Origin of the sequence: Citrobacter sp. Igbk 17, assembly GCF_028069775.1 — a bacterium.
Lineage (GTDB): Bacteria > Pseudomonadota > Gammaproteobacteria > Enterobacterales > Enterobacteriaceae > Citrobacter.
Window position 1 is genome coordinate 1 of sequence record NZ_JANEWI010000027.1, and the last position, 57,671, is coordinate 57,671.

The 57,671-nt window shown below is 51.1% G+C and carries 52 protein-coding genes and 1 other RNA gene (1 of these 53 running past the window's edge); 25 read left to right on the forward strand and 28 right to left on the reverse strand.

Annotation, left to right across the window (positions count from 1 at the left end; genetic code table 11):
- Positions 1-188 precede the first annotated feature (188 nt).
- A complete protein-coding gene (gene ppsA / locus NNO08_RS15780; RefSeq protein ID WP_202038802.1) occupies positions 189-2,567 on the forward strand; it encodes a phosphoenolpyruvate synthase in 2,379 nt (792 codons plus the stop codon).
- Between the two features lie 67 nt (positions 2,568-2,634).
- Here ppsA and fadK read toward each other — a convergent pair whose 3' ends face one another.
- From fadK to NNO08_RS15805, 5 genes are all read right to left on the reverse strand, one after another.
- Complete coding sequence (gene fadK, locus NNO08_RS15785) at positions 2,635-4,272, reverse strand: medium-chain fatty-acid--CoA ligase (protein ID WP_271457061.1); 1,638 nt, start codon at positions 4,270-4,272, stop codon at positions 2,635-2,637.
- 81 nt (positions 4,273-4,353) lie between these two features.
- Positions 4,354-4,647, reverse strand: a complete 294-nt coding sequence (locus NNO08_RS15790) for a ferredoxin family protein (RefSeq protein ID WP_271440768.1) — start codon at positions 4,645-4,647, stop codon at positions 4,354-4,356.
- Positions 4,644-5,933: an FAD-dependent oxidoreductase gene (locus tag NNO08_RS15795; protein WP_271457062.1), complete on the reverse strand. Its 1,290-nt coding sequence runs from the start codon at positions 5,931-5,933 to the stop codon at positions 4,644-4,646. Before NNO08_RS15795 ends, NNO08_RS15790 begins: the two co-directional genes overlap by 4 nt.
- A gap of 57 nt (positions 5,934-5,990) precedes the next feature.
- On the reverse strand, positions 5,991-6,926 hold the full coding sequence (locus tag NNO08_RS15800) for an electron transfer flavoprotein subunit alpha (protein WP_271449079.1): 936 nt from the start codon (positions 6,924-6,926) through the stop codon (positions 5,991-5,993).
- A 21-nt stretch (positions 6,927-6,947) separates the two neighbouring features.
- The gene (locus NNO08_RS15805) at positions 6,948-7,712 is read right to left on the reverse strand and encodes an electron transfer flavoprotein (RefSeq protein WP_271449078.1); all 765 of its coding nucleotides are present in this window, start codon (positions 7,710-7,712) and stop codon (positions 6,948-6,950) included.
- 509 nt (positions 7,713-8,221) lie between these two features.
- Here NNO08_RS15805 and NNO08_RS15810 point away from each other — a divergent pair.
- On the forward strand, positions 8,222-9,112 hold the full coding sequence (locus tag NNO08_RS15810; protein WP_271440772.1) for an AraC family transcriptional regulator: 891 nt from the start codon (positions 8,222-8,224) through the stop codon (positions 9,110-9,112).
- 54 nt (positions 9,113-9,166) lie between these two features.
- Here NNO08_RS15810 and NNO08_RS15815 read toward each other — a convergent pair whose 3' ends face one another.
- The 9 genes from NNO08_RS15815 to ydiK form a co-directional block, all read right to left on the reverse strand.
- Positions 9,167-10,318 (reverse strand): acyl-CoA dehydrogenase, encoded by a 1,152-nt coding sequence (locus tag NNO08_RS15815; RefSeq protein WP_271440773.1) that lies wholly within the window; start codon positions 10,316-10,318, stop codon positions 9,167-9,169.
- A 13-nt stretch (positions 10,319-10,331) separates the two neighbouring features.
- Positions 10,332-11,927 carry an acyl CoA:acetate/3-ketoacid CoA transferase gene (locus NNO08_RS15820; protein WP_271457063.1) on the reverse strand — a complete coding sequence of 532 codons (1,596 nt, stop codon included), beginning with the start codon at positions 11,925-11,927 and terminating at the stop codon, positions 10,332-10,334.
- 156 nt (positions 11,928-12,083) lie between these two features.
- Positions 12,084-12,842, reverse strand: coding sequence for a type I 3-dehydroquinate dehydratase (aroD, locus tag NNO08_RS15825; protein WP_271457064.1), 759 nt, complete (start codon positions 12,840-12,842; stop codon positions 12,084-12,086).
- Between the two features lie 34 nt (positions 12,843-12,876).
- The gene (gene ydiB / locus NNO08_RS15830; RefSeq protein WP_271440775.1) at positions 12,877-13,743 is read right to left on the reverse strand and encodes a quinate/shikimate dehydrogenase; all 867 of its coding nucleotides are present in this window, start codon (positions 13,741-13,743) and stop codon (positions 12,877-12,879) included.
- Positions 13,744-13,764: 21 nt separating this feature from the next.
- Positions 13,765-15,000: an MFS transporter gene (locus NNO08_RS15835; RefSeq protein ID WP_271457065.1), complete on the reverse strand. Its 1,236-nt coding sequence runs from the start codon at positions 14,998-15,000 to the stop codon at positions 13,765-13,767.
- Between the two features lie 242 nt (positions 15,001-15,242).
- Positions 15,243-16,463 (reverse strand): MFS transporter, encoded by a 1,221-nt coding sequence (locus tag NNO08_RS15840; RefSeq protein WP_271440776.1) that lies wholly within the window; start codon positions 16,461-16,463, stop codon positions 15,243-15,245.
- Positions 16,464-16,609: 146 nt separating this feature from the next.
- Positions 16,610-16,966 (reverse strand): YdiL family protein, encoded by a 357-nt coding sequence (locus tag NNO08_RS15845; protein WP_271449076.1) that lies wholly within the window; start codon positions 16,964-16,966, stop codon positions 16,610-16,612.
- Between the two features lie 191 nt (positions 16,967-17,157).
- An RNA gene (rprA, locus tag NNO08_RS15850) (antisense sRNA RprA) lies at positions 17,158-17,265 on the reverse strand.
- A 188-nt stretch (positions 17,266-17,453) separates the two neighbouring features.
- The gene (ydiK, locus tag NNO08_RS15855; protein ID WP_271440778.1) at positions 17,454-18,563 is read right to left on the reverse strand and encodes an AI-2E family transporter YdiK; all 1,110 of its coding nucleotides are present in this window, start codon (positions 18,561-18,563) and stop codon (positions 17,454-17,456) included.
- Positions 18,564-18,776: 213 nt separating this feature from the next.
- On the opposite strand from ydiK, the gene ydiJ reads away from it, so the two are divergent.
- The 3 genes from ydiJ to NNO08_RS15870 all read left to right on the forward strand — a co-directional run bounded on the left by ydiJ (position 18,777) and on the right by NNO08_RS15870 (position 22,506).
- Positions 18,777-21,833, forward strand: coding sequence for a D-2-hydroxyglutarate dehydrogenase YdiJ (gene ydiJ, locus NNO08_RS15860; protein WP_271457066.1), 3,057 nt, complete (start codon positions 18,777-18,779; stop codon positions 21,831-21,833).
- Complete coding sequence (gene menI, locus NNO08_RS15865; RefSeq protein ID WP_271457067.1) at positions 21,830-22,240, forward strand: 1,4-dihydroxy-2-naphthoyl-CoA hydrolase; 411 nt, start codon at positions 21,830-21,832, stop codon at positions 22,238-22,240. The genes ydiJ and menI overlap by 4 nt, the downstream gene beginning before the upstream one ends.
- Before the next feature lie 77 nt (positions 22,241-22,317).
- The gene (locus NNO08_RS15870) at positions 22,318-22,506 is read left to right on the forward strand and encodes a YdiH family protein (RefSeq protein ID WP_271457068.1); all 189 of its coding nucleotides are present in this window, start codon (positions 22,318-22,320) and stop codon (positions 22,504-22,506) included.
- A gap of 70 nt (positions 22,507-22,576) precedes the next feature.
- On the opposite strand, the gene NNO08_RS15875 is transcribed toward NNO08_RS15870, so the two are convergent.
- Complete coding sequence (locus NNO08_RS15875) at positions 22,577-23,428, reverse strand: Vmh family MBL fold metallo-hydrolase (RefSeq protein ID WP_271457069.1); 852 nt, start codon at positions 23,426-23,428, stop codon at positions 22,577-22,579.
- A 122-nt stretch (positions 23,429-23,550) separates the two neighbouring features.
- Between NNO08_RS15875 and NNO08_RS15880 the strand changes: the two genes are divergently transcribed.
- The 8 genes from NNO08_RS15880 (at position 23,551) to ldtE (ending at position 31,565) form a co-directional block, all read left to right on the forward strand.
- Positions 23,551-24,426 (forward strand): LysR family transcriptional regulator, encoded by an 876-nt coding sequence (locus tag NNO08_RS15880; RefSeq protein ID WP_271457070.1) that lies wholly within the window; start codon positions 23,551-23,553, stop codon positions 24,424-24,426.
- A 491-nt stretch (positions 24,427-24,917) separates the two neighbouring features.
- Complete coding sequence (gene sufA, locus NNO08_RS15885; protein WP_005120243.1) at positions 24,918-25,286, forward strand: Fe-S cluster assembly scaffold SufA; 369 nt, start codon at positions 24,918-24,920, stop codon at positions 25,284-25,286.
- A gap of 8 nt (positions 25,287-25,294) precedes the next feature.
- Positions 25,295-26,782: a Fe-S cluster assembly protein SufB gene (gene sufB, locus NNO08_RS15890; RefSeq protein WP_061067803.1), complete on the forward strand. Its 1,488-nt coding sequence runs from the start codon at positions 25,295-25,297 to the stop codon at positions 26,780-26,782.
- Between the two features lie 16 nt (positions 26,783-26,798).
- The gene (sufC, locus tag NNO08_RS15895; RefSeq protein ID WP_271440783.1) at positions 26,799-27,545 is read left to right on the forward strand and encodes a Fe-S cluster assembly ATPase SufC; all 747 of its coding nucleotides are present in this window, start codon (positions 26,799-26,801) and stop codon (positions 27,543-27,545) included.
- Complete coding sequence (gene sufD / locus NNO08_RS15900) at positions 27,520-28,791, forward strand: Fe-S cluster assembly protein SufD (RefSeq protein ID WP_271449071.1); 1,272 nt, start codon at positions 27,520-27,522, stop codon at positions 28,789-28,791. The genes sufC and sufD overlap by 26 nt, the downstream gene beginning before the upstream one ends.
- Positions 28,788-30,008 (forward strand): cysteine desulfurase SufS, encoded by a 1,221-nt coding sequence (sufS, locus tag NNO08_RS15905; RefSeq protein WP_271457071.1) that lies wholly within the window; start codon positions 28,788-28,790, stop codon positions 30,006-30,008. The genes sufD and sufS overlap by 4 nt, the downstream gene beginning before the upstream one ends.
- A gap of 12 nt (positions 30,009-30,020) precedes the next feature.
- On the forward strand, positions 30,021-30,437 hold the full coding sequence (gene sufE, locus NNO08_RS15910) for a cysteine desulfuration protein SufE (RefSeq protein ID WP_271440786.1): 417 nt from the start codon (positions 30,021-30,023) through the stop codon (positions 30,435-30,437).
- A 123-nt stretch (positions 30,438-30,560) separates the two neighbouring features.
- Positions 30,561-31,565 carry a L,D-transpeptidase LdtE gene (gene ldtE / locus NNO08_RS15915; RefSeq protein WP_271457088.1) on the forward strand — a complete coding sequence of 335 codons (1,005 nt, stop codon included), beginning with the start codon at positions 30,561-30,563 and terminating at the stop codon, positions 31,563-31,565.
- Positions 31,566-31,632: 67 nt separating this feature from the next.
- Here the strand turns inward: ldtE and lpp are convergent, their stop codons facing one another.
- The 7 genes from lpp to NNO08_RS15950 all read right to left on the reverse strand — a co-directional run bounded on the left by lpp (position 31,633) and on the right by NNO08_RS15950 (position 38,302).
- The gene (gene lpp, locus NNO08_RS15920) at positions 31,633-31,869 is read right to left on the reverse strand and encodes a murein lipoprotein Lpp (RefSeq protein WP_003029373.1); all 237 of its coding nucleotides are present in this window, start codon (positions 31,867-31,869) and stop codon (positions 31,633-31,635) included.
- A 308-nt stretch (positions 31,870-32,177) separates the two neighbouring features.
- Entirely contained in the window at positions 32,178-33,590 is a 1,413-nt protein-coding gene (gene pykF / locus NNO08_RS15925) for a pyruvate kinase PykF (RefSeq protein ID WP_137383325.1), read from the reverse strand.
- Positions 33,591-33,597: 7 nt separating this feature from the next.
- Positions 33,598-33,792 (reverse strand): protein YnhH, encoded by a 195-nt coding sequence (gene ynhH, locus NNO08_RS15930; protein WP_245163452.1) that lies wholly within the window; start codon positions 33,790-33,792, stop codon positions 33,598-33,600.
- Between the two features lie 214 nt (positions 33,793-34,006).
- Entirely contained in the window at positions 34,007-35,350 is a 1,344-nt protein-coding gene (locus NNO08_RS15935; protein WP_271440787.1) for an APC family permease, read from the reverse strand.
- 20 nt (positions 35,351-35,370) lie between these two features.
- Complete coding sequence (locus tag NNO08_RS15940; protein WP_271457072.1) at positions 35,371-36,264, reverse strand: proline iminopeptidase-family hydrolase; 894 nt, start codon at positions 36,262-36,264, stop codon at positions 35,371-35,373.
- A 61-nt stretch (positions 36,265-36,325) separates the two neighbouring features.
- Positions 36,326-37,063, reverse strand: coding sequence for a glutamine amidotransferase (locus NNO08_RS15945; protein WP_271457073.1), 738 nt, complete (start codon positions 37,061-37,063; stop codon positions 36,326-36,328).
- 12 nt (positions 37,064-37,075) lie between these two features.
- Complete coding sequence (locus NNO08_RS15950; protein WP_271457074.1) at positions 37,076-38,302, reverse strand: PfkB family carbohydrate kinase; 1,227 nt, start codon at positions 38,300-38,302, stop codon at positions 37,076-37,078.
- A gap of 509 nt (positions 38,303-38,811) precedes the next feature.
- On the opposite strand from NNO08_RS15950, the gene NNO08_RS15955 reads away from it, so the two are divergent.
- From NNO08_RS15955 to NNO08_RS15965, 3 genes are read left to right on the forward strand one after another with little or no spacing between them, the layout of a single operon-like run.
- Positions 38,812-39,834, forward strand: a complete 1,023-nt coding sequence (locus NNO08_RS15955; RefSeq protein WP_271449067.1) for a methionine ABC transporter ATP-binding protein — start codon at positions 38,812-38,814, stop codon at positions 39,832-39,834.
- Complete coding sequence (locus NNO08_RS15960; RefSeq protein ID WP_271440792.1) at positions 39,827-40,495, forward strand: methionine ABC transporter permease; 669 nt, start codon at positions 39,827-39,829, stop codon at positions 40,493-40,495. The genes NNO08_RS15955 and NNO08_RS15960 overlap by 8 nt, the downstream gene beginning before the upstream one ends.
- A 21-nt stretch (positions 40,496-40,516) precedes the next feature.
- Positions 40,517-41,329 carry a MetQ/NlpA family ABC transporter substrate-binding protein gene (locus tag NNO08_RS15965; protein WP_271457075.1) on the forward strand — a complete coding sequence of 271 codons (813 nt, stop codon included), beginning with the start codon at positions 40,517-40,519 and terminating at the stop codon, positions 41,327-41,329.
- Positions 41,330-41,406: 77 nt separating this feature from the next.
- On the opposite strand, the gene ttrA is transcribed toward NNO08_RS15965, so the two are convergent.
- The 3 genes from ttrA to ttrB are packed head-to-tail and all read right to left on the reverse strand — an operon-like array spanning position 41,407 to position 46,225.
- Positions 41,407-44,472, reverse strand: coding sequence for a tetrathionate reductase subunit TtrA (gene ttrA / locus NNO08_RS15970; protein ID WP_271457076.1), 3,066 nt, complete (start codon positions 44,470-44,472; stop codon positions 41,407-41,409).
- Positions 44,465-45,490 (reverse strand): tetrathionate reductase subunit TtrC, encoded by a 1,026-nt coding sequence (gene ttrC, locus NNO08_RS15975; RefSeq protein WP_271457077.1) that lies wholly within the window; start codon positions 45,488-45,490, stop codon positions 44,465-44,467. The genes ttrA and ttrC overlap by 8 nt, the downstream gene beginning before the upstream one ends.
- Positions 45,491-46,225 (reverse strand): tetrathionate reductase subunit TtrB, encoded by a 735-nt coding sequence (gene ttrB, locus NNO08_RS15980; protein ID WP_333908954.1) that lies wholly within the window; start codon positions 46,223-46,225, stop codon positions 45,491-45,493.
- 227 nt (positions 46,226-46,452) lie between these two features.
- On the opposite strand from ttrB, the gene ttrS reads away from it, so the two are divergent.
- The 9 genes from ttrS (at position 46,453) to ydhT (ending at position 55,406) form a co-directional block, all read left to right on the forward strand.
- Positions 46,453-48,186: a tetrathionate respiration histidine kinase TtrS gene (gene ttrS / locus NNO08_RS15985; protein WP_271457090.1), complete on the forward strand. Its 1,734-nt coding sequence runs from the start codon at positions 46,453-46,455 to the stop codon at positions 48,184-48,186.
- The gene (ttrR, locus tag NNO08_RS15990) at positions 48,161-48,745 is read left to right on the forward strand and encodes a tetrathionate respiration response regulator TtrR (RefSeq protein WP_271440795.1); all 585 of its coding nucleotides are present in this window, start codon (positions 48,161-48,163) and stop codon (positions 48,743-48,745) included. The genes ttrS and ttrR overlap by 26 nt, the downstream gene beginning before the upstream one ends.
- Positions 48,746-48,837: 92 nt before the next feature.
- The gene (gene fumD, locus NNO08_RS15995; protein ID WP_040233753.1) at positions 48,838-49,047 is read left to right on the forward strand and encodes a fumarate hydratase FumD; all 210 of its coding nucleotides are present in this window, start codon (positions 48,838-48,840) and stop codon (positions 49,045-49,047) included.
- Positions 49,048-49,546: 499 nt separating this feature from the next.
- A complete protein-coding gene (locus tag NNO08_RS16000; protein ID WP_048211828.1) occupies positions 49,547-50,173 on the forward strand; it encodes a ferredoxin-like protein in 627 nt (208 codons plus the stop codon).
- A 121-nt stretch (positions 50,174-50,294) separates the two neighbouring features.
- Positions 50,295-52,397, forward strand: a complete 2,103-nt coding sequence (locus NNO08_RS16005) for an aldehyde ferredoxin oxidoreductase (RefSeq protein WP_271440817.1) — start codon at positions 50,295-50,297, stop codon at positions 52,395-52,397.
- Between the two features lie 9 nt (positions 52,398-52,406).
- Entirely contained in the window at positions 52,407-53,075 is a 669-nt protein-coding gene (locus NNO08_RS16010; RefSeq protein ID WP_271457078.1) for a YdhW family putative oxidoreductase system protein, read from the forward strand.
- A gap of 64 nt (positions 53,076-53,139) precedes the next feature.
- Positions 53,140-53,808, forward strand: coding sequence for a 4Fe-4S dicluster domain-containing protein (locus NNO08_RS16015; protein WP_271440818.1), 669 nt, complete (start codon positions 53,140-53,142; stop codon positions 53,806-53,808).
- The gene (phsC, locus tag NNO08_RS16020; RefSeq protein ID WP_271457079.1) at positions 53,805-54,590 is read left to right on the forward strand and encodes a thiosulfate reductase cytochrome B subunit; all 786 of its coding nucleotides are present in this window, start codon (positions 53,805-53,807) and stop codon (positions 54,588-54,590) included. Before NNO08_RS16015 ends, phsC begins: the two co-directional genes overlap by 4 nt.
- Before the next feature lie 3 nt (positions 54,591-54,593).
- Positions 54,594-55,406 carry a protein YdhT gene (ydhT, locus tag NNO08_RS16025; RefSeq protein ID WP_271440797.1) on the forward strand — a complete coding sequence of 271 codons (813 nt, stop codon included), beginning with the start codon at positions 54,594-54,596 and terminating at the stop codon, positions 55,404-55,406.
- A 9-nt stretch (positions 55,407-55,415) separates the two neighbouring features.
- Here ydhT and NNO08_RS16030 read toward each other — a convergent pair whose 3' ends face one another.
- The 3 genes in view from NNO08_RS16030 to NNO08_RS16040 are tightly spaced (each overlapping or abutting the next) and all read right to left on the reverse strand, a layout consistent with a single transcriptional unit that may run on beyond the window.
- Positions 55,416-56,093, reverse strand: coding sequence for an amino acid ABC transporter permease (locus NNO08_RS16030; RefSeq protein ID WP_271440798.1), 678 nt, complete (start codon positions 56,091-56,093; stop codon positions 55,416-55,418).
- Positions 56,083-56,868, reverse strand: coding sequence for an amino acid ABC transporter permease (locus NNO08_RS16035; RefSeq protein ID WP_271457080.1), 786 nt, complete (start codon positions 56,866-56,868; stop codon positions 56,083-56,085). The genes NNO08_RS16030 and NNO08_RS16035 overlap by 11 nt, the downstream gene beginning before the upstream one ends.
- On the reverse strand, positions 56,868-57,671 hold the 3' portion of the coding sequence (locus NNO08_RS16040) for an amino acid ABC transporter ATP-binding protein (RefSeq protein WP_271457081.1). The gene runs 15 nt beyond the window's last position; only the last 804 of its 819 coding nucleotides appear in the window; its start codon lies beyond the right edge, outside the window — the gene reads right to left on this strand; it ends in the stop codon at positions 56,868-56,870. The genes NNO08_RS16035 and NNO08_RS16040 overlap by 1 nt, the downstream gene beginning before the upstream one ends.

Below are 57,671 nucleotides of genomic sequence, written 5' to 3' on the forward strand. Positions count from 1 at the left end.
TGTTTATACCGACTGATTTTGTGGTGATCCCGTGCCGTTCGCGGGTTTGCGCAAATGCGGAAAGAATCTGAAAAAATAAAAAATAAAGTTGCTTGAACGATTCACCGTTTTTTTCGCTGAGGTAAATATGCCAAGATAATTACGCAAAATTGAGTTTCCTAACCTCGTTCATATATAAGGATTGTTCGATGTCCAACAATGGCTCGTCACCGCTGGTGCTTTGGTATAACCAACTCGGCATGAATGATGTAGACAGAGTTGGGGGCAAAAATGCCTCCCTGGGTGAAATGATTACTAACCTTTCAGGTATGGGCGTTTCCGTACCGAATGGTTTTGCAACGACCGCCGATGCGTTTAACCAGTTTCTGGACCAAAGCGGCGTAAACCAGCGCATTTATGAGCTGCTGGATAAAACGGATATCGACGATGTTACCGAGCTTGCAAAAGCGGGTGCACAGATCCGCCAGTGGATTATCGACACTCCTTTCCAGCCTGAACTGGAAAATGCCGTCCGCGATGCCTACGCGCAGCTGTCAGCGGACGATGCCAATGCTTCTTTTGCCGTGCGTTCCTCCGCTACCGCAGAAGATATGCCAGATGCGTCATTCGCCGGCCAGCAGGAAACGTTCCTTAACGTCCAGGGCTTTGATGCGGTACTGGTCGCTATCAAACACGTGTTTGCCTCTCTGTTTAACGACCGCGCAATCTCCTACCGTGTTCATCAGGGCTATGATCATCGTGGCGTAGCGCTGTCTGCGGGCGTTCAGCGGATGGTGCGCTCAGACCTGGCATCTTCCGGCGTCATGTTCTCCATTGATACCGAATCCGGCTTCGACCAGGTGGTGTTTATCACCTCCGCGTGGGGACTGGGTGAGATGGTGGTGCAGGGCGCGGTGAACCCGGATGAATTCTACGTGCACAAACCGACCCTGGCGGCCAACCGTCCGTCCATCGTGCGTCGTACTATGGGCTCTAAGAAAATCCGCATGATTTATGCGCCGACTCAGGAGCATGGCAAGCAGGTTACCATTGAAGACGTTCCGCAGGCGCAACGCGATATTTTCTCACTGACCAACGAGGAAGTGCAGGAACTGGCGAAGCAGGCGGTGCAAATCGAGAAGCACTACGGTCGTCCGATGGACATCGAATGGGCTAAAGACGGTCATACCGGTAAGCTGTTCATTGTACAGGCTCGCCCGGAAACCGTACGTTCTCGCGGCCAGGTGATGGAACGTTATACGCTGCATGCTCAGGGTAAAATTATTGCTGAAGGTCGCGCCATCGGTCACCGCATTGGTGCTGGTCCGGTAAAAGTCATTCATGACATCAGCGAAATGAACCGCATTGAGCCCGGCGATGTGCTGGTTACCGACATGACCGACCCGGACTGGGAACCGATCATGAAAAAAGCGGCGGCGATCGTCACCAACCGCGGCGGACGTACCTGTCATGCGGCGATTATTGCCCGTGAACTGGGCATTCCGGCGGTTGTTGGCTGTGGCGATGCGACCGAACGCATGAAAGACGGCGAGAAAGTCACTGTCTCCTGTGCGGAAGGCGACACCGGCTACGTGTATGCCGACATGCTGGACTTCAGCGTGAAGAGTTCCAGCGTGGAAACCATGCCGGATCTGCCGTTGAAAGTGATGATGAACGTCGGTAACCCGGACCGCGCTTTTGACTTCGCCTGCCTGCCAAACGAAGGTGTTGGCCTGGCGCGTCTCGAGTTTATTATCAACCGTATGATTGGCGTGCACCCACGTGCACTGCTGGAATTCGATGATCAAACGCCGGAACTGCAAAACGAAATCCGCGCGATGATGAAAGGGTTTGATTCACCACGCGAGTTCTATGTAGGTCGCCTGACTGAAGGGATCGCGACGCTGGGGGCGGCGTTTTATCCGAAACGCGTCATCGTGCGCATGTCGGACTTTAAGTCCAACGAATATGCCAACCTGGTCGGCGGTGAGCGTTATGAACCGCATGAAGAGAACCCGATGTTGGGCTTCCGTGGTGCGGGGCGTTATGTTGCGGATAGCTTCCGTGACTGTTTTGCGCTGGAATGTGATGCCGTAAAACGTGTCCGTAACGACATGGGGCTGACTAACGTGGAAGTAATGGTACCGTTCGTTCGTACCGTTGCCCAGGCGAAAGCGGTCGTGGAAGAGCTGGCACGTCAGGGGCTGAAGCGCGGCGAGAATGGACTGAAGATCATCATGATGTGTGAGATCCCATCCAACGCCTTGCTGGCTGAACAGTTCCTCGAATACTTCGACGGCTTCTCTATCGGGTCTAACGACATGACACAGCTGGCTCTGGGTCTGGATCGCGACTCTGGCGTGGTTTCTGAACTGTTTGATGAGCGTAACGATGCGGTGAAAGCACTGTTGTCGATGGCGATTCGTGCTGCTAAGAAACAAGGCAAATACGTTGGTATTTGTGGCCAGGGCCCATCTGACCACGAAGACTTCGCGGCCTGGTTGATGGAAGAAGGGATCGACAGCCTGTCGCTCAACCCGGACACCGTTGTGCAGACCTGGCTGAGTCTGGCTGAACTGAACAAGTAATATCATGCCTTATCCGGCCTATTCAACGTAGGCCGGGTAAGACGCGTTAGCATCGCCATCCGGCGCTTTATCCGGTAATACTCTCCACGCTCAAACGCTGAATAATATCCTGACGTAGCTGAAATTTTTGGATCTTGCCAGACGCCGTGCGCGGTAACTTCTCGACAACCACGATGTGCTCCGGGTACTTGTATTTTGCTACCCGTTTACGGCTAAAAAAGGCCACGACAGACTCCAGCGACAGCGAATGGTGCGGAGGTTTTAGCACCACATACGCACACGATCTTTCGCCTAAACGATCGTCAGGCATTGCCACAACGCAGGCATCATGGATACGCGGATGCTGCAACAGAATATCCTCGACCTCGCGGCTACTGATATTTTCTCCACCGCGCACAATAATATCTTTCTTACGCCCGGTGATTTTGATGTATCCGGCATCGTCCATTCGGCACAAATCGCCGCTGTAATACCAGCCGTCATTATCCAATGCTCGGGCGGTCAGTTCAGGTTCATCAAGGTAACCCATAAAGACATTGGGTCCGCGGGATGCCTCTTCTCCTTCCATACCCGCAGGCAACGTGTTACGTGCCTCATCGACGACTTTAATTTCCACGCCGGCAGCGGCATATCCGTCGGTGTTCATCATGCGGGAAAGTGAATCATCCAGATTGACCACCGCGTGCGGCGAGCTTTCTGTTGAGCCATAGACGCTTAACAGTTTAATGCCGAGCTGCTGACAATCGCGGGCTATTTTTTTCGGAATAGTGGTGCCGCCGCATAAGAAAAAGCGTAACGACGAGAGATCGTAGGGATGTTTTTCCACACTACACAGCATGTCATAGACGAACGGTGTAGCGCCGAGTACGCAGGTACAGCGCTGTTGTTCGAGCAATTCGAGACAGGCAGTGGGAGTAAAAATATCCAGCAGTACGCTGCGTGCGCCAATTAAAAACGGCGCGGTCACGCCATGTAAAAAACCGGTAGCATGGCCGAGTGGCGCAGGCATTAAAAATACATCCAGCCAGGTGAGATTAAGACGGGCACAATAGGCGCGTTCACTGGCCAGGATGTTATTGTGGGTCAGCATTACCCCTTTGGGCATACCCTCTGTTCCGGAAGTAAACAGCACCGCAGCCAGTTCATCGGCATGCACGTTGACTGGCTGAGTTAAGGGGGGTGATAAAAGAAGCTGGCTGAGTGCCAGTGAGTCTGTCGCGGGTGCCAGCTTATCGACGGCAACAATCTGTTGCAGATGCGGCAGCTGGTTTTGCAAGGGTAGGATCAGATCCACCGGCCGGGTTTGTTTAAACAGCGTAGGTGCGAAAAAAATCTTTGCCTTGCATTTGTTCAGAACCCATACCAGCTCGGCTTCGCGCCAGGCAGGAAGTAGTGGTACGGAAACCGCCCCGGTTTTCAGACAGGCCAGATAGATAAGGGTAAATTCACACCAGCCGGGCAATTGAAAGGCGACGCGGTCACCCGGCTGGATTCCGCAGGCTAACAGCCAGGTCGCCAGACGGCTGGCTGCACTGTCGAGCGCGGCGTAGGTGTATGAATCGCCGTGGTTATCGACCACAGCGATTTTGTCCGGCATCGCCTGGGCGGTTTGGCTCCAGTAATCACCCAGCGATGCATCCCCCCAAAATCCTTGTTGTCGATAAGCTTCCCGACGTTCGGCATTAAACGTTAATGTGACACTCATGAGTTATTCCCTGGATAATTTCGGTACACGTCCTGCCGGATAACAGACGTGCTGTACCCGGCGTACAACAGGCGATACGTGTTAGCCGTAACGGAAATCCACACCAAATGTCCCAACCGGGTATTCCCATTGTTCGAGGATAGTGGAACCGCACAGAACCCGGCAGGTACCACATTCCAGGCAGCCGGCGGAATCAAAATGAATATTTCCACTTTCGTCCTGCTTATAAAGTCCAGCAGGACAGGCTTTCAGCAGCTTGCGAAATTCTTTCATGTCAGGATGTTCGGCAAGGATGATGTGCGGATGCCCCTCATCGACATTGAATTTGTTAACGCCCAGTTTGACGTCAACATTTACGGTGTTGTCCTGACTCATAGCGCGGTTGCTCCCTTGATGCCGTCTTTCAGTAGGTTCATCAGCCCAATCTGCTTCGCGTGGGACAAAATGGTCTTGCGAATTGGCTGGTTCGGGCTGCCATCAACGGTGAACATATCGCTCATGATATCGGCCACCATGCGCGGGTATTGGGTAAACAAACGGGGGTTTTCCATTAGCGCGGGGATCTTACGGAAATGTTGTAAATCACGCATTACACAACCCTGTTCAAGGGCGCGTTTGTAGTCCATCAGGCTGCTGGCGGAGAAATCCTGACGTTCTTTCGCGGCAATGGCGGTTTTGGCTGCAGCCTCTGCAGAAGCGATTGCCAAATCCATGCCACGCACGGTGTAGCCCAGGTTCAGACAAAAACCGGCGGCGTCGCCGACGATCATCACGCCGTCATCAACCAGCTTCGGTACCATCGCCAGGCCACCTTCCGGAACCATGTGCGCGGAATACTCCAGCAGCTCACCGCCGGCGATCAGTGGGCGAATAGTTGGGTGTTGTTTAAAATCTTCCAGCATTTGCGGAATGCTTTTTGTCGCATGCTCGATATCGCCCAGACCACATACCAGCCCTAGAGAGATGGAGTCTTTGTTGGTGTACAGGAAACCTCCGCCCATCAGTCCATTAGATGGCGAACCGGCAAACAACCAGGCGGCCCCTTCATTTCCTGATAGATTAAAACGATCTGCAATGACTGCTGGTGGCAGGCCGATCAGTTCTTTTACGCCAACGGCATAATGATGCGCCGAAGAGGTCGGTACCATTCCCAATGAACGGCCCAGCATAGAATTGACGCCATCAGCAAGGATAACGATATTGGCTTCCAGGATATCGTCACCCGCCTGCACGCCAGTGACTTTATTACCTTCTCGGATCAGGGAATCGACGCGAACGCCTGGAATAAACTGAGCCCCGGCCTGTTCGGCTTTTTCCATCAACCAGGGATCGAGTCTGTTGCGCAATACGGTATAGGAGTCCTGCGCTGGGCTGTTGTCTTTTTCACGATGGAAATCGAGGGTGACAGCACTTTCTTCGGTAAGGAAAGAGATTTTTTCGCGAGTCACTTTCCGTTCGACAGGGGCTTCCTCTGCGAAGCCGGGCATAATATGCTCAAGGCTATGTGTGTAGAGCCGTCCTCCGGTCATATTTTTGCAGCCAGCACTGTTTCCACGTTCAATAACCAGTACGTCCAGACCAGCCTGGGCCATCACGTAACCCGCTACCGCACCCGCCACGCCAGCACCGACCACAATGGCATCAAATTTTTCATCTGACATGTTATTTGCTCCTTTCCCGCCGCGAGTGCAGCGGGATATGTGCGTTAAATGTGGCAGTTAGCGACTGAGCTGTTCGATAAGGGCCGGGACGACTTTGTAGATGTCACCAACCAGACCGTAATCGGCGTAGTTGAAGATCGGGGCTTTTTTATCTTTATTGATGGCGACTATGATCTTCGCGCCGTTCCCGCCGACCATATGTTGAATTTGTCCTGAGATGCCCAGTGTCAGGTACAAATCTGATTTCAACAGCACGCCGGAAACGCCAATATAGCGCTCGCGCTCCATCCAGTTTTCACCTTCGGCAATAGGGCGTGAACAACCCACTTCGGCACCCAGAACGGTGGCAAGATTGCGTACCATCTGCAGATCGCTCTCGGCAACCAGGCCACGACCGACGCCAACCACGCGTTTGGCTTTGCTGAGATCCACGCTGCTGAGGGATTTGGCTCGACGTTCCTGGCAAACAATCTCATGAAGTGGCGTGATATAAGGTGCTGAGACGACAGGGCAGGTATGCGCAGGATTGGCTGCTACGGGTTCAAACATGCCTGGGGCAAGTGTGATAATTGCCAGCGCGCTATTCAGTTTTTCTTTACCGAATGCCAGACCGCCATACATACGGTGTTCTGCAAACAGCGCACCAGCATCGAGAGTGACCGCTGTGGCGTCGTTTACCATCGCCGCATTGAGTTGAATGCTCAACCGCGCGCCCAGTGATTTTGCGCGTTTAGACGCAGGCATCAGTAATAGACCGGTGTGTGTTTGCAGTAAGGCTGAGACAGTCTCGGCGTAGTTTTCAACACGTTGCAGCCCACAAGCGTGTTCGAGCACGATGATGTCATCGGCACCCAGCGCTTTAACCTGATCGGCCTGTTCGTTACCCTGCACAATAAGGTGTACCTGCTCGCCCCACTGGCGGGCGCCGGTCATTAATTCCGCATAGCGTTCTACGTTATCGCTAAACACCCATACGTTGGCTAATTTACTCATGATGATTGTTCTCCGTTGGGCTTAGTTCAGGGCTTTTTTCAGATGTTCGGCCAGTTCGGCAATGGCTTCTGCTGAGTCATTTTCCAAAATGATGTGCTTGCGTTCTGTCTGCGGTGGAACACTAAGGCTGACTAATTCCGCTAGTGGTGACGTTGGCGTCCAGCCAATATCGCTGGCCTGCCAGGGGGTGACGGGTTTTTTGCCGGCCCCAAGAATGGCTTTCATTGACGGAATCCGCGGTGTATTAATATCTGAGGTAACGCAAATTACTGCTGGGAGCGGCAGGTCAATGACTTCGACTTCATCTTCAAGGGTGCGCTCAACCAGTATGCGGTCGCCATTACGTTGGATCCTGCTTACCGCGTTAATCACAGGAAGCTGCAGGAGCTCGCCTACCAGTAAACCGACCTGTTGTGCGTAGACATCGCCGGACCCTTCACCGAACAGCATCAGATCGAATTCAATGTTTTTAGCCGCACAAGCCAGTGCCTGGGCAGTATCGCGCGGCAGCGCATGTTCCAGCTGTGGATCCTGCACCATAAACAGGCTATCCGGACCGCGGGATAGCACGTCTTTACGTACTTTAGAATTTTGCAACAAGGAGCCGCCCACCGTTAAGGCGACAATCTCATCGCCTTCAGCGGTAAGTTGTGTGGCGGCTTCAATCGCATTCAGATCAAATTGACTGATTTTGGCATCGGCCCGATCAAAGTTAAGCGAGCGCTCTGGGGTAACAACAATGTCCTGTTCTTCAGGCACCAACTTAAAGCAGGTTATTATTTTCATGGCATCTCCAGTGAGTCACGTTCGGATGATGACGGTGCGCGTCATTATCGGCAGTAGGGAAAATTTGACTGAAAATAGTGTGCGGCAGAGCGGGGCCTGTTTTCGACGGGGCAATCTGTTTTCATTCCCAACAATCTTGCAGAAAAATGTGCAATGGGAATGCTCAGTTTCTAAGCGAGGGGTAAATATTGTGTACAGAAAATTACACCACGGAAACCCGAGTCGGCAGGGTAATTGAGAAATGCATCATATTTTTAATCGATATCTGGCGGCGTTTGTTTCTGGTATGTAAATCGTTAATGTTGAATTAATAACATTTATTCTTTTCAATTAGTATAAAACGTAAATAACGCAAGCTAAGAGCATTCTTGAGCAAGAAGTGTCATCTTGCAGACGACGCAAATAATTTTGTTTCGCTTGGATAGAATATCGTTGTATAACGTGGCTAATCGTTATCATTTAACACTATTAATTTTCCGCATATTTACCATCTAAAGGTGGAGGCTGTCATGTATCAACGATGTTTTGATAATGCCATGGAAACCCTTTTTGAGCAGGGGAAGACCCCCAGATTTTCGCGATTTGTCATCAGTGATGATCCTAACTGGGAGTCTGGTCACCATGTTCATGACAATGAGACAGAGCTAATCTATGTCAAAAAAGGTGTCGCGCGATTAATCATTGATTCTTCACTGTACGTCGCACATGCTGGGGATATTGTGGTGATAGAACAAGGGAGGTTGCATGCCGTCGCCTCGGATAGCAGCGCGCCTGCCACGACCTACACCTGCGCACTGTACGGTTTTCGTTTCAATGGTTGGCAGGATAACCAGTTGTTGCAGTTACATTCGTGTCCGGTCATCAGCGTCGGCCAGGGAAAAGAGGTTATTAAGAGTATTTTTAATGAACTGAGTATTATGATACCGCAGTGTAAAAATAATCTGTCATCCTCAGCTTATGATGCCTTTGCCTATGCATTAACCGTCTTGTATTACGAAAACTTTAAAAATGCTTATCGTTCGGAGCAGGGGTATATTAAAAAAGACGTGTTAATTAAAGATGTTCTGGTGTATTTGAATAACAACTTTCGCGAAAAAATCACACTTGACCAGTTGTCTAAAAAATTTCGAGCCAGTGTGAGTTATATCTGTCACGAATTCACTAAAGAATATCGTATTTCGCCGATTAATTATGTTATTCAACGGCGGATGACGGAAGCAAAATTTTCGCTGACGAATACGGAAGCGTCGTTAGCGGAAATCTCGTGGCGGGTAGGGTATGAAAATGTTGATCACTTTGCCAAACTCTTTCAGCGACATGTAGGCTGTACTCCCAGCGATTATCGTAAGCAGTTTAAAAATAATCTGACCGAGCAGGAATGCCTGCAGCCGGAAGTCTGATTTTCTGGCGTAAGTCCGGATAGCGTTTATCCGCTATCCGGATGACAGAACGGCTTACTTGTTTTGATAATCTTTTAGGATCTGACGTCCTGCGACGTAGATCATGATTTCATCGGTGCCACCGCCAATGCGTTCACAGCGCACATCACGCCAGAACCGGGATACACGGGCTTCATCGGTATAACCCAGACCACCCATTATCTGAATCGCGTCGTCGATAACTTCCATCGCTGTGCGGGCGCAGTACAGTTTTGCCAGCGCCGCACTGGTACGCAGTGATTGTTCCTGATCGGCCTGCCAGGCGACTTTCAAAACCATATTGCGCATGTTTTCGATTTTAACCGCCATCAGTGCCAGTTTTTCCTGGATCATCTGGTTATGGCCAATCGGTTTACCAAAGGCGATACGCTGGTTGGCGTAACGTGCGGCATCCTCGAAAGCGCATTCGGCAAAGCCGGTGCTGCGTGCTGCGTTGATCAATCGCTCCATTTCGAAGTTGTACATCACGTTGAGGAAGCCCATACCTTCTTCGCCGACCATATCACTTTCGTCAACTTCAACGTCATCAAGATAGACTTCGCAGGTACTTAACATGTGCCAGCCGATTTTATGCAGCGGATTAACTTTGATGCCGGGTTTCTTCGAATCCACCCACCACAGGGTAAAGGCTTTCTTCGGATCTTTCGGCTCGGGATCGCGAGCCAGGACCAGCATATACGGGTACTCTTTGGCACCGGTAATAAAGGTTTTTTGCCCGTTAAGGTACACCTTGCCGTTTTTGCGGATGTAGCTGGTGGTGGCACTGTTGTTATCTGAGCCAGCGCCCGGTTCGGTTAACGCCAGCGCATAGGCTGGATCGCCTGTCTCCATAGTGCTTTCAGCTGTTTTACGTAACTGCTCCGCGGAGCCAAAACGGCGCATACTGTGGATACACTGACCGTTAGTGATCAGAAAGGCAGGCGCACCACATTTTGAGACTTCCATCAGTGCCAGCATTTGCGTGACGTAATCTGCCGGAATGCCACCGAACTCTTCCGGCACGCCCAGCATCGAAATGCCGTTATCCGCAAGCGCGCGCATAAATTCTTTAGGGTAGGTGGAAGTTTGATCACAGGTGCGGAAATATTCTTCCGGGAAATTACTGGTGATCAGTTCCCGAATGCTGGCAAGCAGCAGCTCTTGTTCTTCAGTTAATGAAAAGTCCATCTGGGTACTCCTTTTAATTGGCAGCGTCGGGCAAAACAAAACCCATCGTGGCATCGATAAATAATCTTTCGTCCATCAGTTTCAGGTCTGGAGAAATAACGGGAGTGAAATCCATTTTGTCCAAAATGTCTTCTTGTAAAGAAACACCCGGGGCAATTTCCACTAAATGGAGACCGTCTTCTTTTAACGTAAATACGGCGCGCTCGGTGATGTAACGCACATCCAGTCCACGTTCGAGGGCAATTTTTCCACTGAAGGTGATTTCAGGTAATTCTCTAACGAATTTCTTCACCCGACCTTCCTGCACGATATTCAATTTGCCGTCGGCAACATCTGTTTTCAGACTTCCGGCTGTCAGGGTGCCGCAGAAAATAATTTTCTTCGAGGTGGCGCTGATATCAATAAAACCGCCAGTGCCCATGATCTTGCCATTAAATTTATGCACACCGACGTTGCCGTGCTGATCGACTTCGGCAAAGCTTAAATAGCACACATCCAGGCCGCCACCATGGTAGAAGTCAAACTGGGAGGTCATATCCAGAATAGCGCGGGTATTGACGTTGGCCCCAAAAGCGATGCCCTGCGAGGTAATACCGCCGATTGGCCCGGTTTCAACCGTCAGTATGAAGTCATCGGCACAGCCTTCTTCACGCGCGACGAGACCAATACCATCGGCAATTCCTACGCCAACGTTACCCACTGCACCTTTCCGCATTTCGAACAGCGCACGTCTGGCTACCAGTTTACGTTGGTTAAGCGGCAGGGCAGTTTGCAGGCTGTCATCAAGGATGAAATCGCCTGAAATAAAGCGGTTAACCGGCGCTCCGCCATACAGCTGAGTCTGTTCAGGATCGATAACGACGATATCCACCAGATAGCCAGGGATCCGCACTGCTTTAGGGTGCAGTGTGGCTTTCTTCACCATTTTTTGTACCTGCATCATGACGATGCCGCCGTTGTTATGCACGGCCTGCGCGATGACCAGCGCATCGAGATACATCACTTCGTCTTCAAAGGTGGCGTAGCCTTCGCTGTCACAGGTGGTGGCACGAATAAAGGCGATATTCGGTGCAATGGCTTTGTAGTAGAGATACTCTTTGTTATCAATTTCTACCAGTTTGATCAGATCTTCGGTGGTCACTTCATTGAGTTTGCCACCTTGTTGGCGAGGATCGACAAACGTGCCAATGCCGATATCACTCAAAATACCTGGCTGATGGGCCGCAGAGGCACGCAGGGTTTGAGTTAATACGCCTTGCGGATAGTTGTAGGCTGCAATTTTATTTTGTTCCGCGAGGTCGGATATACGTGGGGATTGCCCCCAATGGCCGCACAACGCCCATTTAACTAAACCTTCCTGAGCCAGTGGACTAATCCCCCGGTCTGCGCGGTCGCCCAGTCCTGTCGGGCTAATTAGCGACAAATTACGTGGGGATTGGCTATTTTTATATTTCTCAGCCAGTGCATTAATTAATGTTGTGGCCTCAAGTATCCCACCGCCAGCGCCTAATACGCAGAGTGTGGCTTCATCCGGAATATAATTAATTGCGTCAGCTGCAGATAGTACCGGTACCCGACCATCTAAACGTGTTGGTCTTGAAAGTTTCATATAAACTCCAGGTTATATTCGTGCGAATACCTATCGCTATATTCGATAATAGTGTTTTGCGTTATTTGAAAATATTTAATCGTCTGCCAGATATTCGTGGCAAAACGAATATCTGGGGCAGGGCGTTATTTATTGCAATTTAAAAATATTCGGCTATTAAGCTTGGTGTAATATTGTCAGAACGGTACGTAGATCGGTTACGGAGATTTGTCCTGGGGCCGAGGCTTTTTTCACCGCACCAAACGTCGCCGCTGAACCGAAGACTTCACCGGACAGTCGTGAGATCACACCGGTTTTCGCCATTGACATGGTAATAATAGGGCGGTCGGCGTAGCGTTCCTGCATCTCCAGCGTTGCGCTAAGCAATGTCAGCACATCCGTTTTGCTTTGCGGCATCAACGCGATTTTGGGAATATCTGCACCAAGTTCCTGCATTTTACGCAGTCGCTGGACAATATCATCGGCTGCAGGTGTCTTGTGAAAATCATGGTTCGACATAATAACGAAGACATTTTTCGCGTGTGCATGCTCGACGGTGGCTTTAACCAGGTCATCACCGGTGAAAAGCTCCAGGTCGATCATATCCACCAGACCGCTGTCCACTGCTGAACGATTTAATGCAATATAGTTTTCGACGGACAGTGCCTGTTCACCACCTTCCTGTGCACTACGGAAGGTGAACAGCAACGGTTTATCAGTTATCACATCACGGATCGCACGTGCGGCTTCCAGTACTGCGTCAATGGAAGCGACATCGGCGAAATGGTCAACACGCCATTCCAGAATGTCGAAATCCGCTTCGCGATAGGCCAGTGCTTCGCTTTTTACCGTTGAGATGTCTTTACCCATCAGTGAGACAATGATCTTCGGCGCACCCTCGCCAATCACGAGGTTTCTTACGGTTACGGTTTTCATTGATTACCCTTTAACTATTCACAAATACTGCCCATCAGGCTGTAAAACCCATAACCTGTTTGACATACTCCAGCGGGAAATCTTTCCCGGTCCAGAGCTTGAACTGCTCAGCCCCTTGCCACAACAACATGCCGTAACCATCAATCGTTTTGCAACCGGCATGTTGTGCCTGTTGCAACAACTTGGTCATATGCGGGTTATACACACATTCGGTCACCAGCAGTTCCGGGCGAAGCAGGGAAACGTCGGTCACAATAGATTCGTTATCTAGCGGTTTCATGCCGACTTTCGTGCCGTTGGTCAAAATATCCGCGCTGGCGAGAGCCTCGGCAAAAGCCTGGCGATCGGCAAGGTCGATAACGGTGACAACGCAGTCGGTGTTTTCATTAACACGTTTGGCGAATGCCTGCGCCTTTTCAAAGAACTCATCTTTACGGTTAAAGATCTTAATTTCTTTGATGCCTTCAATGGCTGCCTGAGCGCCAATGGCTGTAGACGCGCCGCCCGCGCCCAACAGTACCATGGTTTTACCCTTAATATCGAAGCCGCTTTCTTTAATCGCGCGAATATGGCCGGTGCCGTCGGTGTTGTAACCACGCAGGTAGCCATCATCATTAACGATGGTGTTGATTGCGCCAACCAGTTTGGCGGCAGGCGTCAATTCATCAACATATTCACAGGCCAGCTGTTTATTGGGCATGGAAACCCCGGTACCGCGCATTTTTAACGCTTTTAAACCGGCAATGGCATTAGCAAATGTTGAGTTATCGACTTCAAATGCCATGTAGGTAAAAGGCAGCCCTGCTTTTTCTAATGCTTTATTTTGCATTTCAGGGGACAGACTGTGTCTGATAGGGTAGGCCATCAGACCAATCAGTTCATATTTTGCAGTTACGTCCATTTGATACTCCTTCTAAACAATTTATTGAAAATAACGTTCGCCCAACCGCACATCGTTTTTGGGGATATCAAATACGCGGTAATAGCGAATAAAGACGATGATGGCGGTGATGAATGCCAGCAGAGCAAATGCAAGGTCCAGCAAGATGATGTATTGCAGGCCGATGTTAGAAAGGTATCCGGTGATCAGTGGGATAATAAAGTTGGCTACACCACCCATCATCATATAAACACTGGTGACTTTGGCTTTGCTCTTCGGGAAAAACTCCGACATCACCGAGACACCGAGCTGTAAAATACCGCCAGCAGCAGAGAAGCCAATCAGAAACGATCCTGCGTTACAAACCAGCGGCGAGGGGTACAAATAAATGACCGCAGCGGTAATGCTTGCCAAACCGGCGTTAAAAACGTTAGCCCAAATGGGGCGAACCATTTTCTTCAGGAGGGCAGCAAAGATGAATACGCAGACCAGCGATCCCATGCTGTAGTAAGAGATGGTTTTTAAGGCGTCAGTTTCTGCCATGCCAGCAAATGCCATGGCATATTTCGGCATCCAAACCACGATGACATAAAAGGTTGAGAATGCGGCAACCCCAAACAGCACGGAAGCGACACCTTCCAACCAGACCAGGGGTTTACTGTTCATCTGTGGCAGATCTTTGGCGAGACCCGCGTCCACCATCTGGCTGGGAAAGCGACTTTTTAACAGCATCAGGGTGATGACCACGAACAGGACACCCGGGATGATGACCGCATAGCCGTACCAGACATGGTTGAGCAGCATGGTACTGACGATGATGGGGTAAATCATCTGGCCAAACGACACCATGGCTTTAACCAGAATAACCGCCGAGCCGGATGCTTTAGGGAAACATTCCATTAACGCAGGATAACCACCGGTATCCAGCGCTGAATTTGCTACGCCAACGCATACAGCCAGAATAAAGGCAATCATCAGATTGGGGCTGGCGGGAATACCGAAGAAGAACAGCATATATAGAACAACGCCTAACAGAATGATAGCCCGGCGACCGAACTTATCTGATAGAACGCCAAAGAATAAAATACTGACCAGTCGACCAAGACCAATACCGGAAATTAGATAGGCAATTCCTGCATTATCGGTTGAAAACTTTTCAGCCAGGGAGGTCATGTTTTGCGCCAGTGTGATGACGCTAATACCGTGTAAAAAATAACTTAAATAAATACAGGTTATCGCCAGAAGAAATGGCGTTTTAAAGGTCTTTTTCTGAGACATTTTTTCACAACTCCTTGCGGATTTTAAAATTATTCTGTGCTCGTCGGTGTAGTTTAAATTTCGGCGACCTTGTAATTAATATACCAGGCAGTAGTTATTGTACCTACATAGCATGGCGTTTAAGTTACCAGGTATATTGCATATCAAACTGTGAAACCTAATTCGTCAGACCGACGTTTTGCCGTTATTTTAAAAATACGTCCAATTATTTTGCAGAAGAGGGGAACAATATTGCATCCGCGCTATTGCGCGAGCGGAGCCATGTTTAACTGACGCTTTGCTGCAAGTCGGCTGCGATAACCAATAAACAGTGCCAGCAGGAAGCCGAGCGCAGCAATGCCTGCATCAAACCACATGATGTGCGCAATACTGGTTTCGGAGAGCCTGGCGGTAATCAGTGGGATTGTGAAGGTCGCGATACTGCCCGCGCTGTAGTAAATACCGGTAGCTTTACCTTTCGCATGCGGAAAGCGAGCAGCCATTAGCGTTAGACCGATTTGTACGACGCCACCAGCTGAAGAGAACCCGATGACAAAGGCGAATGTAATCACGACCCAGGTTGTTGGATGCAGGCAAACCGCCAGCAGCGCGACAAAGGAGATAAAGGTGTACAGCATTAACAGAGATGTTGCACGACCCGCTTTTCTCGCCAGGGGAGCAGTAATGAATACGCACAACAGCGAACCACAGGTGTAAATACTTAACAGCTTGATAGATAACGTATACGGCATACCGGCGACAAACTGACCATACTGTGCCAGCCACTGGCTAACCAGATAAAATGTGGCCATCGAGATATAGCCATACAACGTGTAACTCCCCAGATCGAGAAGGGAACAACGGTGCTCTGGTTGGATCGGTTCCTGTAAAACGGATGATGGCGTGATGGAATGCTTCGGTCCAGGATGTGCAGGAAAGCGGCAACGAAACAAAAATATGCCGTTGACTGCCATAATTCCCGCCGCCAGCAAGAAGGACCAGCCAAACCAGAGTTCAGCCCACACCAGCAGGCTGATAACCATCGGCAACAGAAACTGGCCGCTGGACACAAAGGCTTTAATCAGAATATTGGCGGTGCTGGGCGAGCGGGGGAAGGCTTCCATCAGGCTGGGGTAGGTTCCGGCATCAAGAAAACTGTTTGCCATTCCCGCTAAAAAACCAAAGGCGTAGGCAATCACAATGCTATGAGTATTGATGATGCCAAAAAAGAAGATTAGGTAGCAGATCATGCCAAAAATGATAAACGGTCTGCGGCCATAGCGATCGGAGAGCATGCCTGCAACTAATAGAACGCTTAACCGACCGATACCAAGGGAGGAGATGACAATCGAGACCCCCGCTGCATTAGTTTGCCACTGTTGTTCAAGTGAGGACATATTGAGGGACATTAGAATGACCCCCATACCGTGTACCAGGTAATTAAGGTACAGCCCTATCGCAGTGGAGAAATAGGTGTTTTTCATAATGTGTTACTCAGCGAAGAGGCTAAATGGATGTTGTGTTCTGTGTCGCGTAGGGCGTGTTAGCCCAAATAGTATGCAGACTGCGCGTGAGCGAGGGCATATTGTCGGGTGCCCGTGTTGCAACGTAGTGGTGACGTTATAACCGCTTAACACAAACGCTCAAGGTTGTGTGCATAGAGTTCCACAGCAGCCGATTGATAGATTTTCCAGTCGAGAAAATTGTCGTGGCTATAAACTGCCTGAAAAGAAACCAGATCGGGGAAAAAACGCATCGTGTTATTACCGATACGATTATTTATTTTTTCGATGATCGCGTTAATTCTTAACTTTCTCTTTGCTTTCATTTCTGTACAAATGCGCGCGATGTTTTCTGGGATTTCTTTTTCACCGCTTTCCCATTGTTGCCAGGCGACAATGTCGCCATCCCGCGCGATATACGCGGCGCTTTCTTCCACCGTCATAGCAAAAATATGGCGGATAGCCTGCAATTCTAATGCGTTCATTATTTAATCACTTCATAAAAGACAGTGGAATAGTAATAACATTAATGTGGATATTTCGGCTTGAAGAGAGTCACAGTATCTTGTGCAATATTATTTGTTATTAATCTGTGAAGTCGGTGCATTTGGTGTGAGAGTGAAATAAAGCAATGGGCTAGCTGATGCGATGTAGGTCGTTAGGGGGAGAGTTCAGGATAAAAAAAAGCCCATCGTGGGAGATGGGCAAAGACTACACACAGCAATTCGTTATTTCACTCAGGGGATTTCCATGCTTATAAATCAATGTGTTGATCTAAAGCCTTGGGGTAATAGTAGGCATGCTGCTTTTTCACGTCGATCAGATTCATCTCAATAGTTTAAAAACTGTAAAGAATTTGCGACATAAATGAGTATTCACACAGGGCTGGCGTTGGATTCGGTTCGGGGAGCTGTGATGCGATTATAAGCAATATTAAACAATCAGGCGGCAATGTTGCCGCCTGATGCTGTACTACTTATTGCTTTCGATTTCAGCGATTTCTTCGAGGATTTGGTCCGGGTCGGTGCCCGGTGCAGGGGCTTCGTTGACCCATGCGGAGAACAGGCGCCATGAAACAGCCAGCACCACTGGGCCGATAAACAGACCAATCATACCGAATGCAATCAACCCACCGATCACCCCGGAAAGAATGAGGATCAATGGCAAATCAGCACCCATACGAATCAGCATGGGACGAATAACGTTATCCAGTGTTCCGACCACACCGCTCCACACAAGTAGCACCGTGCCCCAGGTAGAGTCACCTGTCCAGTAAAGCCAGATAATAGCTGGAACCAGCACCGGTAAAGGTCCCAGTTGCACCAGACAGGAGAGGATCATCAACACCGCCAGTAGTGTAGCGTAAGGTACCCCCGTTACCGCCAGACCAATGCCACCGAGGACGGCCTGCACCAGCGCCGTGACGACCACGCCTAATGCAACCGCACGAATGGCCTGTGCTGCCAACAGAATTGCAGCGTCACCGCGTTTCGATGCAAGACGGCAGGCGAAGTGGCGAATACCTAGCGCCACCTGCTCACCGCGCCAGTACAGCAGGGCGCTGAATAGCAACATCAAGCCACAGTGCATCATAAAGCGGCCAATATGCGCGGCCTGGCCAACAAACCAGGTGGTTGTGGTACCGATATAGGGACGAACCTTAGCCATGATAGCCGAACCGCCCATATCCAACAGGCTGTGCCATGCGCCATAGAGTTTGGCACCCACCAGAGGAATACTGTTTAACCACGCCAGATCCGGCAGCGTCATATCACCGGCGGTAACGGCATGAATCAGAGGACCACTGCCATCAACGATGCTGTTGACCAACAGAGCGATAGGAATAATGAATAACAGAACTAACAACAGGGTCATCACCAGCACGGCAAGCGAACGGCGTCCCCACAGCAATTTTTGTATACGTATCAGGATGGGCCAGGTCGCAATGACCACCGTACCTGCCCAGGCAAAACCGAGGATAAAGGGTTGCACAATCCAGAGACAGGCCACAATCATGATGGCTAAAAACAGCACCGATAGCAGCACTTGTGCAATATCCCTGGGCTGACGGAAATTTACCATAAATACTTTTCACCTTTGTCTTTGCGTCAGAACGTTGACGCGACGTGAACACGTTAATCACACTCTATAATGATGAGCAATTTCAGCGGTTTTGAACAGGCGGATTCTGCCTGTAAATCTGCTGAGCGTATTAGAAAAAAATGTGATACAACAAACAAAGCAACACGCAAACGATTAAATTCACAACACAGACCGCAGGAAAGGGTCACTATAATGATTCCACAAATTTCTCAGGCGCCAGGTGTCGTTCAACTGGTGCTCAATTTTTTGCAGGCGCTGGAGCAGCAAGGGTTCACGGGCGATACGGCAACGAGCTATGCCGATCGTCTGACAATGTCGACGGATAACAGTATCTATCAGCTTCTGCCTGATGCCGTGGTGTTTCCTCGTTCGACGGCTGATGTGGCACTTATCGCTCGCCTGGCGTCAGAGCCGCTCTTTTCGTCGTTGATTTTTACCCCTCGCGGTGGCGGCACAGGCACCAACGGTCAGGCGCTTAATCAGGGCATTATTGTTGATATGTCCCGTTACATGAGCCGCATCATCGAAATCAATGTGCAGGAAGGTTGGGTGCGGGTAGAGGCGGGGGTGATAAAAGATCAGCTTAACCAATATCTGAAACCCTACGGCTATTTCTTTGCGCCTGAATTGTCCACCAGTAACCGGGCGACGTTGGGGGGAATGATCAACACCGACGCTTCCGGGCAAGGTTCGTTGGTCTACGGTAAAACCTCCGATCACGTGCTGGGTATCCGCGCGGTATTGATGGGCGGGGATATTCTCGATACCCAGCCGATGCCGGTTGAGTTTGCCGAAATGCTCGGTAAAGACAATACGGCGATTGGGCGTATCTATAAAACGGTGTATGAACGGTGCCGCGATAACCGACAGCTGATCATTGATAAGTTTCCCAAGCTCAATCGCTTCCTGACCGGCTACGACCTGCGGCACGTCTTCAATGATGCGATGACCGAGTTTGATTTAACCCGCATCCTTACGGGGTCTGAAGGTACGCTGGCATTTATCACCGAAGCCCGCCTTGATATCACGCCGCTGCCTAAAGTTCGGCGATTGGTCAACGTCAAATACGATTCGTTTGACTCTGCATTGCGTAATGCGCCGGTGATGGTAGAGGCGCGTGCGCTGTCGGTCGAAACCGTCGATTCCAAAGTGCTTAATCTGGCGCGGGAAGATATTGTCTGGCACTCCGTCAGCGAATTGATTACCGATGTCCCGGATAAAGAGATGCTCGGGCTGAATATCGTCGAGTTTGCGGGTGACGATGAAGCATTAATTGATTCGCAGGTCAGTGCGCTGTGTGAACGCCTGGACGGGCTAATTGCCCGGCAGGAAGCCGGTGTGATTGGCTGGCAACTGTGTACCGAACTGGCCGGCGTAGAGCGCATCTACGCCATGCGGAAAAAGGCCGTTGGTCTGCTGGGTAATGCCAAAGGCTCTGCGAAGCCGATTCCGTTTGCCGAAGATACCTGCGTACCGCCGGAACACCTGGCCGACTATATTGCCGAGTTCCGTGCGCTACTCGATAGCCATGGCCTGAGCTATGGCATGTTTGGTCACGTGGATGCCGGGGTACTGCACGTCAGACCCGCGCTGGATATGTGCGATCCGCAGCAAGAAGTGCTGATGAAACGCATCTCTGATGATGTGGTGGCACTGACGGCAAAATACGGTGGCCTGCTGTGGGGCGAACACGGGAAAGGTTTCCGTGCTGAGTACAGCCCGGCATTCTTTGGCGAGGAACTGTATCGCGAACTGCGCAAAGTGAAGTCGGCGTTTGATCCGCAAAACCGGCTCAATCCGGGGAAAATTTGCCCTCCGGAAGCCATCGATGCGCCAATGATGAAAGTGGATGCGGTTAAACGTGGGACTTACGATCGTCAAATCCCGCTGGCCGTTCGACAGGAGTGGCGTGGAGCAATGGAGTGTAACGGCAACGGGTTATGCTTTAACTTCGATGCGAAAAGCCCGATGTGTCCGTCGATGAAAATTAGCCTCAATCGCATTCACTCGCCAAAAGGGCGGGCAACGCTGGTACGGGAATGGTTACGCCTGTTGGCCGATCGTGGGATCGACCCCGTGAAACTGGAAAAAGAGTTGCCAGAAAAACGTGCCAGTTTACGTACGCTAATCGCCCGTACCCGCAACAGCTGGCATGCACGTAAGGGCGAGTATGATTTCTCGCATGAAGTGAAAGAGGCGATGTCCGGGTGTCTGGCATGTAAAGCGTGTTCGACGCAGTGCCCGATAAAAATTGACGTTCCGGAATTCCGCTCGCGCTTCCTGCAGCTGTATCACACGCGCTATCTGCGCCCGCTCCGCGATCATATGGTCGCCACCGTTGAGAGTTATGCACCGCTAATGGCGCGCGCACCTAAAACGTTCAACTTTTTCATCAATCAACCGCTGGTACGTAATCTGGCTAAAAAACACATCGGCATGGTGGATTTGCCGCTGTTGTCTGCGCCATCATTACAACGACAGTTGGTCGGGCATCGTTCGGCCAATATGACGCTGGAACAGCTTGAAGCTCTCAGCCAGGAACAAAAAGCCCGTACGGTGCTGGTGGTGCAGGACCCTTTCACCAGCTATTACGATGCACAGGTAGTGGCTGATTTCATCCGACTGGTAGAAAAATTGGGTTTACAGCCGGTGCTGTTGCCATTCTCGCCTAACGGTAAAGCGCAGCATATAAAGGGCTTTTTAAACCGGTTTGCGAAAACGGCGAAAAAGACCGCTGAATTCCTCAACCGGGTGGCAAAGCTGAATATCCCGATGGTCGGTGTCGATCCGGCGCTGGTGCTATGTTATCGCGATGAATACAAGCTGGCGCTCGGCGAGCAGCGCGGTGATTTCCATGTCTTACTGGTCAATGAGTGGTTATCGGCTGTACTGGCGTCACAACCGTCGGTCGCTGTTGGTGGTGAACCGTGGTACTTCTTCGGACACTGTACCGAAGTGACCGCTCTGCCGGGAGCACCTGCGCAGTGGGCCGCGATTTTTGCCCGGTTTGGGGCCAAACTGGAAAATGTCAGCGTGGGGTGCTGCGGGATGGCGGGTACGTATGGCCATGAAGTGAAGAATCACCAGAACTCTTTAGGGATCTATGAGTTATCATGGCACCAGGCAATGCAACGATTGCCGCGTAACCGTTGTCTGGCTGCCGGGTATTCATGTCGCAGCCAGGTTAAACGCGTAGAAGGCACGGGCGTTCGCCACCCATTACAGGCATTACTGGAGATTATAGGATGATCTGGAAACGTGAAGTCACACTCGAGGCGCTCAACGCCATGGGTGAAGGAAATATGGTAGGGCTGCTCGATATTCGTTTTGTGCATATCGGCGACAATACTCTGGAAGCCACAATGCCCGTGGACCATCGCACCAAACAACCCTTTGGTTTGTTGCACGGCGGGGCGTCTGTCGTGCTGGCTGAAAGCATTGGCTCGGTGGCTGGATATCTGTGTACGCAGAGCGATCAGAAAGTGGTGGGCCTTGAGATTAACGCCAACCACGTTCGTTCTGCACGTGAAGGGCTTGTCAGAGGGGTGTGCAGCCCTGTGCATACCGGTTCACGTCATCAGGTGTGGCAAATCGAAATCTTCGATGAGCAGGGCCGGTTATGCTGCACCTCGCGACTGACGACTGCTATTTTGTGATGCATGTTGAGTTTGGTCATTATCTGCGCAGGTAATGGTGTTATACTGTGCAGGTTCTGAACACAAGCGAGGATGATATGTCTACCCAATTAGACCCGGCCCAACTGGCAATAGAATTTTTACGTCGTGATAAAACCGATCTTTCACCGGCTAAGTACCTGAAAAGACTGAAACAATTAGAGCTGGAGTTTGCCGATTTATTAACGCTCTCTTCGACTGAACTGAAAGAAGAAATCTATTTTGCCTGGCGCCTGGGCGTTCATTGATTCCGGTATGCCTGTCGTAATAAAAACCCCGACACATGTGTTCGGGGTTATTTTTTGCCTTAAACCTTGTTTACCACTTCATCTCACCGGTATTCACTTTCGCACTCAGTTCCAGAGAGCTTTCGTCTGCAAGGCCAGGCCATGCTGTGGTCATTGTTTTTATCACGTAGGCTGAACCTTTTTTCGCGCCCAGCGCCTGTTCAAACGACTGAAGGTAATCCTGGGTGAAGCGAATTGCTTTATCACCCGCCGGGCGTTCGCCAATATAATGACCTGGAACCACCTGGGCAGGATGTAATTGCTGCATTTCGCTCAGCACGTTACGCCATGCCATGCGCTCAGCCGATGACTGCGTGTCCGCTGTCCAGACGTGAATACCTGAAGCGATACCGGTTCCGCCAATGATGGCGCGGTTCGCAGGGATCCAGACATATGCCGCATAGTCATTAGGATGGCGTAATTCCAGCGTTTCGCCATCAACCGTAAAGCGTGTTTGCGTGATGGCCTGCGGTACAGTGAGCGAAGTGGGGACACCGTCTTTCATCTGTGGGCCCCAGAACTGTAATTTGGCTTCTTTGGTGGCACGGATATGATCCACCACGTGCGGCGTAGCCAGCACGTTGACACCTGGGAAGGCTTTGACGAGTGGCTCAAGGCCAAAATAGAAATCCGGATCGCCAGACGTGATCACAATGGCTTTCAGCGTCTTACCGCTGGAGCGAATCATTTGCACCAGTTTTTCACCGTCTTTGGTGCTGAATTGGGCATCAAACAAAATGGCTTCTTTCGGGCCGGACACCAGCGTAGAAGAGACCGGGAAAATAGCCTTTTCCTGCGGATTATAGACATCCAACTGTAGCGGAGCGGCAAATGCCGAAGAGGCAAACAGGGGTAACAGCATAGCCAGTGTATTGATTTTCATAACGGGGAACCTTGTGCAGGACATTGTCTTTTGATCGTTCCTGTATTTTAAGGAAATTCGGATCTGTTAGAATTCCCTTATCAGGACATGCTGAGTTTCATAAAACGATCGGATGGGATGCAATGGACAGAGTCATGGCGGCAACCGTTTTTAACCACATCTGTGATTTAGGCAGTTTGAGTGCCGCCGCGCGTGCGCTGGGGCTTTCCCGACCGATGGTCAGTCGCTATCTGGATGAGATGGAAAAGTGGACCGGGGCGCGGCTTATCCATCGTTCGTCACGACGGTTGACAATCACACCTGCCGGCGAAGAAGCGTTGGTGAAAACCCGCACCCTGGCACAGCTTTCGCGAGATATCGGTGCCGCCGGGCTCGCGCAAACCCCATCGGGCACGCTACGGGTAGCGTGTGCACATTTTACTGCCATACATATTCTGGCGCCGGTGCTGCCCGCGTTTCTTGCTCGCTATCCTGAACTCCGCATTGAAGTTGAGATCAACAATCAACCGGTAAGCCTGGTTGGGGAGCGTATCGATGTGGCGATCCGCATCACGGAAAATCCCGAGCCCGGAACGATTGCACGGCGCTTAGGGGATTGTGACTCGGTGTTATGTGCCTCCGTGGATTACCTTAACCAGCATGGCATCCCAAAAACCGTCGACGATCTTGCGCAGCATAATTGCCTTTATTACAGTGGATTTGCCGGAAAGTCATGGCACTTTCTGGATGCGCAAGGGCAAGCTGTCACGGTGGCCATTAAAGGGAATTTAAGCGCCGGTATCTCGTCACTGCTATGTGAATCCGCCCTGGCGGGGATGGGGATTGCGTTGGTTCCTGAGCAGGAGGCGAGAGAAGGGCTGGCGCAGGGGAGATTAATACGACTTCTCCCTCAACTACAGCCTAAACGCCTGCCGATTTATGGTTTATATCTTTCCCGCGATCACCAGCCTGCGGGGTTGCGGCTGTTGCTGGACGAACTGAATGAGACACAGCGCTAACTATGTGATTGAGCGTGTTTATAAAATAGTCAAAGCGCAATTTGTGTTAAAAAAAATTTATCAGTGTATGAGATTATTCTGATCGCCCCTTCAAGAGCTAAGCCATTGTGAGTGCCGGAGATAAGCGCCGGATGGGGCCGGAACCCTTAAGTCTGCCAGCATGCAGACTTAAGGGTTTTTTATGGCCCACATGCGTTTTGAATCGCATTGTTCCCCCGTAGTCATCCCCACCTATCCCTTAAATAGACATTATCTATACATCTTTTAGCATTTGACCTGCCGGAACGATTACATATTCATAATCTATTATTAATCAATGTATTGAACAAAAAAATCCATCCCTGTTAACCCTCGCCGCAGGGTCTATGCTTAATAAAAGTCGTCAAAAAGGGCGGTTAACCCGAATGCCCCTGCTGTTGAGGGGTTGAAGTGATAATCATTATCACTAACATGGTGTTATAGCTTGAAAGCTAATGACTCGAGGTAACCCTATGGAATTGCATTCAGGAACATTTAATCCCAACGATTTTGCGTGGCGCGGGCTGACGTTAACGCCAGCGGCAGCGGCGCATATCCGTGAACTGGTGGCAAGGCAACCCGATATGTTGGGCGTGCGGTTAGGCGTGAAACAAACCGGATGCGCGGGATTCGGCTATGTGCTGGACACCGTCAAGCAACCCGAGAAAGACGATCTGCTATTTGAAACAGAGGGCGCCAGACTTTATGTCCCGTTACAGGCGATGCCGTTTATCGATGGAACTGAAGTCGATTTCGTTCGTGAAGGATTAAATCAGTTATTTAAATTTCATAACCCGAAAGCCCAGAACGAATGTGGCTGTGGCGAAAGCTTTGGGGTATAGGCGGTACTATGTCTCGTAACACTGAAGCAACTGACGATGTCAACACCTGGGCTGGCGGGCACCTCAATTACAAAGAGGGGTTCTTTACCCAACTCAAAACCGATGAACTGGCCAAAGGGATCAACGAAGAGGTTGTCCGGGCAATTTCGGCAAAACGAAATGAACCTGATTGGATGCTGGAATTCCGTCTGAATGCGTTTAACGCGTGGCTGACGATGGAAGAACCACACTGGCTAAAAGCGCACTATGACAAACTGAACTACCAGGACTATAGCTATTACTCTGCACCTTCTTGCGGTAACTGTGATGAAACCTGCGCCTCTGAGCCGGGAGCGGTTCAGCAAACGGGCGCGAATGCGTTTTTAAGCAAAGAGGTTGAAGACGCGTTCGAGCAGCTTGGCGTGCCGGTCCGTGAAGGAAAAGAAGTGGCGGTGGATGCCATTTTCGATTCGGTGTCAGTCGCGACGACCTACCGCGATAAGCTGGCGGAACAGGGTATTATTTTCTGCTCGTTCGGCGAGGCCATTCACGATCATCCTGAACTGGTAAAAAAATACCTCGGTACCGTCGTCCCGGGGAATGACAATTTCTTTGCCGCGCTGAATGCGGCGGTGGCATCGGACGGCACGTTTATTTATGTGCCGAAAGGTGTGCGCTGCCCAATGGAACTGTCGACTTATTTCCGTATCAATGCAGAAAAAACCGGACAGTTTGAACGCACGATTCTGGTGGCGGATGAGGGGAGTTACGTCAGCTATATCGAAGGTTGTTCGGCTCCGGTACGTGACAGTTACCAGCTGCATGCGGCGGTGGTTGAGGTGATCATCCATAAAGATGCTGAGGTGAAGTATTCAACGGTACAAAACTGGTTCCCCGGCGATGGCAATACCGGCGGCATCCTGAATTTCGTGACCAAACGTGCGCTGTGTGAAGGTGAAAACAGCAAAATGTCATGGACGCAGTCAGAGACCGGTTCAGCCATTACCTGGAAATACCCGAGCTGCATTCTGCGCGGTGATAATTCGATCGGCGAATTCTACTCCGTTGCGCTGACCAGCGGGCATCAGCAGGCTGATACTGGCACTAAAATGATTCACATCGGCAAGAACACGAAATCGACCATTATCTCGAAAGGAATTTCTGCCGGACATAGCCAGAACAGCTATCGTGGCTTAGTGAAAATTATGCCTACCGCCACTAACGCCCGTAACTACACCCAATGTGACTCAATGTTGATTGGTGCGGACTGTGGGGCGCATACCTTCCCGTATGTTGAGTGCCGTAACAACAGCGCTCAGCTTGAACACGAAGCGACGACCTCGCGCATTGGTGAAGACCAACTGTTCTACTGCCTGCAACGTGGCATCAGTGAAGAAGATGCTATCTCAATGATCGTCAATGGCTTCTGTAAAGACGTGTTCTCTGAGCTGCCGCTGGAATTTGCTGTGGAAGCGCAAAAACTTCTCGCCATAAGTCTTGAACACAGCGTCGGCTAAAATTTAAGGAAAGCACATGTTAAGCATTAAAGATTTACAGGTCAGTGTGGAAGATAAGGCGATCCTGCGTGGGCTGAGTCTTGAGATTCGCCCCGGGGAAGTACACGCCATTATGGGGCCGAACGGTTCCGGGAAAAGTACGTTGTCTGCGACACTCGCCGGACGAGAAGATTATGAAGTCACGGGCGGGACGGTTGAATTTAACGGTAAGAACTTGCTGGAACTGTCACCGGAAGACCGGGCTGGTGAAGGTATCTTTATGGCGTTTCAGTATCCAGTGGAGATCCCCGGCGTCAGCAATCAGTTTTTCCTGCAAACGGCACTGAATGCGGTGCGCGGCTACCGTGGCGAAGAGTCGCTGGACAGGTTTGACTTCCAGGACCTGATGGAAGAGAAAATTGCATTGCTGAAGATGCCGGCAGATTTGCTCACCCGTTCGGTGAACGTGGGTTTCTCCGGTGGTGAGAAAAAACGTAATGACATTCTGCAAATGGCGGTGCTGGAACCCCAGCTGTGCATCCTTGATGAGTCTGACTCTGGTCTGGATATCGATGCGCTGAAAATCGTGGCAGATGGCGTGAACGCATTGCGTGACGGAAAGCGTTCGTTTGTTATTGTCACCCACTACCAGCGAATCCTCGACTATATCAAACCCGATTACGTCCACGTTCTCTACCAGGGGCGCATTGTGAAGTCCGGTGATTTTACGCTGGTTAAACAACTGGAGGAGCAAGGGTATGGCTGGCTTAGTGAACAGCAGTAACGTGCTCCAGCAGTGGCACCATCTGTTTGAAGCGCAGGGTGAGCGTCGTTCACAGCATGCGCAACAACACCTGCAACAGATGTTGCGGCTGGGGTTGCCGACGCGTAAACATGAGGACTGGAAATATACGCCGCTGGAAGGGTTAACCAACAGCCAGTTTGTCAGCCGTTTTTCTGCAATAACGTCAGCACAGTGCGACGCGCTGAGCTGCGCTATTGATGCCCTACGTCTGGTGTTTGTTGACGGTCAGTACTGCGAGGCGCTTAGCGACAGCATTGACGGCAGCGGCTTTGACATTACCGTTGATGATGCGCGTCAGGCGCTCCCTGCGGCTATCCAGCCAGAGGTGTTCCTGCATCTGACCGAAAGCCTTTCACGCAGCGTCACGCACATTCAGGTCAAACGACATCAACGTCCAGCGAAACCGCTACTGTTGATGCACATCACCCAGGGGCTGGCGGGTGATGAAGTGAATACCGCGCACTATCGCCACCATCTTGAACTGGCTGAAGGCGCAGAAGCTACCGTCATTGAGCACTATGTTAGCCTGAATGCGCATCGACATTTTACCGGCGCACGCTTAACGATGAACGTGGCGGCAAATGCCCATTTGCACCATATCAAACTGGCGTTTGAGAATCCGGTTAGCCACCATTTCGCGCATAACGATATCCAGTTAGGGGCAGATGCGACGGCGATGAGTTACAGCTTCTTACTCGGTGGTGCGGTATTACGCCATCACACCAGTACCCAGCTTAACGGGGAGAACAGCACGCTGCGCCTTAACAGCCTGGCTATGCCGGTGAAAAATGAAGTTTGCGATACCCGAACCTGGCTTGAACACAATAAGGGGTATTGCAACAGCCGCCAGTTACATAAAACGATTGTCAGCGATAAAGGCCGGGCGGTGTTTAATGGCCTGATTAACGTGGCGCAGCATGCCATTAAAACTGACGGTCAGATGACGAACAATAATTTACTGCTCGGTAAACTGGCAGAAGTGGACACCAAGCCGCAACTGGAAATCTACGCTGATGACGTGAAATGCAGCCATGGGGCGACGGTAGGGCGAATCGACGATGAACAGATGTTTTATCTGCGTTCGCGTGGGATTGGCCAGCAGGATGCCCAACAGATGATTCTCTACGCGTTTGCCGCTGAGCTGACGGAAGCCCTGAGCGATGAAACGCTGAAACAACAGGTACTGGCGCGGATAGCCCAACGCCTACCGGGAGGCGTAGCATGACATTTCCCATTGAAAAAGTACGGGCGGACTTTCCGGTCCTGACGCGTGAGGTCAACGGCTTACCGCTGGCTTACCTCGACAGTGCTGCCAGTGCGCAAAAGCCCAACCAGGTGATTGATGCTGAGGCTGAGTTTTATCGGCATGGCTATGCGGCAGTCCATCGGGGTATTCATACGCTCAGTGCCCAGGCGACGGAAAAAATGGAGAATGTACGCAAGCTGGCGTCATTGTTTATTAACGCACGTTCTGCCGAAGAACTGGTGTTTGTCCGCGGCACGACGGAGGGCATCAACCTGGTGGCGAACAGCTGGGGCAGTAGCAATGTCCGGGCGGGTGATAACATCATCATCAGTGAAATGGAACACCACGCCAATATTGTCCCCTGGCAGATGCTGTGCGCCCGTGTAGGTGCGGAACTGCGTGTTATCCCACTGAATGCCGACGGGACGTTGCAACTGGAAACGTTGCCGACGCTGTTTGACGACCGTACTCAACTGTTGGCCATTACCCACGTATCGAACGTCTTGGGCACGGAAAACCCGCTGCCGGAGATGATTGAGCTGGCGCATCAGTACGGCGCAAAAGTGCTGGTAGATGGCGCGCAGGCGGTCATGCACCACCCGGTGGACGTGCAGGCACTGGATTGTGACTTTTATGTCTTCTCCGGACATAAGCTTTATGGACCCACCGGCATTGGCGTGCTGTATGCCAGAGAGTCGCTGCTGCAGGAAATGCCACCGTGGGAAGGCGGTGGCTCGATGATAGCAACCGTCAGTCTGAGCCAGGGAACGACGTGGGCCAAAGCCCCCTGGCGTTTTGAAGCCGGAACACCGAACACCGGAGGGATTATCGGTCTCGGAGCGGCTATTGAATATGTTAGCGCGCTGGGGCTTACTGAAATCAGTGAATATGAGCAGTTCATGATGCGTTATGCACTGGAACAACTGGCGGAGGTACCTCATCTGACGCTCTACGGCCCGGAAAATCGTTTAGGCGTGATCGCCTTTAACCTGGGCAAACATCACGCGTATGACGTTGGTAGCTTTCTTGATAACTATGGAATTGCCGTTCGCACGGGGCATCACTGCGCGATGCCGTTGATGGCTTATTATCACGTTCCCGCGATGTGCCGGGCTTCCATTGCCATGTATAACACCCATGAAGAAGTGGATCGCCTGGTGACGGGGCTCAAGCGTATTCATCACTTGTTGGGATAACAGGGAGGCATTATGGCTGCGCTACCGGATAAAGAAAAACTGTTGCGTAATTTTCTGCGTTGCGCTAATTGGGAAGAGAAATACCTGTACATCATTGAACTGGGTCAGCGGCTGCCGGAATTAAATGCCGACGATCGCTGCCCGGAAAATAGCATTCAGGGATGTCAAAGTCAGGTATGGATTGTTATGCGGCAGAATGCTGAAGGTATTATTGAATTACAGGGCGACAGTGATGCGGCAATTGTGAAAGGACTTATCGCCGTCGTCTTCATTTTGTATGACCGGATGACGGCTCAGGATATTGTGAATTTTGATGTGCGTCCGTGGTTCGAAAAAATGGCGCTCGCACAGCATCTCACACCTTCACGTTCACAGGGACTGGAAGCGATGATACGGGCGATCCGCACCAAAGCCGCAACTCTTAGCTAAACTGATAAAACACGTCATCTTTCAGGCTGACTGGAATGATTCCGTGAAAGGCACCGCAATGACTCGTAGGCCGGATCGGACGCTTGCCGTCATCCGGCAATAACGCCAGGGGGGTGAGTGAGTATGAAACGCGCGTCTATTATTACGTTAATGCTGATCGGCGCTTACAGCGCTATACAGGCCGCTTGGGCGGTCGATTATCCGTTGCCTGCGGCGAATAGCCGTCTTGTTGGGCAAAATCAAACCTACACCGTGCAGGAAGGCGATAAGAATCTCCAGGCGATAGCCCGGCGTTTTGACACCGCTGCCATGCTGATCCTTGAAGCAAATAACACTATAGCCCCCGTACCCAAGCCTGGAACCCTGATTACCATTCCCTCGCAATTATTGCTACCGGATGTGCCACGCGAAGGCATTATTGTGAATCTGGCGGAACTGCGTTTGTATTACTTCCCGCCGGGAGAAAATATTGTTCAGGTATTCCCTATTGGCATTGGTTTGCAGGGGCTGGAAACACCGGTGATGGAAACCCGTGTTGGGCAGAAAATACCCAACCCGACATGGACACCTACACCGGGCATCCGTAAGCGCTCTCTGGAGCGCGGCATAACATTACCGCCGGTAGTACCTGCGGGGCCAAATAACCCGTTAGGACGCTTTGCATTGCGTCTGGCGCATGGAAATGGTGAATACCTTATCCATGGAACTAGTGCTCCTGACAGTGTTGGCCTGCGCGTAAGCTCTGGCTGTATCCGTATGAACGCGCCGGATATCAAAGCGTTGTTCGAGCAGGTGCGACCTGGTACGCCTGTCAGAGTGATCAACGAGCCGATAAAGTACTCCGTTGAGCCAAATGGTATGCGCTATGTTGAAGTGCACAGGCCGTTGTCACCGGAAGAGGAACAAAACGTTCAGACCATGCCCTATGTATTACCGGTAGGTTTTAATCAGTTCAAAGAGAATAAGGCTGTCGATAACAGTCTGGTTGAGAGAGCACTGTATCGTCGTGCGGGTTATCCCGTGACCGTTAGTGCCGGGCAGACACCTGTCGTTGCCAATGGACCAGAAGTGAAATCAGCGCAGAACGGTGCGCCAGGGGAGGATGCGCAGATGCGCACAACGCAGTAACAGGGAAGAAAATAACGGGCAAAAAAAATGGCGCACAATGTGCGCCATTTTTATTACACAGATACTATTACTTGCGGTATTTAGTAGCTGCGTTGTCCAGACGCTGGTTAGCGCGAGCTGCGTCATCTTTAGCAGCCTGAACGTCGGAACGCATTGCGTTCACGTCGTTGCTCAGCTGGTCAACTTTAGCGTTCAGAGTCTGAACGTCAGAAGACAGCTGATCGATTTTAGCGTTGCTGGAGCAACCTGCCAGCAGAGTAGAACCCAGGATTACCGCGCCCAGTACCAGTTTAGTACGATTCATTATTAATACCCTCTAGATTGAGTTAATCTCCATGTAGCGTTACAAGTATTACACAAAGTTTTTTATGTTGAGAATATTTTTTTGATGGGAATGCACTTATTTTTGATCGTTCGCTCAAAGAAGCATCGAATTGTGCAAAAACAGCTAAAAACCCGAGAGAAAACAGAAAGCTTCCATCGGATTCATCTTAGATAATCTCGGATTAGATAGTGAAATCCGATTTGATTTTTTATTAATCGTGGCTATCAAGAAAATAAAAAAAGCGCCGCAAGGGCGCTTTTTAAGCAAATTAATTCGCGATGGAATTATTACAGCACGTGAACAGATGCCGTATTGGTCGTGCCGCTCGGAACCAGTGCGCCGGAAACCATAACAACGACGTCACCTTTCTGTGCCAGACCACTTTCCAGAGCCACTTCTTTGCCCAGACGGTAGAAATCATCAGTAGAGGTGATTTCTTTAACAACCTGTGCAACGACACCTTTGCTCAGCACCAGCTGGCGAGCGGTAGTTTCATTGGTGGTCAACGCCAGGATGGTTGCATCCGGGAAGTATTTACGCACAGCACGTGCAGATTTACCGCCCTGGGTTGCCACGACGATCAGCGGAGCATCCAGTTTTTCTGCAGTTTCAACAGCACCACGGCACACCGCTTCAGTGATGCGCAGTTTACGGCTGTCATTATTGAAGTCCAGGCGGCTGGTCATCACACGGTCGGTACGTTCGCAGATGGTGGCCATGATGGTCACAGCTTCCAGCGGGTATTTACCTTTCGCGGATTCACCAGACAGCATAACGGCATCGGTACCATCGAGGATGGCGTTCGCAACGTCGCCGGCTTCAGCGCGGGTCGGACGTGGGTTTTTGATCATGGAATCCAGCATCTGGGTCGCAGTGATAACGACCTTACGTGCACGGATACATTTCTCGATGATCATCTTCTGCGCGAAGATAACTTCTTCAACCGGGATCTCAACGCCCATGTCGCCACGAGCAACCATGATGCCGTCGGACGCTTCGAGGATTTCGTCGAAGTTGTTCAGGCCTTCCTGGTTTTCAATCTTGGAGATGATCTGGATGTTTTCGCCGCCGTGTGCTTTCAGGTGCTCACGGATTTCAACGACGTCAGAACGTTTACGGATAAAGGAGGCCGCAACGAAGTCAACGCCTTGCTCACAACCGAAGATCAGGTCCTGTTTGTCTTTTTCAGCCAGTGCTGGCAGGGCAATGGAAACACCTGGCAGGTTAACGCCTTTGTTTTCACCCAGATCGCCGTTGTTCAGCACTTTACAGATAACTTTGTTACCTTCAATAGCGGTAACTTCCATGCCAATCAGGCCATCATCAACCAGTACGGTGTTGCCGACAGACAGGTCTTTTGTGAAGCCTTCGTAGGTAACAGCAACGATTTCGTTGTTGCCCACAACAGATTTGTCGGTAGTGAACGTGAAGGTCTGGCCCGCTTTCAGAGAAACGTCGTTGCCGCCTTCCAGCTTAATGGTACGGATTTCCGGACCTTTGGTATCGAGCAGAATCGCGGCTTTTTTACCGGTTTTGCTCATGACGTTGCGCAAATTCTTGATGCGCTGACCGTGTTCTGCGTAATCACCGTGGGAGAAGTTCAGACGCATGACGTTCATGCCCGCGTCCAGCATTTTGGATAACATCTCTTCGGATTCGGTTTTCGGACCGATGGTGCAAACAATTTTCGTCTTTTTCATGACAGTCTTAGTCTTTAAGTTGAGAAGGATATGGAAATCTGGCTTCCATCGCGCACGGATGGAAAGCTAAACCTGAGTTACGAAAGTTGTGATGCCTCGCTCTAAGAATAGGTGACATCGATAAAGCGTGCAGAGGAATGTGTGCTTGCGTTTCAGCCCAACGGGATGGTGAGTTTTGTAGTCGTTGAGTTTTACAGGTCAATGTGCTGAAACCATTCAAGAGACAATTGGCGCGCATTATACGCTGAAAATTATCAAAAAGGAAAATGGAAACAGCGTTTCAAAAGAGTTCTGTGCAGTTTAACAAAGAATCTGCATTAAATTGTTTCAGGTTGGTTAACAAAACACCGCCCAACGTCAGGCGGTGTTGCGCAACAAGAAAAAATAACCTGTTGCAAACTCAGTATTCAGACGACTTAGTCGAGTAGCTTTCGCCCCTCAAGATCGATATTGATGTCCTGCTTATGCGCTTTCCGATACCACAGAATCGCCAGACCGATTACAGACCAGATGCCCCCCAGCGTCAGCGCGTGAATGTTCATATTCATACAGACATAACCGATGACGACCATGCCCAGCACAGGAGAGATCACGTGAGGGAAAAGGCGACGATGTTCTTTCATCTTTACGTTGTAGAGCACAAAGACACACAGGTTTACCACAAAGAAGGCGAAAAGCGCGCCGAAGTTAACAAGGGTGGATATGGATTCAATTTTCCCGGAAAACAGGTAGCTAAGAAAGAGTGTCACAGCCCCGGTGAACAGAATGGCATAGTCAGGTGTTTTTCTTTTATTGTGTACGTGCGCCAGGAATGTGGGCAACATTTTGTCGCGCCCCATAGAGAACAGAACGCGGGATACGGCGGTTTGTGCCGTAATGATATTGCCGACCGCGCAAACGAACGCCACGATGATAGAAAATGCGACTTTAAGCCAGATACCGCCAACATCACCTGCAATCGTGAAGAAGGCTTCGTTTGTTTCAGTGCCGTCGGCAAAGCTGTCTATTTTGCCGGTGGCGAATGCGGCAAACGTCACCACAATAATAAACAGCACGGTGGCCAGGATCAGGGCGAGAAGAGTTGCCTTACTGACCGCTTTTCCGCCGCCTTCGCTTTCTTCGCTTAAGGTACTGATGGCATCAAACCCGAGGAAGTTGAGTGCCGCAACAGAGATAGCGGTAGCAATTAAGCCAGGCGTAAACCACTGAGAGTCAAAAAAGGGTTTGAAAGAGAATGACACATGACTGCTATCGAGCATCAGCAGACGCAAAATCAGCACCACAAAAATGGCCAGAATACCGAGTTGAATAAAGACCAGCAGCTTGTCGAATTTAGCCGTTTGTTGTATTCCCAAATAGTTTATGCCCGTTCCGATGGCCACATAAATTAACGGCCACACCCAAATCGGTATTTGCGGAAGTATGGCATGAACAGCAACACCGCCCAGCACGGCAACCAGCGTAGGGAATAACAGATAATCCAGCAGCAAAATCCAGCCGGTGAGAAAACCCACCGCAGGGTTGATGCACACGCCCGCATAGGTATAAGCCGACCCGGAGGAGGAGATGTGCTTTGACAATGTTGAATAGCTGTGGGCGGTAAAAAACATCGCGATAGCGCCAATAATATACACCAGCGCGACCATGCCATGAGATAAATTATAGACGACACCATAGAGAGAAACCGGCGCGATCGGAACCATAAATACAAGCCCGTACAGCACCAAATCTGTAAGAGATAACTTTTTGATTTTACTCATAGTAAACACCTCAATTCGTGTTAATCAAGGGCGCGTAAAAACGCACGGACCGCAGTGAGGCAAGGCCCGGTATTTTCTTCATGCGGGTTATGGCTGCTGTCAGGAATCGTGACGCCCCGACAATGGGTTATATGGGTAATAAGCGGTTGAACGACCTGCGATGTCGCCTGATCGTGCTCGCCATGAAGGACTAATCCAGGGCATTGAATCTTGTGCAATGAATCGGTGATATCCCACTGTGCCAGCGTGCCATTGACCGCCAGCTCATTGGCGCCCCACAAAATGTGGTAAGCCGTGGGGTCGGCGGCGAATTGCGCATTAGCACGCTGAATATGCAGCGGTTCTTGCTGCAGGGAATAAACATGCCTGGCGTAATAGGCAATAAGCTGCTCAGGCGGATGCTGATAGATTTTTGCCTGCATAATGACATCGTCTGGCATTGTATCCGCGCCAGCCGTGAGTTCTTTAAACAGCCGCAGGACTTCACTTTGCCAAAGTGGGATGCTGGCAGGAGAGCTAGCGTATATCACACCACCTAATCCTTCCGGCTGCGTGCAGGCATGCTCTGCTGCCAGCATGCCTCCCCAGGAGTGTCCGAGTAATGAATATCGCTGGCCAATATTCAGATGGCAGATTAATTGCTGGAGTTGCTGAAGATAGCGTTCTATTGTCCAGAATGAGGCCTCCGCCAGCGGGAAATGCGTGGAACGACCGCAGCCATATTGATCGTAAAATACCACCATGCGTCCATCATCAGACAGCTGGTGATAATTTAAAAGATAATCAAAACCGCCTGATGGGCCGCCGTGTAAAATAATTAATGGCATTAATGAAGATGCCGGATCACCGTAGATACGATAGCTGGTTAATATGCCATCGTAAAACATTTCACCATATTTGTAGTGACTTTGCATATTTTTAACCGATACAGAGAGAAAAGGGCAGGTGATTCAATAATCACCTGCAGACAGACACTTATTTTTTAATTGATTGCAGAACGTTACACCAAAATGGCGTGTAATGTTCCCATTGCATAAATTGTGGACTACCCCAGTGCGGCGCACAATCACTGGCAAAACAACCGACTTTCCCTTTATTGTATTCACCGAGAACTAATAGCGGGTCTTCATTTATTTTGACCAGCGTTGTCGCGTTTACTTTGGCGTGCAGTTTGTTATAACCGAGTAAGGGGGGCCACTGCGTCAGATCTTGCGTAATGACATGTTGCTCATCAGTGTTGATTGGGCTGCATCCTTCTGGAATTTCAACGCGATCGTCATAGTCCAGCATTTCGACAGGCAAAACGTCGGCCAGCAAGGTGTTTTTATAATTCGCTTTAGCTTCAATGCCGGTGAAGGACAGATATCCGCCAATCATTAACAGACCGCCGCCATTGGAGACATATTCTTTAATCAGCGCTAACGCATTCGGGATGATATTCATCTGATAAAAGGTTTTGTTTTGCAACAAAAAGGTATTGCTGCCAATATCACTAATCACGATCGCGTCGTATACGTCGAGTTCCGCTACGGTTTGCGGAAAACGAGTTTGTACAATATGTGCTGGCATATAGTCGATAGTAATATTCTGCTGGCGCAGACAGGATAAGAGATAGTCAGCACCTTCTTCGTATTTACTGGATGTGAAGCTGTCATATCCCTTAGAATGAATCATATGAATATGCCATGACTCACCGATAAATAAAATTTTCATACTGATATCCTATTATTTGATATTAACAATTTCATGCGATTGAGTGCGCATTCGGTGCAGTACCTGCTCATGTTGCGGCATGCTCGATGCGCCTTCTTGTTCTACTGCCAGTGAAGCAAAGGCAGAGGCATACTGAATGGCTGACACAAGGTCTGATTTTCGGGCAAGTGAGGTGGCCAGTGCGCCATTAAATGCGTCACCTGCGCCCGCGGCATCCTTGACGACGGCACTCCAGGCGGGGATAAACAACGTTCGGTGATGTTCGCACAGCAAGGATCCTTGCGCGCCAAGAGTGATAATGACCTTCTTAACGCCTGACTGCAGAATGATATTCCCTGCTTTTTTGGCATCATCAATACCGGTAATGGTAATACCTGACAAAAATGAAGCCTCGGTTTCATTAGGTGTCAGGATATCGATGGAAGATAATAAATGGTGGATATTTTTAGTATAGGGTGCTGGATTAAGAATGATAGTTTTGTTTTCTAATTTACCCAGGCGCACGAACTCTTCAATAGCATCGATATTCGTCTCCAGTTGCATCAGCAGGACATCGGCTTCAGAGATATAACCCTGCTGTTCATTAATTTCTTGTTTGCTCAGCGTCATATTAGCGCCGGGATAGATGGCGATGATATTATCACCATCCTCCGCTGAAACATAAATGAGTGCACTCCCGGTGGGGGCATCATCGGTTTGATAGGCACAATAAGAGTTGATGCCCGATTGAATAATATGATTGAGCGCGAAAGCGCTGAACTGATCTTTGCCAACTTTAAAAATAAAATGGACATCAGCACCCGCATTATTTGCGGCCAGAGCCTGGTTGGCACCTTTTCCTCCCGGATAAAAACCGAACTGGCTTGCGAGGATAGATTCACCGCTCTGAGGCAGCCACGGCACAGTGGCGGATACGTCAATATTAAATGAACCTAAAATACAAACTTTGCCCGACATTTTAGCCCCTTCTTTGTTTAAGCGAATATCTTTGTTTGCCGGAGTTGCTATAGTGCCGGAGATATCTATTTTATTTTCAGTAATAAGTTTGCTTAATGCCTGACGATTAACAATACCACCACCGTAACAACGCACCAGCATACCTGTATTCTGAAAATAATAAAGATCTGAACGAATAGTCTCCTGGCTCACATTAAAAAGAACGGCAAGTTTACTTACGCTTACGCTATGATCTTTGATCAACAAGTTAAGAATAGTGGCGCGCCTTTCTTCTTTAAACATTAAAGCCTCCGTGTATTTCGTTGAATTGTATTTAGAGTAATGTTGACATGTGGTGAAATGAATCACAGATCATGCTGTAAACCGGAAGCAAAACCAAATTATCATGCAGGGTAAAAAGACATTTTCATTTTATTAGTTCTTATATGCTTACACTTGTGGGGCTATGGTTTGTGATGATTGTCATATCTCAGTGATGCAATTTTTGAACGCTTCTTATAAAGGTGTTGGCTTTCTCGATTCAGTTTTAAATAACCACGGTTTGGTCAGTTAAAAATCAGTGAGTAAATATTTCAGAAGAATTTTTCATGCTGTCAGCCCACTCGGATGTGGAAGTGAACGCGGACTGAGTCTCTTGTTACGGTATGGATATTCCTTAAAGTTATATCAAATTCGTTTTAATTCATTTTAAAACACCATCTCGCTGATTACACTCATTTGGACATCCATACTGCTAAACAGCTAAAAGCACTAGCAGGATAACAATAAGCAGCAGCGGATACCCAAACGACATGATTGTCCTGAAAAATATTTCGAAAGTGTTTACGCCAGGCAGGCTTTCCATTACCGCTGTCGATGATGTCAACCTGACGGTTGAGCAGGGGCAGATTTACGGGATCATTGGCTACAGTGGTGCAGGGAAGAGTACCTTGATTCGCCTGCTGAATGGTCTGGAGAAACCCTCGTCCGGCAGCGTGACCATTAACGGCCACGATATTTCTGCCGCACGCGGGGAATCGCTGCGCCAGGCACGGTTGAAAATCAGCATGGTGTTTCAGCACTTTAATTTACTGTGGTCACGCACCGTGAGCGAGAATATTGCGTTCTCAATGCAAATCGCCGGAGCGCCAAAAGCGATGATTAAGGCGAGAGTGGCCGAGCTGATTACCCTTGTCGGTCTGAGCGGTCGCGAAAATGCGTATCCATCGCAGCTCAGCGGCGGCCAAAAGCAGCGCGTAGGGATCGCCCGCGCGCTGGCGAATAATCCTGATGTACTGCTCTGTGACGAGGCCACATCAGCGTTGGATCCGCAAACCACCGATCAGATTCTGGAGTTACTGCTCGATATTAACCGTCGCTTCAAATTAACCATTGTGTTGATCACCCACGAGATGCATGTGGTGCGCAAAATCTGCGATCGCGTCGCGGTGATGGAAAACGGCAGGGTGGTTGAAGAGGGCGATGTACTTACTGTCTTTACCCATCCACAGCAGCCGATTACCCGACAGTTTGTCCGGCAGGTGAGCCAATACACCGAAGAAGAGGAGTTTAATCCGCAACTGGCAAGCGAACTGGGTGGTGTCGTGATCAAGTTAACCTTTACCGGGCAGCGCACTCACCGACCGGTTGTTGGGGAATTAACCCTGCGCTATGGCCTGCCGTTTAACATTTTGCACGGCAAGATGACGCAAACCGCGCATGGCGTGTTCGGGCAGCTTTGGGTGCATGTTGTGGCTAGCGAAGAACAACTCAGCAATATTCTGGCCGACCTGCGCCACAGCGACATTGAAGGCGAGGTGATTCAACATGCCTGAAGATCTGTTTCCCCATCTGAAGTGGGACCAACTGCTGGCAGCGACCCAGGAAACGCTCTACATGACGGCGCTTTCTGGCGCGGCAACGTTTGTCCTTGGGATTGCACTCGGGATGGCGCTGTTCCTGACCGCGCGCGGTGGACTATTCCAGAACCGCGCCTTGTATAGCGCGATCTCGCTGGTGGTCAATATTTTCCGCTCGATCCCGTTCATCATTCTGATCGTGTTGTTAATACCTTTTACCAAAACGATCGTTGGCACCATTCTCGGTGCAAATGCCGCGTTGCCCGCGTTGATTGTGGGTGCTGCACCTTTTTACGCACGCCTGGTCGAAATCGCCCTGCGTGAAGTAGATAAAGGCGTTATTGAAGCGACGCGCTCGATGGGCGCACGTCTGACGACGCTTGTTTTTCGGGTTTTACTGCCGGAATCCTCACCCGCTCTGGTGTCCGGGATCACCGTGACGCTGATTGCTCTGGTTAGCTACAGCGCGATGGCGGGGGTGATTGGTGCCGGTGGTTTAGGGAACCTTGCTTATCTGGAAGGATTCCAGCGCAACCACAGCGACGTCACGCTGGTGGCGACGGTAACGATTCTGCTCATCGTCTTCATCATTCAGCTTTGCGGCGATGTGATCACCTCTCTGTTAGATAAACGCTAATAAAATACGGAAACCATCATCATGAAAAAATCACTGACATTACTCGCAGCAGCAACCTTAAGCGCCCTGAGCTTTGCTTCCTGGGCTGATACGCTGACCGTTGGCGCGTCAAACGTACCCCATGCGGAGATCCTTGAGCAGGCCAAGCCGATTCTGGCGAAGCAAGGGATAGACCTGGAGATTAAACCATTCCAGGACTACATTCTGCCGAACACTGCCCTGGCGGGTCGTGAGATTGATGCCAACTATTTCCAGCATATCCCGTACCTGAATAGCGTGATTAAAGATCATGCTGGCGACAAATCCTATGATTTCGTTAGCGCAGGGGCGATTCATATTGAGCCGATTGGTATCTATTCGAAAAAGGTGAAGTCACTGAAGGATCTGCCGGAAGGTGGCAAGGTGATCATGCGTGATGCGGTATCTGAAGAAGGTCGTATTCTGTCGATTTTTGAAAAAGAGGGCGTGATCAAGCTGAAGCCGGGTGTGGATAAAGTGACGGCGCGCATTAGCGACATCGTAGAGAACCCGAAAAAGCTGAAGTTCTTACCTAACGTTGAAGCAGCGCTGTTACCGCAAATGTATAACAATGAAGAAGGGGATGCGGTCGTGATTAACGCCAACTACGCAATCGACGCCGGGCTGGATCCGGTGAAAGATCCGATTGCCGTAGAAAGCGGTGAAAACAACCCGTATGCCAATATCATTACCGTTCATCGCGGTGATGAGAAGAAAAAGGATATCGTGGCGCTAGTTGATGTGCTGCACTCAAAAGAGCTCCAGGACTGGATCCGCACCAAATATAAAGGCGCGGTTATCCCGGTTAATAACTGATCCGTTTATGCCGTACCCGGCCTACGATGTGCTGTAGGCCGGATAAAACGCGTTAGCGTTGCCATCCGGCACCCGAGTTACACTCGTTCAAGCTTCGCTGGCAACCCCTGGCGCACTGCGGCTCCTGAAACCCAATCCAGCCAGGTGTTGGCCACTTTTCGTGTCGGATCCGCAAAACCCAGATCGTTGATATTGATTCCCGACTTTATCTTTTTATCAAACGGCAGCGGCTCACCGTCGAGCGTATGCTGCGTAGCGCCCATCTCTTTATGCCCATAGCCATGCTCAATCGCGATTACCCCTGGCATCACGCCATGCAGTAAGCTGATTTGCGCTTCAACCTGCCCACCTGGCGTGGTGATGCGAACGGTATCGCCGTGAGATAAACCATAGCGCTTGCCGTCCTGCGGGTTAAGCGCCACCAGATTGACTGGCTTAAGATGATGCAGCCGGGGGATCACGGCCGACGCGCTGGACATGGTATTCGATTTAAATGAAATCAACTTCAGCGGCCATTCCTGCTCAGGGAATAGTTCCTCTACTGAACGCCCGTCAGAGAGTCGCGAAGGATACCAGGCCGGACAGCCGCTGTAGCGTTCACCGGTAATCGCATGACGGTGTGCAGCGACATCCGCATTCCAGATTTGCAGTGGTTTTTCCCACGCATTACCGACGCGGTTATCGACCCGACCACTGTTGTCTGGCGCAAAACGGCCACCGCGCGAATAGATAAACGCTACGCGACTCACCTCATCGGCTTTTAACGTTTGGGTCATCACCGGCAAAATTCGTTGCACCCCGGTGAGCGCGATATCCTCTTCCCGTGCCTCTGCCACCGGCGCTTTGCCCATAAAGGCAATGTTGGCGGCAAGGCGCAGATAATAATCTTCGGCGCGGTTGAGCGGATACACGTTGCCCTGCGGGTCGGTAATGGCATTGTCGCCAAAGCCGGGGAGGCCAATGCGTTTTGCCACCGCGATGCAGAAAGCCTCCATCGAGACGGGTTGACCGTCAGCGGTCTGACGGGTAGCGGGCCTGACCACGGGCCAGCGGGCGGTGGTGGCTTTACTGGCGACACCGGCCCATGGGGCGCTGAATCCCCAGCTTTCGAAGTTATGCGTGTCCGGTACGATGTAATCCGCAAGCGCGGTTGTTTCGTTCATGAACGCATCAATCGCGATAAACAGCGGCAAACGCGCAGGGTCTTTAAGCTTTTCTTCTGCCACGCCGCGTAAGCCCGCAATCCCATAAAACGGGTTGGTCATGTTGGAGATCCAGGCCTTTAGCGGATACGGATAACCCTCCAGTGCTGAAACCAGTAATTCGGTTAGCTGGCCTGCGACAAACGGATACCAGGGTGCTTTGGCCGGGAAGGGCGATTGCCCGGCGGCGACTTTGTTGCGGTACTCTTCGGAAGATTCATAGGCTGTCTTGCTGCGGGCAATGCTCAGACCTTTAGGTTTCACCTTCCCGGCAAAACTGTCCATATTGTAGCGCGGGCCGTCAGTTGCACCGTTGAACTTACCGCCGCCGACGAACACGCCGCCTTCGAGGCTCAGGTTCCCGATCAACGCATTAAGCATCATCACCGACCAGGCATTATAAAAACCGTTACCCGCCATCATCCCGCCGTGGGTGATCACTGCTGCTTTTCGTCCGTGACGGGTGAAAGCATCGGCCAGCGCGCCAATGTCTGCCTCAGAAACACCACACTGCTGGCTGTATTGCGCCATTGACAGTTTCTCAGCGGATTCTTTCAGACACTGGAAGCCACTTTTTACCGTGACCGTTTGCCCCCCGGCCAGCGTGACTTCACGGGAGATGAACAGCTGGGCACGTTGGCAACTGCTGGCGGCGACAATCTCTCCGGCTTCGTTAATGACGGTGGGTTCGTTGGCGGCGTCTGCGCGTAAATGCGCCAGCGTTAGATGCTGACCGGCGAGCGTTGGAATTTCATCGGTAATGACCAGATGGGTAGCGTTGGTCCAGCTTTTTTCCCCGGCCTGCTTCATGGCCTGTATGTCAGGAATCGCCAGGTAATCAGCGTTATAGCGCTGCTTTTCAATTATCCAGCGGATCATCCCCATCGCCAGTGCGGAGTCCGTCCCTGGGCGTACGGGCTGCCAGTGCCCACGATCGTCGGCAAGCACTGTCGTTAGGGGGAGGGCTGGTGCAACCACAACATAGCGGAAGTCATCACGTAAACGGGCACTGGCAAGCTGGCGAGCCTGGCGCTTAAACGGGTTGCCGGATTGTGCTGGAGATGTCCCCATAAACAACGCAAATTCGACATTATCCCAGTCGGGTTTCACGTGGGTATTTTTATCCAGATCGCCCATCAACGCGCCAGATCCGGCACGATAGGCCAGACCACAGTACGCGCCATGTGCGCCGAAGTTTTTGCTGCCGAAACTGTTCAGGGCAAAGCGACGCAAAAATGTATCACGTCCTTCATCACTGGTATTGGTGACCAGTAGCTGATTGGATTTTGGGCCGAAACCGGGGTGTCGGGCATCAATCGGTGTATCGGGATCGTGGATCGCTCGCAGGCCGTCAACGTGGCCTTCGCCAAACAGATTACCGCCTTCCACCACTTCTTTGATCAGTTGCTCAAAGCTGATGCGCTGCCATTTTCCTTCCCCACGTTTACCCACGCGTTTCATTGGCTCCAGAATACGCAGTGGGCTGTACAGGCCTTCAAGTAACGTTGCACCGCGAGCGCAGGCGGTGGAGCGGGCATCGAGTCCGGTTTCACCCGCCAGTTGTTCCATCGCGGTGGCAAAGGGAACTGAGGAGTCAATGTGGTGTTCGTGAGATAGCGGATGGTACGGGTTGCCCGCAATACGCAACACTTTGCCTTGTTCGTTATCAACACGGACACGCACGCCACATTGCGTCCAGCAGCCGAAACACTGCGTCATGGAGATCACCTGCTGCGGGTTCTGTTGCCAGCGCGGTTGGGCATGTGCTTCGGGGATGAGTGCATTACCAAAGATACGATCGCGGGTTATTTTTCCTGATGTTCCATCAAGCAAACCATCAATCGCGCGCTTCGCCACGTCCCGATAACTCAGGCCGAAGGTCACCATGCCCCCGACAGCAAGACCGACTTTTAGCCACTGACGACGAGTTAAATTAGCCATGTTGCATTCTCCTTGCGATCGCGTTCAGGGCTTCACGAACCATAATGATCAGTGCGACCCACAGGCCAAAAGTGCCAAGAATAGCCAGCCAGCCATCAGTGCCACCGGGCAGGGTATAGGGGTTAAACTGGGCGTTAAATTTCGGTACGGTCTGTACCTGAATGAGTAATGTCCAGCGCATCAGCCAGCACAATGCCATTGCGCTTATTGCCAGCAAAATACGTAATGGCAGTGATAACGGATGGCGTAACACCAGGGCGCAAAGACCCAGTGAGGTAACCCAAAGTGCAATCCAGCCGATGGCGTAATGCCGCGCAGAAGCCGCCACATCCAGCCACTGGCGAATCGCTGACCCCGATAGCGTGTTGCCACTTGCCCACATCACCACCACGATAGCCAGCGCGCACAGCGTGACTATCTGGCCCCATGCCAGTTTGCGCGGTAATGTTGTCCCTGCGTTTTTCACCGTGGCGATAAGCAGGGCAAGGAACGTTTGCAGGGCACTGAGGAACATCGCGACCGGGAAGGCGTAGCTGAACCAGATCGGGCGCGCCTCAACAATAGAGACCTCGCGACCGGTATAGACCAACAGTCCAATAGCCGACAACGCACTTCCCACGGCCAACCATTTAGTGACACTGTAACTTTTGGTGGTTAATCGCTTAACGTGTTGTGCTATAAACCACAGTCCTAAAAACCCGGTAAACAGCGGTAAAAATAGCGCCCCCCACGGCATCCATGACCACGGTGTCGGGTAGGCATAGAAATGCCAGACGCGTGCCGTCTGGTGTAAATCAGCCGTCAGTGCCAACGGTGCAGTAATCGCGCAGGTCAGGGCTACCAGCAGCGTGATGTTTTCTAACTCCGGCCTCTCCTTTTTGCGCCAGTGGAGCACGCAGGCAAACAGTGCCGCGCAGGCGGCAATGCCGATAAAAAAGAAATATTGCACAGCCCAGGGTAACCAGCTTACGTCCTGTGGATGCGTCAGAATCTCTTCGATAATCAGGGTAGGGTTCATTTAAACCTCCTGCCAGAGCGCGGGCTGGGCGCGCCCCATTAATGGTGTCACAAAGGCCTCATCCAGGCCCAGATAGAACACTTGCGGCGAGGTGCCACTTTCCGGTTTCAGGACCTTGATGGCGTCATGATGTTGCTGCAGCATTTGAGAAATCCGGCTGTGTGGATCTTTGATATCACCGATGATGCGCGCGCCGCCAACGCACGACTCGACGCAGGCCGGGAGCAGGCCCGCCTCCAGTCGATGAACGCAAAAAGTGCATTTATCGGCGGTTTGCGTTTCATGGTTGATAAACCGTGCATCGTATGGGCAGGCCTGCACACAGTAGGCGCAGCCAACACAGCGTGTGTTGTCGACAACCACAATGCCATCTTCGCGCTGGAAGGTAGCCTGCACCGGGCACACCGGTACGCAAGGGGGGTTATCACAATGGTTGCACAGGCGCGGCAGCAGGACGTTGGTGACGTTTTGCTGACCTTCAAGTTGCACCTGATACTGATTCACGTTGGTACGAAACTCACCTTGCGGCGTCTGGTTTTCAATCGCGCAACTCACGGTGCAGGCCTGGCAGCCAATACACCGATGCAGATCGACCAGCATGCCGTAGCGATGCTGGGGCGATCCTTCATGTCGTTCAGGCGAAAAGGGAAACTGGGCCTGTGCCAGGGGAACCAGTGATGCGCCAGCGGTCAGGACGCCCAGTTGCTGGAGAAACTGCCGTTTACTGCTGTCCATATTTTCTCCCGTCACGATGCAACAACGAAACATTGGTCACGCCGTTGATTTGCGTGTGATGAATAAAGAATCTCAATGATTTACAGTGTAAAAATCGTGGCGGGGGCAGCTCTATTGTGGTTAACCACATACCCGGCTTGTTGTTGATCTAAAACAACATAATTGACAGGGATAATTCAGTGGGAAGTAACATCGTTCGATGCCTGACGCTATTGGCCTCCGTGTGGATGCTCAGCAGCGTGGCATGGGCAGGTTCGTGGAATGTGGGTGTTTTAGCGATGCGTGGAGAGGTCTCTACACGTACCCACTGGCAACCGCTGGAAACTCTGTTAAATCAGCAAATCCCGGGTGAACAGTTTCATATTCAACCGCTGGACCTGCAGCAGATGCAGGAGGCGGTTAACCGTGGAACCGTCCAGTTTGTGGTCACCAACCCTGCGCAATTCGTGCAGCTAAACAGCCATGCAGCGCTTCGCTGGCTGGCATCATTACGCTCCACTCGCGGCGGAAAGGCAACCAGCAACGTGATTGGCAGTGCTGTCCTCGTCAGGCGTGACAGTGGGATTGTGAATGCACACGACCTGATTGGTAAAACGGTAGGTGCCATTGATGCTCAGGCATTTGGCGGTTATTTGCTGGGATACAAAGCACTCAGCGATGCCGGTTTACGCCCTGAGCGTGATTTACGTCTGACGTTTACCGGCTTTCCTGCTGATGCTTTGCTGTATTTATTACGTGAAAAAGCGGTTCAGGCGGTGATTGTGCCCGTGTGTCTGCTGGAAAAAATGGATGAAGAAGGGCTAATCCGCAAAGCGGACTTTAGGCCCGTGATTACCTATCCAACGTCAATTCCTTGCGTAACCAGTACGCCGCTCTATCCTGACTGGTCGTTTGCTGCCTTGCCCGCGGTCAGTGATGAACTGGCCGATCGCGTGACGCGGGTACTGTTTAACGCGCCACAAAACGCCGTCTTTCGTTGGGGCGCGCCGGCCTCGACCCGCGAAGTAGAAGCGTTACTGCGCGATGTCCGTCAGCACCCACAGCAGCGCCAACTCTGGCTGGATGTCAAAAGTTGGTTTATTCAACATCGTCTGGCCATGGGAGCGGCGGGTATCGTCCTGTTGTTGCTGACGCTCAATTACATCTGGGTCATGCTGTTGGTCCGCCGACGCGGAAGACTGCTTGAGCGTAATAATGTGTTGTTGCGCAAACAGGAACAGGCGCTGGAAACCGCGCGTCAAATGAGTGTGCTGGGCGAGATGACGTCCGGATTCGCTCATGAACTTAACCAACCGCTTTCGGCTATCCGCCACTATGCACAGGGCTGTCTGATTCGTCTGCGTGGCCAGGATCAGCAGCATCCGTTGTTACCCGCCCTTGAACAGATTGACGCGCAGGCGCAGCGGGGCGCCGATACGCTACGCAATTTACGTCAGTGGGTCAGTCAGGCGCAGGGAAATCCGGTGATGACCGACGACTGGGAGCCCATTAACGTTCATGATGCGATCCATCATGTCTGGCAGTTATTACGCATGGCGCAGCAATTCCCGACGGTAATGTTACAAACGCAGGTCGACAATTCGCTCTCGGTTACACTGCCGACCGTTTTGCTGGAGCAGGTTCTGGCTAATCTGGTACTAAACGCGGCTCAGGCGGGGGCAAAAACGGTGTGGTTCTCCGCGTACAGTGAGGAGCATGGTGTACGCATTCTGGTGCAGGATAACGCCGGAGGGATCGACGATGCGCAGTTATACCAGGCATTCCAGCCCTTTATGACCACCCGCAAGGAAGGGATGGGACTCGGTCTGGCCATTTGTCAGCGACTGGTTCGCTATGCAAATGGCGACATCAGCATCAAAAATCACCCAGCGCCTGACGGCATGGCGGGGGCAGTGGTGACATTACATTTTAAGCAAACACAGGAAGGAGGGCCTCGTGGCAATAATTCATCTGTTGGATGACGATATAGCGGTGACTCAGGCCTGTGCATTTTTACTGGAAAGTATGGGGTACGAGGTACGTTGCTGGGAGCAGGGCGAAACGTTTTTGGCTCAGGCCGATCTGCACCAGGTCGGCGTATTGCTGCTGGATATGCGCATGCCGGTACTGGATGGGCATGCCGTGCATGAAGCAATGCGTCAGCGCGAGAGCACCCTGGCGGTGGTATTTCTTACCGGACATGGTGATGTGCCCATGGCGGTTGAACAAATGAAGCGCGGAGCCGTCGATTTCTTACAGAAGCCGGTTTCAGCCGCGCCGCTACAGGCTGCGCTGGAAAATGCTTTGCAGACCTCGGCAGCGGCTTTTTCGCGACAGGAAATTGTTGCTTGCTATCAGCAACTTACACCGAAGGAACGAGAACTGGCGAATCTGGTTGCAAAGGGATTGATAAATCGGGAAATAGCCGATGCCATGAATATTGCCGTTCGCACGGTTGAAGTGCATCGGGCGCGGGTGATGGAAAAAATGCAGGCCGGAAGCCTTGCCGAGCTGGTAAATCGGCTTCAGCGGATCCAGTAAAATTGTGACATTTATTTGATTTTCATTGGATTTTGTCTAATTCGCCAGAGTGATATATGCTGTGGGTTTGAGTTAATGACGAGCGGGTGAATATGGGAAATCAGACCAAAGACGACGAGCTGTACCGCGAGATGTGCAGAGTAGTCGGTAAAGTAGTGCTGGAAATGCGCGATCTGGGGCAAGAGCCTAAGCATATCGTCATTGCTGGCGTACTGAGAACAACCCTCGCCAACCAGCGTGTGAAGCGCAGTGAGTTAGAAAAACAGGCCATGGAGACGGTGATCAAAGCATTGGCCGGTTAATCCATAAAAGAGGGCGGTAGAATTATTCTGCCGTCCTCTTATTTTCATCTTCGTTATCTTCCAATAAATATAATTTAGCTCGGTCACTAAAATTACAAATTTCGTTGTATATTTTGTTATATACCGAGTGGTATATAACACAGTATTTGTGATTGCACTCCCAAATATTTTTCATGCATATGAAATGTTATTTCAATCTCGCTTAATGATAATAAATATCACTCCACATTAATTATTTTCCTTCCGATTTTTAATTGATAACGATCAAGGTTACAGCGGGGGAATAACCACATTATTTATCCGCCTAACCCTAAAGGATTATACCCGTGTTTAGGGTATGGATTGATTCAGTTTAACCACCGTCATCTGTGCGATCAGGTTAGGGCAAAAATTCACGTGTTGTTGGCAACATTTATGGCCGATTTGACCTGATCTGCATTCATTAAAATTAGCCTGGATCTGTTGCTACTACAGCGTTTGCGAAGAGGATGCGAAATAAATGAACCAGGTTGATCGTCCATTTTTAGATTGTGGTTTAACGCGGCTTGAGTTTCTGCGTATATCAGGGAAAGGTCTGGCAGGATTAACGATTGCCCCCGCTCTGCTATCCCTTTTTGGTTGTAAGCAGGAAGATATCGACAGCGGCACCGTCGGACTTATCAATACGCCGAAAGGGGTGCTGGTGACTCAACGGGCTCGCTGTACTGGCTGCCACCGCTGTGAAATTTCCTGTACTAATTATAACGATGGCGCTGTTGGCACCTTCTTTTCCCGCATCAAAATTCATCGTAACTACTTCTTTGGCGATGATGGCGTTGGGTCCGGTGGTGGGTTGTACGGCGATTTAAACTACACCGCAGACACTTGCCGTCAGTGTAAAGATCCCCAGTGCATGAAAGTCTGCCCGATTGGCGCAATTACCTGGAAACAGGAAGACGGTTGTATTGCCGTAGATCATAAACGCTGTATTGGCTGCAGTGCCTGTACCACGGCCTGCCCATGGATGATGGCGACCGTTAATACCGTAACGAAGAAATCCTCAAAATGTGTTTTATGCGGGGAATGCGCTAATGCTTGTCCGACTGGGGCATTAAAAATTATTGAGTGGAAAGATATTACTGTTTGATGGATGGCAGGGCTGCCTGATACGCGTCATTTATTGCCAGAAAAATCGCAGTTTTTGAATAAAAGAACTGCCTGAAAGGTGGCGAGTATATCTATCGGACCTTCTTGCAAAGGAAAACATGATGGCTAATGGTTGGACAGGTAATATTTTACGGGTCAATCTCTCCACGGGTAACATCACCGTTGAAGATTCCAGTAAATTTAAGAAATTTGTCGGTGGGATGGGCTTTGGCTATAAAATTATGTACGACGAAGTCCAGCCAGGCACCAAACCTTTTGATGAAGGAAATAAACTGGTTTTCGCGACCGGGCCGCTAACCGGTTCGGGTGCACCCTGCAGTTCTCGCGTCAATATCACCTCATTATCGACATTTACCAAAGGCAATTTAGTGGTCGATGCCCATATGGGCGGTTTCTTTGCCGCACAAATGAAATTCGCGGGTTACGACGCCATTATTATCGAAGGGAAATCACCTTCTCCGGTCTGGATCAACATCAAAGACGATAAGGTCAGCATCGAAAAAGCGGACTTCATATGGGGTAAGGGTACGCGCGCAACCACCGAAGAAATTTGCCGTATCACCAGCCCGGAAACGTGCGTTGCAGCTATTGGTCAGGCGGGTGAAAACCTCGTTCCGCTTTCCTGCATGATTAACAGCCGTAACCACAGTGGCGGGGCCGGCACTGGCGCAGTCATGGGGTCGAAAAACCTGAAGGCCATTGCGGTAGAGGGGACCCAGGGGGTCAATATCGCCGATCGCAAAGAGATGAAGCGGCTTAATGACTACATGATGACCGAGCTTATCGGCGCCAACAACAACCATGTTGTGCCGAGCACGCCACAGGCCTGGGCTGAATACTCTTCACCGAATTCGCGCTGGACGGCCCGCAAAGGGTTGTTTTGGGGCGCGGCGGAAGGAGGGCCAATTGAAACGGGGGAAATTCCACCGGGAAACCAGAATACTGTCGGTTTTCGTACCCATAAATCCGTGTTTGATCTCGGCCCGGCCGCTGAGAAGTACACCGTCAAAATGAGTGGCTGCCATTCATGTCCAATTCGCTGTATGTCGCAACTCAATGTTCCCCGTGTGAAAGATTTTGGTGTGCCGAGTACTGGCGGGAATACCTGCGTGGCGAACTTTGTACATACCACTATTTTCCCGAATGGGCCGAAAGATTTCGACGATAAAGACGATGGGCGCGTCGTAGGAAACCTGGTTGGCCTGAACCTGTTCGATGATTATGGTATTTGGTGTAACTACGGTCAGTTGCATCGTGACTTTACGTACTGCTACTCCAAAGGCGTCTTTAAGCGGGTGTTACCTGCGGCAGAGTATGCAGAGATCCGTTGGGATCAACTGGAAGCAGGCGATCCGAACTTTATCAAAGATTTCTATTATCGACTGGCGCATCGCGTGGGTGAACTCAGCCACCTGGCAGATGGCTCTTACGCGATTGCAGAACGCTGGAATTTAGGCGAAGAGTACTGGGGTTACGCGAAGAACAAACTATGGTCGCCGTTTGGGTTCCCTGTTCACCATGCGAACGAAGCCTCGGCGCAGGTGGGGGCGATCACCAACTGTATGTTCAACCGCGACTGTATGACGCACACCCATATCAACTTTATCGGCTCCGGTTTACCGCTGGCGCTACAGCGCGAAGTGGCGGGCGAACTGTTTGGTTCACAGGATGCCTACGATGAAACCAAAAACTACACCCCGATTAATGCCGCCAAAATCAAATACGCCAAATGGACGCTGCTGAAAGTCTGTCTGCACAATGCGGTTACGCTGTGTAACTGGGTCTGGCCAATGACGGTTTCGCCACTGAAGAGTCGAAACTATCGCGGAGACCTTGATCTGGAAGCGAAATTCTTCCAGGCCGTAACGGGGGATGAAACAACGCAGGCTAGTCTGGATTTGGCCGCGGAGCGCATTTTTACCCTGCATCGTGCTTATACAGTCAAGTTGATGCAAACCATGGATATGCGTAATGAACACGACCTGATCTGCTCCTGGGTGTTCGATAAAGATCCGAAGATTCCGGTCTTTACTGAAGGGACTGACAAGATGGACCGGGAAGATATGCGTCAGTCGCTTACGATGTTCTATCAGGAAATGGGCTGGGACCCGGCGTTGGGCTGCCCAACTCGCGACACCCTTCACCGCCTCGGCCTTGAGGATGTGGCAGCCGACCTGGCTGCACACAATCTGTTGCCGGCGTAAGGAACGCAGATGACGTACGTGAGTAACGACCTGGCCCCTGCAGAGGATGCGCCTGGTGATGACGTGGATAGCCAAAAGAGACAGTGGCTGCACGCGTTACACCAGCCTGTCGCACACCGGAGTGCGTCACTCATTCAGGAACCTACCAGCCCGGAGTCGATAGTGGCGGATTTTATCCGCCAGTATTCTGCTTCAGGTCAACTGGTGGCACGCAGCGTGTTTCTGTTGCCACCTTATTCGGTTCCTGAAAGTGACCTGGCTACGCTGCTGGACGCGATGTGTCAGCACGCATCCGACGCAGATATTACCTGTATCCAGGGCTCAGAGGATACCTACTTCTACTCGACGCAAACCATGACGGCAAACTACGCCGAGATGTGTGTGCAGGTGGTGGAAAATGATATCTGCCGTGCCATTGCAGAAGCGGTACGTTTTGACTGCCAAACGTATCCTCGCCCCTATAAGGTCGCCATGCTGGCGCAGCCGCCATACCACTTTGAACCTGAGCAGGTTACGGCGGCGCTCACGGCCATGGAAACGCATCCTGATTATGCAGACATACGTGCTGTGGAATCGTCGAATGCGGAACCTTATCTGTTTAGCGAGCGCTTTATGAGTTACGGCAAAGCGTATGGCCTGTGCGAATGGCTTGAGGTTGAGCAGTATCAGAACCCCTGAATTTTTCAGGTTGATGTCATGGAACGTGTGGACGATCACTGTCACAGCATTAGAGGATAACCCGATGTCCTTCACCCGACGAAAATTTGTCATTGGCATGGGGACGGTGATTTTTTTCACCGGCCCAGGCCAAAATCTGTTAGCGAGTACGAAGAGTACTAAAGACGTTCGTTATGTCATGATCCACGACGAATCATTGTGCAACGGATGTAATATTTGCGCCCGAGCGTGCAGGAAAACGAATCATGTTCCTGTTCAGGGGAGTCGTTTATCGATAGCCCATATCCCGGTAACGGATAACGATAACGAAACGCTGTATCACTATTTTCGTCAGTCCTGTCAGCATTGTGACGATGCCCCCTGCATTGAGGTGTGTCCTACCGGTGCTTCCTGGCGAGATGAAAACGGGATTGTGCGCGTCGATACCTCTCGTTGCATCGGCTGCAGTTACTGCATTGGCGCATGCCCGTATCAGGTACGCTATCTCAACCCACAAACCAAAGTGGCGGATAAATGCGACTTCTGCGCCGAATCACGTCTGGCGAAAGGTTTCCCGCCAATTTGCGTCAATTCCTGTCCAGAACATGCGTTGATTTTTGGCCGTGAGGACAGCCCGGAAATTCAGACCTGGTTGCGGGAAAACAAGTACTACGAATATCAACTTGCAGGCGCCGGGAAGCCCCATCTGTATCGTCGGTTCGGTCAACATTTGATTAAAAAGGATAATGTATGAACGCGTCGCAGAATGCCGAACAGTTTCACGCACAGCTTACGCAGTACGTCCCGATGTTTTCGCCGGATTACTGGCCCGTCTGGTTGGTTTTCGCCGGGCTAATGCTGGTGGGGATGTGGCTGGTGCTGGCACTCCACGCAATGTTGCGCTTTCGTTCAGCGAATAAAGCGTCGGCAGGACACGGAGAGAAGGTCTATTTATACTCGAAAGCTGTCCGTTTGTGGCACTGGTCGAATGCGCTGTTATTTCTGTTGCTGCTGGCCAGCGGCCTGCTAAACCATTTCACCGCGGTCAGTGCCCCAGTGATGAAAAGCCTGCTGACCGTGCATGAGGTCTGTGGCTTTTTGCTGCTTGCCTGCTGGATTGGTTTTGTCCTGATTAACCTGATTGGGGGGAACGGACATCATTATATTATTCAGCGTCAGGGCTGGATCGGCCGGGCGCAGAGGCAGACGCGATTCTATCTGTTTGGCATTATGCAGGGCGAAGCGCATCCATTCCCGGCATCAACGCGTTCGAAATTCAATCCGTTACAGCAGGCAGCGTATGTCGGCGTGATGTACGGTTTGCTGCCGCTACTGCTGATCTCCGGGTTGCTATCCCTGTACCCACAGGCTGTAGGCGATCTGTTCCTTGGCGTACGTTACTGGTTGCTGCAGGCGCACTTTGCGCTGGCGATCGTGAGCGTGTTTTTCATTTTTGGGCATCTTTATCTCTGCACGACAGGACGCACTCCGGGCGAAACCTTTAAGTGCATGGTGGATGGCTATCACCGGCATTAAGAGATGATGATTACTCGTGGTGACTTACGGGCCTGGCGCGTCGGGCCCGTGATGTATCGCTGGTTTCTGCGTGCGTTTCCTGAGGGAGGCAGCTATGCGGAGGTGCACCGTGCACTCCAGCTGGAAGGGTATAGTGACTGGGCAGATAGCCTCGTGGAATACGGCTGGTCAAGATGGCAGGATGAAGAGAATTTTGTCCAGCAGGATATCTGTGCGATGGGCCGTGTTGTCTGTCCGCAGACGGCAGACGACATCGGTAAACAATTGGCGAGTGCGGCTGATGGCGACAGTCTCGGTAGCGCGGGTGATAACATCAAAATCGTCAGCGCCGGGTACGCTGCGCAGATTGCCAGTGCAGGTTACAGCGCACGTATTGGCTGCGTGGGTTATAACGCTCATGTTGCCAGCTCCGGTGAGCGTGGTCGTATTGCCATCGCGGGAAACTCCACACGTGTCAGTAGTGTGGGAGGCGGTACACGGATGGCCAGCACGGGGATGCGGGTGCGCATCAGTTCGCTGGGTGACAGAAGTCGTATCGCCAGCAGTGGTGATTTAACCCAGATAGCCAGTTTTGGCGCAGCGTCGAAAATCGCCAACTGCGCGGACAACGTGCAGATCATGGCCAACGGGGAAAACACCGTTATTGCCAGTACTGGCGTGGTCGATTCGATAATCCTCGGCCCCGGTGGATGCGCGGCGCTTGCTTATCACGACGGTAAGAGAATGCGCTTTGCGGTGGCTATTGAGGGGGAAAATAACATTCGCGCAGGGGTGAAGTATCGGCTCAACGAAGACCATCAGTTTGTGGCATGTTGAGCCGTGGGGCTATTTCAACGCGAACCGGCGCTGAGTGATCTTCTCCAGGCTAAAGCACAGCAGGTAATAGACCAGTCCGGTAAAGACAAAAATGGCCGCCGGGTAAATTTGTACCCGGCTGTTAACCTGACCCGCCACCGTCGTGAGCTCAGGCACGTTGACGATAAACGCCAGCGACGTATCCTTGAGTAGCCCGATAAAAATCCCCGTTAGCGAGGGGAGTACGTTGCGCAGAACCTGCGGCAACAGAATGAACCCGAGCGCCTGGAGTGGGCTAAATCCCTGAACGACTGCCGCATCATACTGACCGCCAGGCAATGCAGTTATGCCTGCGTACACGGAATGCATCACCGAAGCGGCGGTAAACCAGGCCAGTGCCAGTGTGACGGTTATGGCTCCCGGTAAATCACTGCCTGTGAGCATGGGTAACAGATACCACATCCAGAAAATCACGAAGATTAACGGAATACCACGAATAAACTCTGCCCAGATAAACAGCCCCTTACGTATCGCCCCAGGAAAACGCCAGGCACAGCAGGCGAGTGCGATCCCGGCGGGAAGCGCCAGTACCGCTGCGCCAATCGCCATCAGCAGCGTGAGCAGAACACCCCCCGGTTGACCCTCTGCGACCCGCCCCCACAGGAGGTAGTCCAGATTGTCGGTAATAACCGAAATATTAGCGATCATGCAGTAGGCTCCTGAAACGAAATATGCCTGTTTTACGCGCCAACGGTTTACCTGCTGCAGGTACAGGGCCAAGACGGGTTAACAACATCCCCAGCACAATACCGGTCAACAGGTAGAGTGCCGTGCCGACGGCAAAGGCTTCCAGCGCATGGGCGTTATAGCTTTCAATTTGCCGCACCTGGTATGTCAGTTCGGCAAAGCCAATGCCGCTGGCTAATGAAGACAGCTTCATCAGATTAAGATATTGCCCCACAATTGGCTGCCAGGCATTTGCCAGCCCCTGAGGGAGCAGGATGTGACGGAAAGTCGCCCATGACGAAAAACCCTGTGCTATGGCTGCCTCGCGCTGCCCACCAGACACCGCCTGTAAACCGGAGGTGACCTCTTCGACCAGAAAGGCCGAGGTAAAGACACCCAGCCCCCATGCGGAGCAGAGAAACTCCGGCGTTAACCACCAGACATCTCCTGGCAGAATGGACCAGGCGTGTTCCGCATTAATGAAGGTAATCACGTCGCGAGGAAGGAGATTCCACGCAGCAAAGTACCAGAACATCAGCTGAACCAGTAAAGGGGTATTGCGAAAAACAGAAACCCACACGCTGACCACGGTGGTCGCAAAGCGGTGTCCTGTCAGGCGCAGGCTGAGCAGAAAGATGGCAAATACCGTGGCGAGTACCACGCCGGCTAGCGTGACCCAGAGTGTGGTCAGAAAACCGGAGATTATCCATTGCAGAGGTTGCCCGCTCAGCACCCCCTGCCAGTCCATTGCATGCATTATAACGATGACTCCTGGTGTAACGGGTCGAGCACTTTTTTCAGAAAACGTTGGGTCCTGGGGTGCTGAGGACGTGTGAAAAACGCCTCAGGAGGTGCGACTTCGAGAATATCGCCGCCATCAATAAACACCACACGATCGGCAATCTCCCGGGCGAAATGCATTTCATGCGTTACGACAATCATGGTGATGCCGCTATGGGCAAGACTCTTCATTACCTGCAACACTTCGCCGATCATTTCTGGATCCAGCGCGGAGGTGGGTTCATCGAACAGAATGATTTGCGGTGAGGAGGCCAGGGCGCGGGCGATGGCAACACGTTGTTGCTGTCCGCCGGAAAGTTGGGCGGCATATGCATCGGCTTTTTCGGCCAACCCTACCTGTTCCAGCAGTTCAAGTGCCCGTTGCTCAGCATCCGCTTTTTTCCAACCGTGAACATATTCCAGCGCCAGTGTGATGTTCTGCTGTGCTGTCAGGTGGGCGTAGAGATTAAATTGCTGGAATACAAAGCCAATTCGGCTGCGAAGCTGACGCAATGCGGGGCCGCGCAGCTGACCGATTGGTTGGTCATCAATAAAAATATCGCCGCCGCTCAGTGACTCCAGTTGGTTGATCAGACGAATTAGCGTTGATTTTCCTGAGCCAGAAGGCCCGAGAATGGTGACGACTTCGCCCGGTTCAACCGACAGGCTGACGCCGTTAAGCACGGTATGATTGTCATAGTGTTTTATGACATTACGCAGTTCAACACGCGCCTGGCGCAGATGCGTAAAATCCGCAGCCGAAGCTGCGGGACGATTAAA

Excerpts from the sequence above, each read along its gene's own strand:
- ppsA (WP_202038802.1), top strand. The coding sequence starts at position 189 with ATGTCCAACAATGGCTCGTCACCGCTGGTGCTTTGGTATAACCAACTC.
- fadK (WP_271457061.1), bottom strand. The coding sequence starts at position 4,272 with ATGAGTGTCACATTAACGTTTAATGCCGAACGTCGGGAAGCTTATCGA.
- NNO08_RS15790 (WP_271440768.1), bottom strand. The coding sequence starts at position 4,647 with ATGAGTCAGGACAACACCGTAAATGTTGACGTCAAACTGGGCGTTAAC.
- NNO08_RS15795 (WP_271457062.1), bottom strand. The coding sequence starts at position 5,933 with ATGTCAGATGAAAAATTTGATGCCATTGTGGTCGGTGCTGGCGTGGCG.
- NNO08_RS15800 (WP_271449079.1), bottom strand. The coding sequence starts at position 6,926 with ATGAGTAAATTAGCCAACGTATGGGTGTTTAGCGATAACGTAGAACGC.
- NNO08_RS15805 (WP_271449078.1), bottom strand. The coding sequence starts at position 7,712 with ATGAAAATAATAACCTGCTTTAAGTTGGTGCCTGAAGAACAGGACATT.
- NNO08_RS15810 (WP_271440772.1), top strand. The coding sequence starts at position 8,222 with ATGTATCAACGATGTTTTGATAATGCCATGGAAACCCTTTTTGAGCAG.
- NNO08_RS15815 (WP_271440773.1), bottom strand. The coding sequence starts at position 10,318 with ATGGACTTTTCATTAACTGAAGAACAAGAGCTGCTGCTTGCCAGCATT.
- NNO08_RS15820 (WP_271457063.1), bottom strand. The coding sequence starts at position 11,927 with ATGAAACTTTCAAGACCAACACGTTTAGATGGTCGGGTACCGGTACTA.
- aroD (WP_271457064.1), bottom strand. The coding sequence starts at position 12,842 with ATGAAAACCGTAACCGTAAGAAACCTCGTGATTGGCGAGGGTGCGCCG.
- ydiB (WP_271440775.1), bottom strand. The coding sequence starts at position 13,743 with ATGGACGTAACTGCAAAATATGAACTGATTGGTCTGATGGCCTACCCT.
- NNO08_RS15835 (WP_271457065.1), bottom strand. The coding sequence starts at position 15,000 with ATGTCTCAGAAAAAGACCTTTAAAACGCCATTTCTTCTGGCGATAACC.
- NNO08_RS15840 (WP_271440776.1), bottom strand. The coding sequence starts at position 16,463 with ATGAAAAACACCTATTTCTCCACTGCGATAGGGCTGTACCTTAATTAC.
- NNO08_RS15845 (WP_271449076.1), bottom strand. The coding sequence starts at position 16,966 with ATGAACGCATTAGAATTGCAGGCTATCCGCCATATTTTTGCTATGACG.
- ydiK (WP_271440778.1), bottom strand. The coding sequence starts at position 18,563 with ATGGTAAATTTCCGTCAGCCCAGGGATATTGCACAAGTGCTGCTATCG.
- ydiJ (WP_271457066.1), top strand. The coding sequence starts at position 18,777 with ATGATTCCACAAATTTCTCAGGCGCCAGGTGTCGTTCAACTGGTGCTC.
- menI (WP_271457067.1), top strand. The coding sequence starts at position 21,830 with ATGATCTGGAAACGTGAAGTCACACTCGAGGCGCTCAACGCCATGGGT.
- NNO08_RS15870 (WP_271457068.1), top strand. The coding sequence starts at position 22,318 with ATGTCTACCCAATTAGACCCGGCCCAACTGGCAATAGAATTTTTACGT.
- NNO08_RS15875 (WP_271457069.1), bottom strand. The coding sequence starts at position 23,428 with ATGAAAATCAATACACTGGCTATGCTGTTACCCCTGTTTGCCTCTTCG.
- NNO08_RS15880 (WP_271457070.1), top strand. The coding sequence starts at position 23,551 with ATGGACAGAGTCATGGCGGCAACCGTTTTTAACCACATCTGTGATTTA.
- sufA (WP_005120243.1), top strand. The coding sequence starts at position 24,918 with ATGGAATTGCATTCAGGAACATTTAATCCCAACGATTTTGCGTGGCGC.
- sufB (WP_061067803.1), top strand. The coding sequence starts at position 25,295 with ATGTCTCGTAACACTGAAGCAACTGACGATGTCAACACCTGGGCTGGC.
- sufC (WP_271440783.1), top strand. The coding sequence starts at position 26,799 with ATGTTAAGCATTAAAGATTTACAGGTCAGTGTGGAAGATAAGGCGATC.
- sufD (WP_271449071.1), top strand. The coding sequence starts at position 27,520 with ATGGCTGGCTTAGTGAACAGCAGTAACGTGCTCCAGCAGTGGCACCAT.
- sufS (WP_271457071.1), top strand. The coding sequence starts at position 28,788 with ATGACATTTCCCATTGAAAAAGTACGGGCGGACTTTCCGGTCCTGACG.
- sufE (WP_271440786.1), top strand. The coding sequence starts at position 30,021 with ATGGCTGCGCTACCGGATAAAGAAAAACTGTTGCGTAATTTTCTGCGT.
- ldtE (WP_271457088.1), top strand. The coding sequence starts at position 30,561 with ATGAAACGCGCGTCTATTATTACGTTAATGCTGATCGGCGCTTACAGC.
- lpp (WP_003029373.1), bottom strand. The coding sequence starts at position 31,869 with ATGAATCGTACTAAACTGGTACTGGGCGCGGTAATCCTGGGTTCTACT.
- pykF (WP_137383325.1), bottom strand. The coding sequence starts at position 33,590 with ATGAAAAAGACGAAAATTGTTTGCACCATCGGTCCGAAAACCGAATCC.
- NNO08_RS15935 (WP_271440787.1), bottom strand. The coding sequence starts at position 35,350 with ATGAGTAAAATCAAAAAGTTATCTCTTACAGATTTGGTGCTGTACGGG.
- NNO08_RS15940 (WP_271457072.1), bottom strand. The coding sequence starts at position 36,264 with ATGCAAAGTCACTACAAATATGGTGAAATGTTTTACGATGGCATATTA.
- NNO08_RS15945 (WP_271457073.1), bottom strand. The coding sequence starts at position 37,063 with ATGAAAATTTTATTTATCGGTGAGTCATGGCATATTCATATGATTCAT.
- NNO08_RS15950 (WP_271457074.1), bottom strand. The coding sequence starts at position 38,302 with ATGTTTAAAGAAGAAAGGCGCGCCACTATTCTTAACTTGTTGATCAAA.
- NNO08_RS15955 (WP_271449067.1), top strand. The coding sequence starts at position 38,812 with ATGATTGTCCTGAAAAATATTTCGAAAGTGTTTACGCCAGGCAGGCTT.
- NNO08_RS15960 (WP_271440792.1), top strand. The coding sequence starts at position 39,827 with ATGCCTGAAGATCTGTTTCCCCATCTGAAGTGGGACCAACTGCTGGCA.
- NNO08_RS15965 (WP_271457075.1), top strand. The coding sequence starts at position 40,517 with ATGAAAAAATCACTGACATTACTCGCAGCAGCAACCTTAAGCGCCCTG.
- ttrA (WP_271457076.1), bottom strand. The coding sequence starts at position 44,472 with ATGGCTAATTTAACTCGTCGTCAGTGGCTAAAAGTCGGTCTTGCTGTC.
- ttrC (WP_271457077.1), bottom strand. The coding sequence starts at position 45,490 with ATGAACCCTACCCTGATTATCGAAGAGATTCTGACGCATCCACAGGAC.
- ttrB (WP_333908954.1), bottom strand. The coding sequence starts at position 46,225 with ATGGACAGCAGTAAACGGCAGTTTCTCCAGCAACTGGGCGTCCTGACC.
- ttrS (WP_271457090.1), top strand. The coding sequence starts at position 46,453 with ATGCTCAGCAGCGTGGCATGGGCAGGTTCGTGGAATGTGGGTGTTTTA.
- fumD (WP_040233753.1), top strand. The coding sequence starts at position 48,838 with ATGGGAAATCAGACCAAAGACGACGAGCTGTACCGCGAGATGTGCAGA.
- NNO08_RS16000 (WP_048211828.1), top strand. The coding sequence starts at position 49,547 with ATGAACCAGGTTGATCGTCCATTTTTAGATTGTGGTTTAACGCGGCTT.
- NNO08_RS16005 (WP_271440817.1), top strand. The coding sequence starts at position 50,295 with ATGGCTAATGGTTGGACAGGTAATATTTTACGGGTCAATCTCTCCACG.
- NNO08_RS16010 (WP_271457078.1), top strand. The coding sequence starts at position 52,407 with ATGACGTACGTGAGTAACGACCTGGCCCCTGCAGAGGATGCGCCTGGT.
- NNO08_RS16015 (WP_271440818.1), top strand. The coding sequence starts at position 53,140 with ATGTCCTTCACCCGACGAAAATTTGTCATTGGCATGGGGACGGTGATT.
- phsC (WP_271457079.1), top strand. The coding sequence starts at position 53,805 with ATGAACGCGTCGCAGAATGCCGAACAGTTTCACGCACAGCTTACGCAG.
- ydhT (WP_271440797.1), top strand. The coding sequence starts at position 54,594 with ATGATGATTACTCGTGGTGACTTACGGGCCTGGCGCGTCGGGCCCGTG.
- NNO08_RS16030 (WP_271440798.1), bottom strand. The coding sequence starts at position 56,093 with ATGATCGCTAATATTTCGGTTATTACCGACAATCTGGACTACCTCCTG.
- NNO08_RS16035 (WP_271457080.1), bottom strand. The coding sequence starts at position 56,868 with ATGCATGCAATGGACTGGCAGGGGGTGCTGAGCGGGCAACCTCTGCAA.